Raw genomic sequence first — 57,025 nt, forward strand, 5'->3', positions numbered from 1 at the left:
AACTCGGCATAGGGCGCGGGAAAACCGCCGTTTTCCTCCAATCGTGAGATCGCCGTGCTGCCGAAACTTGTCTCCGGCGCGGCGCCGGGCAACACGATCTTTACTTCAATTCCAAAGGGGCGAGTTCTAGCGTAAGGGATTCCGTGAAGGCGTTCACGGCTGCCTTGCTAGCTGTATAACCGTTTCGCCACGCCCGCTTTCCGCGCTCAACGACTGCGTTCAAAATCGCAAGCCGCATTTTGTGATCTATTGCTGTCGATCCTTCCGACGGAGATTTTTGGGCCCGTCGTATCAAAACGACGGTTCGCTGATTGAGTATTTGCCAATAGGAGCATTCGCCGGTTTGCTCAATGACAGAACAACCTGTTGGCGGTTTCCCCTCTTCTGCCAACCGGTGTTTCACCGATTTTCCGCTTCACTGATCCACCGATTCTCCGATTGGCGTAAACACCGATCCGCTCATTCACCGGCTTGCCCAATCACGGATTCGCCTGTTTGCGCATACACCGGTTCACTGCTTCACCTATTCGGCGAATATGTGTTGCATCATTTCACCGATACGCTGCGCTGCCGATTTACCGATTCACCCAAAGGCCGAGACACTCATTCGCTTATTTGCGGATACACTCACTGGGCACAACACCCATTCGCACCATCGCTCAGCCGCCTATGCGCTGACGCGCGTGACCACTTATTCACTGAATCACGCAATCACCAATTACCGAAGTCACGGAATATCTCCAGCCTGATGGAGGCTGCCCGGTCGCTCTGACGACCATCGCCCCTCGGGCGAAACGGCTAATGGTATACCATTAGCCTATCCTGCCATCTTCCACCACCATGTCCGGCCTACGTGCCCGACCCGCCAAAGCTGTTGCGAGTCGTCAGACGATGGAACAGCGATCACAGGTGTACCACCTGTGATCCGCGGAGGAGGAATAGCACGTAGTCCGGACATGGTGGTGGAAGATGTTGAAGCGAGCCGCCCTCGGGAGCAGTCGGGATGTCCGTGACCGAAGGGAACGGACATCGATGACATGCGAACGACGGGGCGGCGAGCGCACCGCAGGAGAGGATGATCGTCTGGAGCGGATGCCTGAAGCATGAGGGCGCAGCGCAGGACGATCATCCTCTCCGTATTGTTTGGGGAAGTCGCGGCAGCGTCCGTTTACCGGCCCGAACGGCCGGGCGGGGCTCGCCCCGCACCGCAGGGAGAGGGGTGTTTGAGGTGAGAGGCGGCAAGTCTCTCCACTCAAGACCGCGCGCAGGTTCGATGCCGGCAAGCGGTCAGGACCACGCGGAAAGACGAGAGGCGACCGTGCCGCCTCTCGTCTGCATTTCAGTCGGTCCCCAGTTCGCGGATCACGGCGGCGACAGGCCAGTCGCCGAAATGGGTCCGTCGTTGGGCAACGAGGATGTCAACGGCCGTCTCATTGGCCTCGATGGCTCGGATTGCCTCATCCATATCGTCATAGGGGCCGAGATTTTCGACCGGCTCATAGTCGCCATAGTCTTCGTCCCAGCCGCCGGCGATGTATTGCGGCGCGTTTTTGACACGGACCAGTGCCCGTTCAGCCGCGTGGATGAGACGGAACCCCTCGGTACGCTGCCGCCAGTATTCCGGGCTTCCACCATCGATATATTTGATCTTGCGCTGTGTCATAAGAAGTCTCCTTTCGTTTTCTGACGGAAGGAGGCCGCACGATAGCCGCGAGGGGTCAGGGATCGCGGCACGCGACCGCCGGAGGCGGCAAGCGGGGGAGCCGATTTTCTGATGGCGCCATAGGCGACGGCTGAAAATTGGGGGAACCGCGCAGTCCTTGACGCCGGAGTGGCGGGTGCAAAATGGGACGTCAGAGAAGAAAAGCCCACGGCGCCAAAGGCGCCGTGTCCGTGTGGAGGGAGAGTGTGAGAGGGCCAGGCCCTCTTTCCGTCGGGCGGGCCGGTCGATCCGGACCACCCGGCGAAACTGCGATGACGGGCCTCACCCATCCGACGGGGTCTCAGCGCGTTGGATCGAGTGAACGGGGCCGGGATTGCCCGCCCCCTTCTGCCGGCGTCACACCGTGGCGATCACGGCCGGATTGGCGGCCTTCAACGTGGAGGTAAAACCGCTGACGCGGCTGCCGAAGACATGCGGCCCGCTGATTGCCTCGAATGTCGGTGATAGAACCGGGAACCGGATTGTCAGGATGGCGGCAAAATCCTCGATGGGCCGTTTCGGTGATACGGTTTCGCCAAACTGGTCAGTGCCGACGATGAGGAGGTTCCCGGCCAGCGGACTTGCATAGTCGGCAACCTCGGTGAAGCATGGGATCTCGTCCATCAGACCGTTGTCGTCAACGATAATGCAATGGTTCCGGTCGATCCGCACCATGTCGATGAGGTTGCATCCGATATGACGGCGAATGTCGGCAAGGCTGTTTGCCGGATCGATCGTCACCATGCGGATGCTGCGGGTTTCGACTTCGACAAGATAGGCATTGAGGGTCATTTTGAAGCTCCTTCGGTTCGCGAAGCGAAGGGCCTTTGGTCAGGAAGCAGGCCCCGCTCCTGCTTCCCGAGTGCGCGCGGAGCGGCGGGTGAGAGGGGGGCAAGGCGCAGGCGCCGGAGGGGGATCACCCGTCCTGCACAAGCAGGGCGCGGAAGGACGGGGAAACCGGCGCCTGCACCTTGCTGGGGAGAGAGGGCGGCGCCCTCTTTTCCCGCCCAGACCAGGCTGAATCGCCGGAGGCGATTGCCATCTGCGGCGCAGCCGCGCGAGAGGATCGTCACCGGGACCGGCGGAGACCGCCTGCGGGCTCCGTTCGCGCAGCGAATAGAGCCGTCCGCGAAGCGGCTCGCCCTGAATGCCCTTCCATTCTGTTGATATTCGGATAAGGCGGGAAACAAGAACGGATTGCGAGGACCGGCAGGCATTGAACAAGATCGTCAAGCTCGATGAAGAGCGAAGCAAACGAACTGACAAGCGGAAACCAGCCGCCACGGCTGAAAGAAGACCGCCGAAATGGCCGAGGTGGAAACCCAACCGTATCCGACCCGGCAGCATTGTATTGGCGACCATCATGGCTTTGGTGGTGCTTGGTGGATATCTGGTTGCGACGCAGGACATCACCGCTGATCTCGGACCGCCGATGGCCGCAGGGGCAGGCGATCCGATTTTGGTTCGCTTTGGCATCTGTCCGGATGGACTGCACCGCGACTGCGTGGTCGACGGCGACACGTTCTGGCTTGGTGATCAGAAGATCAGGATTGCGGATATCGACACGCCGGAGCTCAGCCCGCCGCGGTGCGAGGCGGAAAGGATCAAGGGCGAGGCGGCGAAGATACGTTTGCTCGACCTCCTCAATGCCGGGGCATTTTCACTTGTGGCGGGTGATCGGGACGAGGACCGATATGGCCGGAAATTGCGCAGGGTTGTCCGCGACGGACGGTCCATTGGCGAGATCCTCGTTTCTGAAGGCCTGGCGCGGCGCTGGGACGGCGCGCGCCATCCCTGGTGCGACTGATCCATCACCGTTATGAATCGGTCGAGCCGCACCGATTCAAATCTCTGGTTGGACGCGGTATCGGCAATCGACGATTCTGTCGTCATGATTGCGCAGCCCTATCAGCTTTATATCGAACGCAAGGACGCCTCGATAAACATGGCGCGTTACTATGCCATGGATATCTCGGAAACCCTGTTTGGAGAGACCCTGCTGACGCGCCGCTGGGGACGCATCGGCGCGCGCGGCCAGTCGAAGGCGCATATCTTCCGGCGTGAAGAGGAGGCGGTGCTGCTGTTTCTCGATCTCGTTCGCCAGAAGCGGGCACGCGGCTATCGCCCGGCTGGACAGCAGATGGAACGAGGCCCGCGCGAGCGGGCCTCGACAGGCGCCTTATCGGCGCCGGTTCCAGTCCGTCTCGAAGGCGATCTCGATCTCGACGAAGAACGGGATCTTGATTGCGAGCTTGAGGCCGAGTTTTCCCTTGCGGAAGAAATGGCCGGCGACTTTGCCGAGTGCGCGGAGCCGGCGACCGGTGGCGGTGAGGAATTGGGCGAGTTGGCGCATGATGTTTACTCCTTTCGATAACGTGTCATTGCGGGGATAGGCGGCGGCCCGGAAAGGCGTGCTGCACCCGAAAGGGCCGCAGCGCATGCGGAGGACCTGCCGGCGACGGCAGGTTGCGGTACGACGACCGGGCTGCAACATCCTCGATGCCGATGACAGGGGATCGAAAGGGAGGACGCGGCTACATCCCCGATCTCTTCCGGTGAGATGCAGGCTGCGGTGTCGATGTGATCGGTGGCGATGCGTGGCGTCGGGCCCTGGCCGCCGGTCGATCCGGCGGGCTGGGCCAGCAACTGCGGCCGAAGCCTCCGTCAGAACGGAGGCTCCGAGGAATGGCTGCCGTCCTGTTCGGCAAGCGCGGCGGCCAGTTCGGCCTGGGCGAGTTCGAGCTCGGCCTTGATCTGGCGGCGCTCGGCGGCATCCACTACGGCCCGCATCTCGGCGCGCAACGCTTCAACCTGGATTTCGAGGGCATAGGTCATCGTCGTCTCCTTGACGTTTGTGAAAGACGAGGACCAGCGGCGTGAGGGGATGGCGGGGTCAAGGTCGCGGCACGCGACCGGCGGAGCCGGCGTATGGGGGAGCCGATTTTCTGACCCGGCCCTTCGGGACGGGGCTGAAAATTGGGGGAACCATGCGTCCTTGAGGCCGTCATTTCCGAACGGCACAATGGGACGATCTGAGCAGACCCCACCTCTCCGTATGGCACCGGCAAGATGCAGGCGGGTTCGATGCCCGCCTGCGTCTCATTGGATTGGGAGAGACCGGACGTGTTCACCGGCATTCTACCATCGGGCACGGGGAGATCGCGCGTGGGGGCTGAAAAGCGCCCAGTGAACGCATGATTCCTGTGGTTTTCGAGACTTTTTGGGCAGATACGGAAGTATCGCCCCTATCGTTGCCACATCTTCAACATCATACCGGATGGGTCAAACATGAGGAGCCGTTCTATTATGACCACGACGAATGAAATTGCGGACAAGATTGCATCCGAGCAAAACCTGAGCAAGGCGCAGGCCAAGGCGATTGTCGAAAGCGTATTCCGCCAGATCACTGAGGCGGCGCTGGCCGGTGCTGAAACATCCATCCCGAGCTTTGGCAAATTCAAGCTCAAGGAAACCCCGGAGCGTGAAGGCCGCAATCCTGCAACCGGCGCGACGATCAAGATCGCGGCTGCGAAGAAGCTGACCTTCACGCCGGGCAAAGCCGTGAAGGATGTGCTCAACGCCTGACCCATCCTCATAGCAAAAGCACAGCCGGATCCGGAGCGCTGCCCGGATCCGGCTGTGCTGTTTTCGGGTGAACGACCCCGCCTTGCGACGGGGCCATCCGGAGATCCCGGTCATGCGGCCTCGCGGTTCGGACGGGACCAGACGAGGACGTAGTCGCCTTCCTTCTCAGTCGGCCACAGGGCGGCGTTGATCGGAGCGTTGAAGCTCGGATCGTCGAGCTTGAGGGAGATGTAGGGCTCGCCGTTGGCCGAGACTGAATTCCAGCCGGCGCCCACTTCGGCAGCGCCGGAGGTGACGCGGAAGTCCGGCGCATCGCGGGAGACGCGCTCGATGGGATTGAGGCGGGCCTTCATTGCGACGGTCAGAGTGCGAACGTTGCCGCTGATGGTGTTGCCGTTTGAGGTGAATTCGCCGATGACTGCCATTGTCGTGATCCTTTCGGGTTGATCGGGCCGCGACCATCGCGTCCTCGATGACTGTCGAGTGGATCGGAGACGATCGGACCGCATCCCGAAGGGACCGCAATGCAATGGAGGGCGGCAAAGAGACGACTTTCTTGGCCCGCGAGGAATGCGAACGCAGTTCGCAGGGGAAGAAAGTTGGCGATGCCGTTGCGGGAGAACGATCGAGGCGCAGCCGTTCTTCGATCAGACATGTCAAATCGAGGCCGTGTTGGACGCGCCCATAGTTCAGGTCCGAACGGATGACGTCACTGGCCCCATCAATCGTCGGGGGAATTTGCCGTCTGATACGGCTGGCCTCGAAAATGTCCTCGGACTCTCTTCGTCAGTGGTGGCTTCTGTTCCGATCGGCCGCATATTGCTGTTGCTCGCCTATCGCCGTCACGAACGGCCTGCTGATGCAGCGCGCCTGATGCCAGCCGCGGCACGTCGGCTCTATATCGTGCATGGCATGAAATGTCGGCCGCTGACCGCGAACCGATCAAGCCGCGTGAACCTGGTAACGATTTGAGCGCCGCGTCTTTTCTACGGCATCCCATCCCGGTCGACTGGTGGGCATGCCAGGTTACCGGGGTGTGCGCCAGGAAACGGATGGTCACCATCGAAGCGTGAGCAGTCACCGTGAGTTCCGCTTTAAGCGGCGTGATCGCTCTGCCTTTAACGGTGACTTCAATTCAGCTACGCGACCGGAAGCGAGGGCGACGGTCGATCAGGAGAAGGCCGTCTGATCCCGGCGAAGCGTTCCGGTCCCTTCGACCAGCGTAGAACTGCGCTTTGTCCTCCAGAAGCTTGAAGAGTTCGTTCACCCGTCGCCTGCGACCCGACGCACCGGTAGGCGTTTCACGGACAAGGGACAGGACTTGCCTGTCGACGCCGAAGAAGACACCGTCGTCGATTTCCCGCCCGACGTAAACCGGCGCCGACGTCGGCATCAAGCCCCTCCCCGTCCCCGTCGAGAAAGAACGCATAGGCTCTGGCGATCGCCTCATGTTCGTCGAAACGGACACTGATGCCTTCACCGCCCTTCGGCGGGTCGACAACCTTTCCTTCCGGTCCCGATGCCTTCATCATGAAGAAGCTCGCGCAACGGGTCGTCGGGGGCCGGCCGTTGATAGAATGGAGTGCCGACACCTGCCCCAGCGCCTTGTTGACCGTTGCAGTGCTTGGCCGTCTGATCCGCCCCTTGCTTTCGAACACATGCCGCTCCCTGCGGCGGATACCGATAAAGTCCGGTCGTGACTTCGGCGCCGGCGGCAGCGCGCCGGGTTTCGGCGTAACCGGTATCGTGGCCGCTCCCCATGTACAGCTTCTCAGACCCGCCACATGAACGAGATACTCGATGTTCATCCGGTCCTGCGCACACCAATGAGTGAACGCCTCGCCAAACAGGAAAGACACGGCCGCCTTCTCGGTCTGCTCCAGATTGCGGAAATAGCTCGTCGTATGGAGATTATGATCAAGATATCCGGTCGCCATGGCGACGAGCATTTGCTCGCGCCAGCGACCGACCGTGCGGATAGCTGCACGCCGGCTCGGATAGCCGACCGTCAGTAGAGACCGGATAAAATCCGGTCGGGTGGCCGTTAGGGTCAGTGTCCCGTTGAGGCTGCCGAACCGACCAGAAAACCGTGAGAGCGTGAGGATGCCTGTCATGGAAAGCGGGCACTCCGGACCGAGACACCGATTTCCTTCAACGCAGGCACCAGTCCCGGATGACGCAGAAGTTCGATCGCGGGCGTCGCTGCAAGTTTATGCGTTACCGCGCGGTCATAGACCGCGACACAATAGGCGCCTGTCAGCCGCGATGCATATAACAGCCCGTCCGCGTCAAAGGTCCCATAGACGGCCTCGCTCAGCGCCTGGCCGTCCTTGTGTGTTTTCGCGCGGGCCGCATCGGTGCTAACGCCAAGCCTGAGAAGACCGGTGGTTCTGAGATCAAGGACCGTCAAGGGATCGGCTGCCGATACCTCGGCAACAGCCCAGTCCTCGAACTCCGTTTCGTCGAGTACGCGGTCAGTGCTCCCTTCGAAGCGGTCGCGCACGATCGTCTCAGCAATTGCGGTCGCCAGGTCGCGTGCGAGATAGACCAGACGAAAGCGCCTGTGGGGACTGGAAAAGCGGCTATTGCCAAAACCCATACCGAGTGGCGTCGCCATATGGCTGCGCGGCAAAACGCGCAGCCAGGCATCGGGCCGAAACGTCAGCGCGAGATCGGCAACGGTTGCAGGATCGAGCTTCACAGTCAGCCGAAATCCCGCTCGGCGGCGGCAAGAACCTCGTCCAGACGGTCGCTTTTCATGAGGTCGAGCGGGGTTGCGCCCATCTCTGCTTTTCTCCGGATCAGCCACTGCCATGCGACACGAGGGTTGGCGATGATCCGCGTCACCTGGGCCATGCCCTCAACCGGGCGTCCATCGACGAACTGGGCCAATGGAAAGACGTGCTTGCGCTCACCCTTGAGCAAGCCAATCACCGCGCCACGCCTCTGCCAGTCGTGCAGGGTCGACCGCTTCGTACCGAATGTCTTTTCGATCTCGGCCGGTCCCGCAACGGGACCAGCCCAGTCTTCGAGACGCATCGGCTCTGCGAAGGCTGCAAGGCGGCGCCTTCCTTCATCAAGATCGACTGGTGCGGGAAGACCGGCACCCTGACTGACCTCGATCGGCTTGCCAACCGCAAGCGGCTTCAGGCGGGGGCCGGTGTCTGACACAAGGCCAGCGACAGCGACCTCGACGGCTTGCGCCAGCTCAAGTTCGTCGGCAACGATCCGGCGTTGCTGATCGGCGGCAAGCCGCGCGGTTGCCGCGGTGACGGCGGCAACGACACGCCCCGTCGCAGCAAGCGCTGTCTTGGAAAGACGTGGGTTATGACGGGCAAGTACCTCGACGACATCGGCAATGGCCGCCGGGTTCAACCCGGACAGGGTGGTTGCAGACGATCTTCTGACGGATGTGACCATGTTCATGCTCCTGTCATCTACGTCAATAGATAGTACGGATTGTCCGGAATGTCCAGATTGCCGGAAAATACCTTATGGCATTTGATTGCCAGGCCAGCACGGATTCGCAGTGTGGCGGAAGAATCGCAACTATGCAGCCTCCTTTGTTTGAAATGTGCCCGGCTGGAGACTATGCAGATAGGCAATCGCGCGCTGCGCGTGGGCTGCCGCCTGAAAGATCGCACGTTTATCACCACCCAACACCTTCAACCATGAATTGAGGTAACTTGCATGATCCGGCCGGGGCTCGAGCTCAGGTGATATTCCGAGGTCTGCGGCTAAAAAAACGCTTCCAAGTTCGGCAATTAGCTCTTCCCGGCTTCGTTCGGACTTGTCCTTTGCGTAGCGTGAGAGGTCACGTCCAACGCGGTGGGCACTCGCCGTCCAATGTGTCGCTTCGTGACTCAGGGTTGCATAATAACTCGCTGCGTCCTTGAAGGACTGAAAAGGCGGCATCTGGATGAAGTCCTGGCCCGGCGAGAAGTAAGCCTGAGTGCCACCATGCCGGATGATCGCCCCCGTGTTGCGAAAAAAGCGATCGGCGTGCTCGATCCGCTCGACCGGATCGATCTTGGGTACCGGGCGATGGTAATAGTGATCCGGCAGACCGTCGATTTGTTCGACGTTAAAAACGCTGTAGGCTTTCAGGAAGGGTATTTCCCGGTCGACCTCGCCGCCCTCGCCATCATCCTCCGACTTGGTGAACCGGCTGGCAAAGACAACGGTCGAGCCGCTTTCACCTTTGCGGACGGCTGCATCCAGCTGCAAGGCCTGTTTGAAAGTCATCCATATCGGCGAGGAAAATCCTCTAGCCATACCTTCCGACCACAAAAGCAGAACGTTTATACCAGAGTATGGTTGTCCGTTATGACGAAGTGGCCGTGTCACCCGCCCGGTCGCATTGCTGGCGCTCCACGGCTGTATCCACGGACGCACGCCTTTTTCGAGTTCAGCAATGATCCGGTCGGTGATCCGGGTGTACAGATCGGCCTTGGCGCCCTGTTCTTTCCTGCTCATTTTTCTAACCTCCATTCAGGAGGCCGCACCTGCTGCGGCCCCGTCGCGGAGGGACGAATGCAGGAGATGTCAGGGGGTAGGCCGCACCGGAACGGCCGCAACGAAGTGCAGGACGGCGCAGCCGTTGCGGCATGCCGCCGGCTCCTGCAGGACCGACAGCCAGGACGGGCCGTAGCGGGCGCTGGCGATCAGAACTTCATAACGCGGAAAAAACGGCCGGAGGGGGAACGGCTCAGCCCCAGCAAATCCGGTCAGTCGTTCTCGCCGGAACGGCTTTCAGATTGCTCGCCACCTGGGCCGCCCGCGCTTGCGTTCTGCGATTTCCGTTGCAGCCGGAGCTCGGTGACACGGATTTGCGCCGTCATTCTGTCCTCCGGACTGACCTGATTAACAGGGTGGCCTTCTATATTATGGCGCATGGCATTCGGCTGCGCCAATGCCAGAAGGTAGCTTTTCGTCGATGCATAAGCGGATATCGCCCGGCGAAGGCGAATTTTTGCGATCCCTGGCTCAAGACGGGCGCTGAGCGAAGCAAATAGTCCGATCTCGAAAGGCAAGACGGGATCAGTATCCTTCACGGGAAGGACCGGCGCCGGTTCCGTCAGCAATTCATTGATCGCAGCGGCCTTACGCAGATCGTGGTGACTGGCCAGGATCGGTCCTTGCGAAGTGTTCCAAGGCTTTACGTTCGGGATCGGTTTGCTGTCCATTTCGTCCTCGAGAATGAAGTCGTCAATGTCGATATAGATAGATGAGGGTAACGATTAAAAGCACACATGCGGAAAAAGCGCCGTAAGCGCTTGTGCGGGTTGCGTCTCGACATGGGAAAAGGCGGGGCCGAAGCCCCGCCTGCGGGCGGCTCAACCAAGAGCGTCCATCTGCGCGTCGGCCGCCTTGCGGTCGAGGGAATGGCCGGGGTTTTCGACCGGCCGATCGAATGGCTTCCAGGCCTCACCGACAACCTGCTCGTAGGCTGCGACGGCCCCTTCGGCCGCCATGCGAAGCGCGTGGGACTGGATGCCCATATCGGCGGCGAACTCGCGTTTGCGCTGTGCGGTACTGTCATAGCCGACCGGGCCATCGAGATCCTCATCGCGGGCGTCATTGGCGGCCTTGGCCGTGGCGTCGCGCGCCTCGGAGACGGCTCGACTGTAGAACTGCCCCGCTCCATGGGCGGATCCGACATAAGCTCCGACGACGCGCTGGAGATGGATCTGCATCGCCCTCTCGCCAAGGCCTTCGGAAAGGCTGTCAGCGGTCTCGATGATCAGTCGCTCATGCAGATCGCGAATGCCATCGCTGTCAACCACCGCGGTACCGAAGCTCTCGGCGATCTTGAGCGCCTGTGCAATATCGGGGCAAGTGAGCCGGACCATTTCGAGGGTCGCGCCTTTGCGGAGCTGGACGACACGGGCCGACGGACGGGCCGACTGACGGGAGGGGGTTGCGGACTTGGCCATGTTGGTTTCCTTCTCGGGTTTTCTTCCGGGGACCCGAAGCGGCCCCTTGCCGCTCCGTCCCTCGGGTGCGGTCCAGAAAAGCCGGCGGAATGACGGTTGCTTCAGGGTCCGGGGCAGCCATGACGAGCAGCATCGGCTTGCGGCCAAGCGGGGCTCTGCCCTGCGCGGGACGCGGGCTGGTGATGAGAGGCAGGCTGTTCCGGCCGCCGCGCGGCGCGATAGCGGCCTTGAAGCAAACGGCCGCCGGATTAGACCGCAACACAACCGAGGGGCGGAGCGGCAAGGGGACGAGACCATCATCGGAAACGCGCCGGGGCGGACCCAACCTGAGATCACGTCCCTCACCTTCCTGGCGATCGCCGCGCCGCGAGCCCGTGTTCTCAGCCACAATACCCTCCGTTCGGGCCGCTCATGCATCTTTGCGCCAGACGTCTTCGCCGAGTGTCTGCCGCAGCGCGTGGATGGCCTGCTCCTGACGGGCCAGTCTGCCTGCGAGGCTATCGAGTTCGAACCACCGGTCGAATTGCAGGCGATCGAGATGCGTCTGAAACAACATCTCGTTACTGCGGCTCCATCGCGACCTGGACCGTTTGCGGGCGCGGTGTCTGGCTTTCGTGGTCTGCGTGATCGCGATGCGTTCGGCCCGGCCGGCGATTTGTCGATGCACACGATCGAGGTGATGCCGGGTCTCGCGATGTGCCGCTTCCATTCGGTTCAACAAACCGCGAGGGTTTGCGGGTGTCATGCGGTCGTCCTCCGCGTATCCCAGCCGATGAAGCTGGAAGGACCGTCATAGAGCTGATGAAGGGCCTCATCGATGACAAAACCGAATGGACTTCGGGTTCCATAGTCTGGACTGGGCACGAGATAGCGGCGCTCTGCGGCATCGAGGGTGCGCTTGCCGCCAAGCGTGGCGATCACTTCGGTCATACCGTCGTGATGGCTGGAGAGGATCGCCGAAATGACCACCCAGTCGTCGGCATGGCCCTCGTCGAAAAGCCGGCGGGCCTTGGTCCAGGATTCAGCGGGGTCGAGGACACAGCCATGGATCGTCTCCCAGGCATCCGGCCATGTATTGCGGATCGTGTCACAGGCGATCCGGTGTTCGTAGGTGGTGAACAGATCCGGGAACGTCAGCGCGACGATGGCCCATTCGGCATCTTCTTCGTACCATCGGTATGCCTTGCGTAGCGCCGGGTGGATCCGCAGATTGCGTTCAGTCGACAGGTGAAACCCGCCGTGACCGGCCGTCATGTGCGACGTCACACCCTCGCCGTAGACTGTCGCCATTTGCGAGACGCCCCATGGCGTGCTGCAAGCGGTCCGTTTCTGGACACGGCGGAGGGCGGAAAGCTCACGACGATGCTGTGCTGTTTCCAACACCCGATCACGGAACGCCTCCTTATTGGCCAGTCGGCCTTCGTGCCCGTAAAAATCCCCGCGCTTTAAAGCGGTGAGCGGTCTTGATACCCGCCAGGCACTGGCGAGAAAGCCGCCACCGTCGGCAAACGGGAGCATGGCAAGTGTGATGTCGTCGATGCGGGCGACCGGAAAGTCTTCGGCGCTGCGCGCGAACTGGACCCCTGGGAATTCAGGGGTATCGGCTTCGTCAGGAATGATCGATTTCATCGGACCGTTCTCCCTTCTATCCTGTCGGCTGCGACTTCGTCCGCGGTCACCTCGACAATGACCGCTGGATCGAAACCGCTGCCTTTCACCCAGTTTTCGGCGTCAACCTGGTTGCAGGCGAGGTGGAGAAGTTCGGCATCGTCGCCGCAACGATCGAGAACTCGGACGGAACCGGTCTCCGGCAGGGAAATCACTGTGAAGCTGAACTCACTGTCGACGGAAAACGTGCGGAAGTCCGGGCCGATGACATCGCCGAGATCGTCAATCCCTTCGGTGGTCACCTTGAAACTGGCGGGGATGAGCGACTGCCCCATGACAGAATGGCAGAGTTTTCGGACGAGCCGACCCTCGGCGTTGTCGCGCCGCCACTGGGCGCTGGCCCTGATGCAATCCTTCGGGGGACGCGGCTTGCCGTTCTTCCAGGAAACGATCGAGCCGAGCGGCGCCCGTTCGAAAATCATGAGTGCGGACATGGTTGTCCTCCTATTGCGGCGAGTGCTGGAAACGAAAGCGCCGCCGGACGTTATCCGGCGGCGGGTGATTACGCGGCCGCTTGGTCGGCCGAAGGGCTTTTCCTGTGTGCGGGTAACCTCTTCCAGCACGGCCTGGGGATGCCGATGCCTCAGGAGCCACTCCTCGGCGGCTGGCCAATCCGCCGCGAGGTGAACGAGCTCCGCACCTTCACCGGGACGATCGAAGATACGGACCGAACCGATTGCCGGTCGCTCGACGACCGCAAAACTTAAGGTGCTCGCATCGACATCGAAGGTGCGGAAGACTTTCAGGACCACGGTGCCGTTGCTGCCATAATCGCCTTCATGAATGGTGAAGCAGGCAGGGGCGGTGTAGGTGCCGCGGGTCTGCGAAGGCTGCTTACGGAACAGGCGCCCGGAGCTGTTACGGGTTTTCCAGGCGCCAAGCTTTTTCTTGTGGCGTTCGGGGGGCGAGGCGTGCCATCGGACCACGAGACGACGGAGCCGATGGGAACGAGCTTGAAAACGAGAGAGGCGGACATGCGATATCTCCTTGAGTTGGGAAAACGGGAAAGAAAAACGCCGCCGGTGATCACCGGCGGCGGTATTGCGTTCAGGAGTGGAGAGTGCGTGGCCTATTCGGCGGCGATGCCATAGGCGGTGTCATTGTCATCACCGGCCGATGGATTTGCACCCTCAACAGAGGCGTCGTTCGGCAAGCCGGTTTCGTCTTCCGCATTCGATGCCGGATCGAGGTGTTCCTCAGCGACGTCCTCGTCACCCTCGCAAGGCGTTTCTTCCTCTTCCACGTCGACCACTTCACCAAGCTTGATCAGGTCAGCCACGGCGTTGGGTGCCGGAGCAAACAGGGCGGACGGATGCACGAAACTGCTGTCCTTGAAGTGGTCGACGAGCGCTGCGCGCGTTTCCCGAACCCTCTGGCGCGGCGCGACATTGACGTCCTTGGCGGCCGTTTCAAGCGCCTGCCGTGACAGGCAAACGAGGAAGTCTTCCGTGCCCATATTCGGCAGATAGCCGTCTGCGCCCACGGTATCGCCGGCAATGCGCGAGACGATACCGCTGTTCGACATGCCGCGGCGGCATGAGAGCACGTCAACCAGAACCGAGCGGGCGGCAACGCGCAGTGTGTCGAGATCGAAGGACAGCTTGCCGTGCCCATCGATCAGGCGAGCTGCGTGTCGGGCAAAGCGTTTCGTGCCGGTCATGTGGTCACCGACGCCGGAATCGACGCGGACATTGATGCCGGCGAAGGCAAGAATGAGCAGTGCCATCAGCGTATCATCCTCGATCGGAGCGCGTCCGAGTGCTTCATGCAGGGCATCGGTGCGGTAGTCGCCGATGATGTCGAGGCCCTTTTGGGTGACATCCGGGCGCTGCCTTGCCGCGTCGTCCACCACGGATGCTCCTTCACCGGTGGCGCCCTTGCCAGCGGGCTTCTTTACCTCGGGAAGGCGGTAATGAACCGTCTGGACCTTGCCGTCCCGGTCGAGATAAAGGCCGGTCTGATCGGACTTCTGCGGCTTGCCGTAAACCCGCTCGGCCTTCTTCGGCAATTCGGGCTGTCCGTATCCATTCACCTCGACGACGGCGCCACGCTTGGGAAGATTGGCCTTCATCCATTCGTGCTGGGCGCCGAGGAAACCCTCGACATTGGTGGTGTAGCGGCTGTCCTGGTCAGCCGGGGCGAACAGATCCTCGACCCACTCGATGCCATAGGCCGCAGCAAGGTCGTCGCCGAAGCTTGCGTCCTTGGCATACATGCGCTTCTTCGTCAGCGCATTGGCGATCGACCACCAGGACGCGGTCTCACCCTTCTTCGGCTTGTTGGCCTTCCAGACCTCCTTCTGCTCGTCGAGGCTTGCAGCCGCGATGATGCGGAGCTGCTGCTCCGATGGCATGTCGCCGAGCGCCATCTGGTCGAGCATGGCGGGCAAGACATTGGCCAGTAACCTGAGCTTGCGGACCTGGCGGACCTGCAGGGTGAGCGCGAGCGCAATCGCTTCTTCGGTCCAGCCCAGTGCAACGAGGCGTTCGATACCGCGCCATTGGTCAACCGGATTGAGCGGTTCACGGGCGGTGTTTTCGACCATGGAACGCATGGCGCCATTGTCGTTGGCGGCGTCGTCGACAAGCACCTGGATTTCCGTGAAACCAGCTGCAATCGCCTGGCGCACACGGCGATGGCCGGCATCGATAATATAGCCATTGCCGCCATTCTGTTCGGGTTCGACGACCGGCGGCTGGATGATGCCGACCGCCTTGATCGTCGCAAGCAGCAGGGCGTCGCCCTGGGGCGAGGATTTCGACTGGCGGCTCTTGTCGGGATTGTCTTTCAGAGCGCGTGGATCGAGGGTAATGAGATGCATCGGTTTTTCCTTTACCGGATACGGAGCCGGCCCTGTGCCGGTCCTGTTCGCGTCTTCTTTTTTTCCGAAGACATCTCCCGGACCGCAGGGCGCCCGGACCGGTGCAACTGCGCGCGAACATCCCTGCTGCAAAGGCAAAGCGGGGCTTACAGCCCTGCGAAGGCCGCGCGGCCGGGATGGTGAGGGGGCGGTTGAGCGATAGCGGCAGCGGGAGGACCGGCCTGCGACCGGTTCCCTTCCTCATTCTGTCTTTTCTTATTTTCCTTTCCGCAGTTCGGCACTTGCCGAAGTACGAAGGGCTTGCCGAGTAAAAGCGGCCACCTGAATCGCCAGGAAGGATTGAGGGCAAAAAAAATGGGCCTGCGGAAACCGCGGCCCATGAAGTGTGGAGATCTTTGACCTCCAGAGGGGAACAGCTGCTGCGACGGCACTGGGAGGAAACCGTCAAATGCATCAGCTGCAGGCTTTATGCTCATTTATTGACCATAAGGAAACCAATTATTGTGCAATGCAGCCATGCAAATGCTGCGTCGCGTGCACCGACCGAGGCTTCGGGTGCAGCGTCATAATCATCGCACACCTGGAAAGGGCGGGGGTCCGGCGCGCTATCTCACCCGCTGCGGCTTCAACCAAACGGCCCGAAGTAAAGGCGAGACGCACCGGCCCAGTCATCGCGTGCCATATTCTACGGGAGGCGGGATATATCGGTGACGCCGGAAAAAGGTGGTTGCCAGACGGTACGAGCTCGTTGATGCTGAGTCACCGTCAACCGTGGTAGGCAGGATATTGTTGCATGGCAGAACCCCGCTCGCCGCGGCTTGCGGTGCTGATCGACGCTGACAATGCGTCCGCGAAAATTGTCGATGGTCTGTTCGAGGAAATTGCGAAGATCGGCGAGGCAAGCGTTCGACGCATATACGGCGACTTCGCGAGTGCCCGCTCAAAGGCGTGGATCGACGTTCTCGCAAGGCACGCGATTATCCCTCAACAGCAATTTTCCTACACCACCGGCAAAAATGCTTCCGACATCACGCTTGTCATCGACGCGATGGACCTCTTGCACAGCGGGCGCTTCGACGGCTTTTGCCTTGTGTCCTCCGACAGCGACTTTACCCGCCTGGCATCGCGTATCCGGGAACAAGGCATCGACGTTTTCGGATTTGGTGAACAGAAGACGCCTGAGAGTTTCCGCCAAGCATGCCGGCGTTTCATCTACACCGAGAACCTTTTGCCTGCGGTCGCGTCGAACGGCACAGATCCTGCACATGAAACACCCTCGCTCCAGCCTCCGAGCGCCGCCACGCCAATCATCAGGAAGGTTATCGCCCAGATGGAAAGCGAAGACGGATGAGTGCCACTCGGCGCGGTCGGCAATCAACTTGCAAACCTGGCATCCGATTTCGATCCGCGAACCTATGGATTTCGGAAGCTGAGCGATCTCGTCAGGAAAACAAATAACTTCGATATCGATCACGCAGAGGGCCGCCCGCTCCGTATCCGGGTCAAGCAGAAAACATCAGGGAAAAAGCTGACACTGCGGCCGGCAAGGGGCAGCCACTAATCGATGAGAAGGGGAAATCAGCGTAGCGCTGGCCGCAAGCCCGGGTAGTCACCCGGCCTTATGACGCCAAAGGGCACTCCTGGACCACGCCGAGACCGGAGGCATCGCCAGACAAATCGTCGCCTGCGGTCAGCAGGAAATGACAGGGACTGCTACCGATCAGGCTGCATTCGCTACACTTTGGGCCTCCTCGCGCACCGATGCAGCCAATGCATCGTCAACATCACGAAGTTGCCGGCGTTTTTCGGCAAGTTCCTCGGTGAACGCGAAGACGCCTGCGTCACGGGAACGGTAGGAGGTGAGCCGTCGCTGCAACTCCTCCAGGCGCTGGCGATAGCGGAGGCGCTCCCCCTCGAAGTCATCCAGGCCGTGCTCCAGTCGAGAGACCGCTCCAAGCGGCGTGACGGTCACCGGCAGGTCGATCTCATAGTCAGCGCCTGTCCGTTGCAGCACCGTCTGGTAGTGATAGCCATCCTTCCCGAAGCGCTCGCCGTCATAAACGAGATCGAAACCACCGATCGACGCAATATGAACCTCACCTTCCTCTCGAAGCTGGACGAGGGTCAGGATCTCCTTCAGAACCGCGCGACCCGCCTCCTTCCGTTCCAGATATTGTTCCCCGAGAACAGTCATCACGAAGGCCTCGCCGGCGGTTGGGGCAAGTCGCTCGATATCCTTGCCGATGTCCCCGATACGCTGTGTGGAAACCTCGATCTCGCGCTCGACTTCCCGGATCTGCCGACGAACGGCGAAGAGATCGTCGTCATGCGCGGCCCGCAGGCGTTCAAGCCGGGCGATATCTGCCTCGAGACCGGCCTTGCGCATCAATCTCTCATCCCCACTGGCAATCGCCTTGGCCATTGCAAACTGGTTGGCCTGGCCCTCGCCAAGATCCTCGAGCCGGCGGATCGAGGTGTCTCCGGACAAAGCCGCTGCAATGAACCGGGCCTTCCGCTCGTTGTTCTGCCACATGCTGGCATCGAGCGATCCTTGCGTTGCATAGGCGAAGATGTCGACGAGATCGTGCTGGTTGCCCTGGCGAACGATGCGGCCCTCGCGCTGCTCGATCTGCGATGGTAACCACGGAACGTCGAGGTGATGCAGCGCCTTGAGCCTGAGCTGGGCATTGACCCCGGTGCCCATGGTCTCGGAACTGCCGATCAGGAAGCGAACGCGACCGGCGCGCACATCCCCGAACAGGCGCTGCTTCGCCTCCGTCTTCTTGTAGTCCTGCATGAAGGCGATCTCGCTCGCCGGAACACCGAGCCGGATCAGTTCGTCCCTGATCCAGCTGTAGGCCGAAAAGCCCCGGGTTTTCTCGACATTGATCGTGCCGAGATCGGAAAAGATCATCTGGGCAGCGCCAGGCAAGTCATAGGTCTTCCCGTCAGGGCGCAGATAGGTCTGTTCGGATGTTTCCTGCCAGATACGATAGGCGTTGCCGATGAGAAGATTGAGCTTGTTCTCCTCTTCATTGTCATTGGCCGGAATGACCAGCCGGAGGTTGATCGCCGCATGCCGGCCGTCGGTGATGACGGAGAGCAGGATATCGTCGCCGGGCTTCGCCGGCCCCTCACGCATCTCGATGGCCTTGATGCGGTCTGCCAGAAGCTGCTGGTAGAACTTGAAAGCAGGCGTCGGCGACGCGGTAAGGATCTGGCGCCTGCCGGTGGAAATCGCCGGCACCTTCACATATTCGCGCAGATCGTCCGGCATAACGACATCCGCGAAGCTCCGGAACATCGCGATCAGTTCGGGGACATTCACGAAAGATGCAAAGCGGCTGACGGGTTGGTACTTGCCCGACGGCTGGATTTCCAGCGCTGTGACCGTATCACCGAAGGTTAGTGCCCAGGCGTCGAATTCATGTATACCGCGCTCGGCAAGCGCCTCGTGGCCCAGCAACCTCTGGATCGAGAACATCTCGCCCAGCGTGTTGGTAATCGGCGTGCCGGAGGCAAGAACAAGCGCGCGCCCGGGATTCTTCGTCTCGATGAAGCGGGATTTGACATAGAGATCCCAGGCCCTTTGCGAGCCGTTCGGGTCGATCCCCTTGAGGTTGCTCATATTGGTCGCGAAGGAAAGCTTGCGAAACTCCTGTGCCTCGTCGACGACAATCTGGTCGACGCCGATTTCCGAGATGGTCAGAAGGTCGTCCTTGCGGGTGGAAAGCGCCTGCAGCCGCTCTTCGAGGCCCTCTTTCAAACGTTCGAGCCGCTTGCGGGAAACACGGTCTTCGCTATCGACCGCGGTCAGCAGTTCCTCGTAGAGCTGTAGTTCGTCCTGGATCATGCTCTGCTCGAATGCCGAGGGTACAGAGATGAACTTGAAGGCGCTGTGGGTGATAATGATTGCATCCCAGGTCGCCGTCGCGGCGCGGCTGAGGAACCGTGCGCGCTTGTCCTTCGAAAAGTTCGTCTCGTCGGCGACGAGGATCCGCGCGTTCGGGTAGAGGGCCAGAAATTCGCGGGCCGCCTGGGCAAGGCAATGGCCGGGAACGACCAACATGGCTTTGGCGATCAGGCCGAGGCGCCGCTGTTCCATGATCGCGGCAGAGTAAGTCATGGTCTTGCCGGCGCCGACGGCATGGGCAAGATAGGTCGAACCGTCGGCGATGATACGCCAGATGCCACGTTTCTGATGGGCATAGAGCTGGAACGCGCTGCTGGCGCCGGGAAGTTTCAGGTGGCTGCCATCGAACTTGCGCGGGGCAATATTGTTGAAACGCTCATTATAGACCTTGGCGAGGCGGTTGGTACGGTCGGCATCAGACCAGACCCACCGTTCGAACTCGCTCTTGATCTTCTGGAGCTTTTCGCGGGCGGCTTCGGTGTCGACGGGATTGAGCACCCGCCGCTCGCCGCCGGCATCCTTGTAGACGTCGAAGATCTGCGGCACCCTGCTGTTCAACCCGTCGGAGAGCAGTTCGCCGGCATGCCGACGGCTCGTGCCCCATTCCGACGTCCCGGCGGCAATCACGCCGAGCTGGCGGGCCTCCACCGTCCAGGAGCCGAGTTCCGCCATATGGTGGATCCTGATATCGACGCCCATCATCTCCTTGACGAAGGCGATGACGTCGCTGGCCGGGATCCACGGTGCGCCGAGACGCGCAGTGATGTCCGACGGGCGAAGATCAGCCGGTTGGACGGCCTCGAGCGCCCGAACGTTTCGCTCCAATGACGGATCGAGTGAAGCGGCGGCCTCCGCCACGGCAAGTTTCGTGCGGACCGCGCCGGAGAGATAGGCATCCGCCGTCCGCCATGAGCCGTCGGCCGGATCCTGGAATACGGTGTCCCCGAGTTCGGAGATAACGCTATTGCGGTCGCAATGCAGAAGCTCGGCGATGTGCTCAAGGTCGACACGGCCACGCTCGTTAAGAACGACGGCAAGTGCATCGGCCGCACTGGTGACGATCGGCGGGGCAGGCGGCGCAATGACCCGGTCCGAAAAGATCGGGCCCGGCTTGGCCGTATCGGTGTCGAGGTCGTAGTCCTCGATGGAGGCGACGAGCCACACGTCCGGATCGTCAAGAAACGGCTGAAGGTTCGGTCTGCGGTGACTTTCCTTCACCTCTCCGGTTTCGGCATCTTCAATGATGGAAACCGTGGTGTGGTTGATCGGGCCGAAATCCCTTACAAAGCTCGACCAGGCGATGCGCAGACGCACCTGAAGATCGCGCCACGGCCTGTCGGTCTCCTGTGCTTTCAGCACCGCGCGCACGGCGTCGCGGATCGGGATCAGCTTCTTGATGATCCGGACATGCTTTTCGGAGATGCCGTCACCGCTACGAGCCTTTCGGACTTTGATCTCGACAGGTTCACCGTCGACGATCTGCATGAGCCCCTGCCTGTTATCTGTGAAATAGCTGCCCTCGCGCACCTTGGCGTTATCAGAGCGAAGGTCGACGATTTCGGCCAGGTCGTCCTCAAGATCGAGGTCGATTTCCGTCGGCTCGCCGTCGTAGAGATCTTCGGGAAGGCGGTCGATCGCGGCATTCAGCAACGTTTCCAGATCTTCGCCGACACGCGGGCGGCACGTATAGGTCTCGCCGAACGGGCCAGACGTTAGCGCGTGCTCGCCGAGCACAAAACCGGGGTGGCGGGCGAACCAGCGGTTCACGCGGATCGCACCTTCGTCATCGGTGGCTGGGCGGACCTCGTCGGCGTCAAGCCACAGGTGGTCGCCTTCGGGTTCCCCCGCCTTGCGCTTGCGGAAGAAAAGGATATCGACAACGGTGTCCGTGCCGGAATCCTTGCGGAAACTGCCTTCAGGCAGGCGGATGGCGGCGACGAGATCGGCAGACCTGGCGATATGCTCGCGTGCCGTCGTGTCGGCCTTGTCCATCGTGCCGGCACTGGTCACGAAGGCGGCGAGTGCGCCCGGCTTCAGCAGATCGACCGAGCGTGCGATGAAGTAATCGTGGAGACGCAAGGCCAGGGACCGATAGTTCCGGTCCGAACGGACAGTTCGATCGGAGAAGGGCGGGTTGCCGATGGCGAGATCATAGACCACGCCAAGGTCGGTGCGCGCGAAGTCGCCATTGACGATCCGCGCCCTCGGCTGGAGCAGCCTTGCGATACGCGCCGTGACCGGATCGAGCTCGATGCCGGTCACGTAACTGTTGCCGCGATACACCTCGGGCATCAACGCCGGGAAAAGGCCGGTCCCGATACCCGGTTCGAGAACGCGGCCACCCCTCCATCCGAGACGCTGGAGCCCCTTCCAGATCGCCCGCACGATAAACTCCGGCGTGAAGTGCGCATACTGGGTGCAACGCAAGAGGCTGGCGTAGTCCGGTTCGTTGACTGCGGTTTCCAGCGAACTGCCGAGATCGTCCCAGCCATCGCGGAATTCGGCCTCGCCCGGCCGCCGGAACATGCCATTGGCGAGATCGGACGCGCCGAAGCCGGTAAAACGGATGAGCCGCGCCTGTTCGTCACGCGTTGCGGGGCGCTCCGCCCGCTCGATCTCGCCGGCGAGCAGGATGGCGGCGACGTTCATCTTCGCGCGTTCCTTCCAGCCGACCGCAAGACCACGGCCGTCTTCGCCGAGATAAAAGTTGAGGCGCTCGCCCCGCTTGCGCACCGGCTTGCGCGTTGTGGGAATGATAGAAGTCGGGGTGGGAGCAGATTGCGTCGGATCGGGCTCTACGTCGTTGGCCGCAGCGGGATCGAACCCGCCGAATGCGGTGACACCGAAGCCAAGGCCGGAAGAAAGCGCACTGCTGCCGAACATATCGAGGGTGAACGGATCGTTGGACATCTGGTGATTGCTCCTGAAAAAAGACAAGCGCCATTGGCCTGCGGGAAAGCCGGCATGATGCTCGCAAGGATGAAGTGGTTGATGGTTGCTGCGACTGGCTGTGCGTCAGCCGCGCTCGATGATGGCGATCTCCATCGCGTCATCAGTGAAGGTGAAGCTGAGATGCGTGCCTCGTGGGCTGGCAGCGATCATTGCCTCGAGGCTTTCGGCATCGATAAAATCGACACCGTCGTCGCCGCCGAAAGTTCGGCGTTTGACCTCGAACCAGTCGTCATTCTTGTCGGGGTGGCATTCTTCTGCGTAGACCACCATCGGCCTGCCGTTTCCGGGCAATTTGCCGTTGGACATCAGGTACACGCCGTTGTCCCCGACAAGCCAAAGTCCAGGCCTCTCACCCTTGCCGGGTTCAAGACCGTAATAGGGATCGCGAAAACCACCGTTTGTCCCGGCATCGGCACGACCACGGGCGATGACGTCAAGGACGGATTGGACAGGGAAGGTCAGCATGGTCGATGCTCCCTCAAACGGCTATCGGCAGGGGCAGTGCTTCGTCCCGGAACATCACGGGCTTCGCAGCGGCTGCGGGTGACGGTGGCGTGGGATCCGGGTCGTCATCGTTGGCGGCTGCGGGAATAACCCGGGCCTCCGATGAACCGGGCCCTCGATTGAGCGATCGGATCGATGATGGTGTGAACGACTTGGCAGGCATGGCTGTCTCCATTCAGTTGAGCGAATGGCATCGCCCGGGGAATTGCTTCCTCGGGGCGACAATCGCTGTGTTCAGGGTGATGGATCGGAGTGTCTCTGGCGCTGATCGCGTCTTTTCAGATCTTCCAATCCAGATTTCCTCCGCCGCATTGGCGATGGCCGGTCAAGGGCCGCTTCAGCGGCAGAGCCCGCCCTTGACGGGCCGGAGCCAGATGCGGATAGGGTTCTGTTTCTTTCTTTTTTCTTGCCTCTCAGAGGGTCAGAAACCAGAAGCGGCGATCGGCTTCCTGCCGAAAGCGTTCGGCCCGGGCATCCCATTCGAGTATCAGCCGCGCCTTGCAGCGCAGGATCAGACGCGTGACGCGAGCTGATTGCGGCACATCATCGCCGAACAACGCCGGATGCGCTCTGAGGCGGCGTAGGAGACGGTCATGATCCATCAGACCTGCTCCAGACGTCATCGGGTTCGTCGTCCAAGCTCACCTCGAAAGGACCAGGCCAATCCCGGATCCATTGCGGCGCGTCGCCCTCGTAACGCAGATCATCCCTGTCCTCCGCCTTGGCATGCCAGTCCACCTCCGTCGGAAAGCGTTGGAGAAGCAATGACAACGGTATGGTCCAATCCGTCGGTCCGAACGGGTCGACCTCGATCGCATGGCCGTTCCACCACGCCTGGGGCCAGAAAGTGAGTGTTACCGACCGATCTTCCGATGCAACGGCAGGGGCATGCCGATATCGCTGATCCGGTTCCTGCGGTTCGTGATCCGAACCGTAGTTCCGGCTTCTTTCATATTCTGGGTCGTCCGCCTCATCGACAAGATACCCGACCACTTCCTCGGCATAGTCGGCCTCGATCACACCGTTGCCAGAGGAGACAAGACGGACGGCAAATCTGTTGCCGAACAGAAGGGTGTCGGCGGAAGCCATGGCAGACTGGTGATCTTCGGCCTGGACTTCGACCTTGACCCTGACCACTGTGTAGACATGAACGAAATGTTTCCTGGCCACGGGATCGCCATCGCTATTGTCGCATGCGCTGTCCTTGCTCGTTCCGGCACCAGCTGGTGGCTCACACGACAGACTGGTGGCTTCTATGGTCTCACTCATCGGCTTGCCCCCTGTTGCAGTTCAAGCTTTTTCACCACGCGGGCAGCCGCATCCTCGAGCGTCGTCGCGAAATCGGGGCCGTTCTCTGTCCATTCCATCACCTCAAGCACGGCGGGGATAAAGCCGTAGTCGAATGGCGCGAACCGATCGATCAATTCCCTTCCGAGATGATCATGGATCAGGAGGGCGCAATTGGCGGCCGGTCGCGCCCAACGGCGCAAGGTGATCGAACCGAATTGTGTCCAGAGCTGCATCAACGCGTGAATGTTCCGCACCAACGGTTTGTCGTGCTCAAACAGGACACGGTAGTCCTGCATCGCCTCCCAGCAGCACAGGGCTGCGTCCAGTTGCTGACTGTAACCGGCGGGGTCAGTCGGTATCGGCGTGGCGAAGGATTCGATGAACCTGCGAACTGAGACGAGCGAGTTGCGGCCGCGCCAATCCAGCATGAACGTTTCGCGCGGGAACCGCCCCGTCATCTGACGATCGAGGGCAGAGCGCATGCGTTGAAGCACCGGGTCTGCGCCGGTCAGATCGGGGATGCCGGGCGGGTTTCGCAGACCCTCGGCTGGTCGTTGTGTCTCGGACCCGGCACGAAGCTCCTCGAACAGATCGTCGCTCGACCGGCCGACACACTCTGTAGCCGTTATCAGCATGACATTGGCACCGAAGCTGTCAGGAGCCTGCGAGGGATGGCGATACCATTCGAGAACGCGAACCTCCTGGAGGGTCGTGGACCGGGCAACGATATCCTGCAGAACGAACTCCCATGATGTCTCTGCCAGATCGATTTCGATACTGTGGGATTCATCGATCTGGTGACGCCAGCGACGGGCGACAATGCGATTGAGATCGCTGTTCGGCACGTCGCGCGATGCCTGATAGGCCGAGGACAGATCCGCAGCCGGAACCTGGATGGTACTGCTGACGGGTCGGTCGCTATGAAGCAAGAGGGCACCGTCGATTTCGCCTGCGTCGAACACGGTCGACAGGAACAGACGCTCCAGCGGGGTTATATCCTGCAGCGGGATCGCTGGGTTGATGACGATGGTCGTTTCACGCTCATTCATAGATATCTCCTTCGAGGAAATGGCAAGGCCCGGGCGATGAGCACCGGGCCTGTTGTCGATGTTGAAGTTTTGGGAAAGACGCGCTGATCGCCGCGCTCAACTGTCGTTGATGAGACGGGCGATTTCGTCGCCAGACAGATGCGCAAGCAGTTTCAGCACCGGCCGGTATCCGGCCTTGTGAATGAGGATCGTTCTGAAGCCCTCGTTGCCCGGGGGCCAGATTTCGTCGGCGTAGCCGCGGGCGTCCGTCCTGTTCCAGATCTGGTCAAGCCGTTCCTGGCGCTTATGGACGCCTTGCTCGGAACTCTCACGCGCAACAATTGCTGCACGCATGGTCGCGGTGGTGATGGCCCGGTCCGTGAGACTGACAAAACCATGGAACCATCGCTCCCGCTCATTCGTCAGCAGGCTGAACAGGACGGAGCGGATTTGCTCCGGTCGTCGGGCTGGAAGCGAGGCCGTGCCGCCCGGCCGGATCGTTGTGATAACGCCACCGGCGATCGCTCGCGCTGCGTTCTCATCAAGCTCAAACCATTCACGGGCATGAAGGATACCGGTGAAGCGGCGCAAGGACATTGGAGCGCTGTCGTGTCTGGACAACAGTGCAGGCACTTCGGAAATCGAAACCGGGCCGGGGTGGATCCGCCGAAACGGCGAGAAGAGAGATGTCGTGGGCATCACGATCGATCCTTCTGCGATTGCGTTGAAATCACTCGCCTTCGGCAGACGCGAGGCCGTCGAGGTAAACGGCCAGACCTACGGTCTGGCGGTTATGATCGAGCCACCGTGAGATAAGCAGCAGAAGCGTGAAGCTGTCCCATCCTGCACTGGCAGCAATACTCTCGAGACGGCCGCGCGTTTCATGACCGCCACTCTCGGTCGTTGGCTGCACCGGCTGCTCGTTCCGCATCCGCTCCAGCATGTCGGTCGTCGATGAATACTGGATTGCGGCCTTGGTGATCCGCATGACGCTGCCGCCAAAACCGTCGGCGCGCATCTTGCTGCAGGTAAAGGCTGCCCAGACGACGATTTCTTCGATCGCATCGGATCGGCGTAGGATGTCCTGCAGGACTTCGGGCCAGCCGCCGACCTCTGTCGTCAGGTCGATCTCGATGTTCGACCCGCGGTCAATCTCATCGGTAGCATCGAACTGCTCTAGCAGGCCTGTGATATGGTCGGTGAAGCGGCTTTCAACGTTACGGGACGCCTCCAATGCCGTTCTCAATTCATCCGCCATCGGCGAGATCAGTTCACTGGAACTGTTCCAGGTGCTGAAGAAGACGCCGTCACTCCACTCTTCCTCATCGAAGACGTGGGAAAGAAGCAAGCGTTCGAGAGGGGTCATGCCGGTTGCCGGAAGTTCCGGTGTCACAACGGTTTCGGCGCGATAGTCTGCCATAGCCGCTTCCCTCAAGCCGCGATTGAAGAGGGAAGATGGCGCAGGTGCACCGGCAGCTTTGCGGCGATTTCCTCGTCGGTCAGGTCTTCCAGCAGTTTGAGCGTGCTGCCTGCTTTCCCGCCGTAAAACATCACGGTCGGCTTGCCACGCGAAGCATATGGCCAGCGGTCGCCGGCATAGCCGCGATAGTCGTCCGCCGTGCTGCTCCAGATATGGTCCAGACGCTCGTCGCGCGTCATCGCTCGAACCGGCCTGGTTTCGCGCTCGATGATGGCAAGACGCATGCGCTCTACCGACCCAGTATCGGAAAGATCGCAATACCCGTGGAAGTGACGGATCGCGCTGTCGATTCGCAATGCGAAAAACACGCTCGTGACGGAACCCGTCAGATACTCGCGCATGGCGAACATGGAGCCGCGGATCCACAGCGGCGGCAGGATTTCGAACATGTAGTCGTGCTCTGCTTCGCCGATTTCGAACCACTCTCCGGCATAGAGCGGGGTGGGATCGCCTTCGAAGCGGTTCGGACGCTGTGCGTGCCGATCGAACATGCGATACATCTGGCGGCGGTCAGAGATACCCTGGTAGACCTTGCGAATTGAGGGTGAGGCATTCATCTTTGGCTCCTTCGGAGTTTTCTGGACCGAAGCGCTCCGTGATCCTCGCGATCTCTTCGTCTTCCTCAGTCCTTCATCACCCCTTCCGAGCCGCCGGCATCGTGTCCGGCCGGGTCAAGGGCCGGCTCAGGCCGGGCGAAGCTTACCTTGACGCGGCTGGCGCGAATGCGGCACGCCACCCCTCCCCTGCCCTCTCTCCTTCTTCTCCCTCTCTCTTTCCTGCAGAGCCTCATTCCAGTCATCCGCCGGGGGGCGCAATCGTTGCCAAACGCAGCCCGCCTCTTCGGCGAGGGTACGAAGGCGGTCGGCGAATGTGTCACCTTGTACGTTGTTGTCGGTCGCGCCGACCAGGTGAACGCCTGGAGAAATGGCAAGTGCGCGAAGTGCTGCATCGGTAGATGGAGACCAGCCCCCACCTGTGCTCAGATAGAGGGTACCATCACGAAGACCCTCGAAGGCAGCAAGGCTCATGGCATCGATAGCCGCTTCCGTGACACAGAGCCGGGAAGCCGCAGACCGGCCAAGGCGAAACAGGACCTTCGTTCCCCCGGTCGAAAAACCCCTCCATTTCGGACCTCGTTCCTCCCAACCAGTAACGATGCCAAGATGGTTCGTGTGGGCGGCCCACATGCTCCCATAAGGTCCTTCACGAAGATGGTTCTGGGACAGGGCAGCATGGAGCGTATGGGATGGTAGGAGCCTTATCGTGGAGAGATAGTGCCAGGTTTGCGAACCAGGCCATGGACGGCGTTGGCGGTTCCATCGTTCCGTAATTGCGATGTTTGGCCCTCGGACACGACCAGGCGTCTGCCTGGCGGTTACTTGCGGGGCATAGCCGATTAAACCGGCAACGCGATCGCACGCTGCCGCGAACCCTCCTCCATACAAATGGGCGACGAGCGAAAATACGTCACCCTTGGCTTCAGAAAGCGGGTCGAACCATCCGTGACCCTCATGGATCATAATGATGATTTCACTGTCACGGCGATATTTGACCGCCCGCTGCGTGCTCTCCTTTAGATCGATTGCGAAGCCCGCTTTTTCCAACACCGCCGAGCATGGTACACGGCTGCGCAGCTGCTCGATTTCCTTCTTTTCCATTGTTTTTTCGGCCTTCTCAGCCGCCCCTTTTCTACTTGGTTTGCTTTCCCGCACATTTCGCGAGCCCCATCCGACAGCCGCGAAGAGCATGCGGAGGCAAGGGCGCGGCGGGGGGTGCCTGAAGTCGGGAGCTACAAGCGCCGCCTGCCCCGCCGCGGCGAAGCTTCCCTTGCCGCCGCCGGCTCGCAAGCGGAACCCGAAGGGCTGGCCGGCTTCCGGCAGCATCGGGATAAATTAGATCAAGCTGCTGTTCGCGAACGCGATATCATGGACGAGCGGGAGCCTCGATCGGAACCACCGAAAACGTTAGTAAGACGGAACCTCTCCAGCCCTTCGGCGGGCAGCAACATTAAATTCCTCGTCCCGGCTCTCCCGCCATTTTGCTGGTATGGCCGCATTCGCAATGCTGAGGTGATGCCGTGATCGAGGATAAGCGAAGAAATTTCAGGACAAATTCAACAGGATCCCATATCGCTCCACAGCGAAGCGGTACGCGCCGCTTTGGGGCGTCGAAACCCCTCATACCCGGTTGGTGGCACCCGTAAGGCATCAGACTCCTTGACCTTTGCGGTCGGGGGACCTGTGGCGTATGCAATAGGTTCTCCGGGACTAAAGGCCATGGGGCCGTGGTATGCGGTTTCGAATCCCCCGATCACCAGGGGTCAATGAGCATTTGAAGGCGGGGGGGCGTACCGCCAATAGCCTCATGGAGAAACCGTTGGCAGAGGATATCGTCTTTACTTTCTACACTTATTCGAACGCGGCTATTCCATTTGAGACGCCCTGGACGCCGACCGGCATTCCGGATATTTTCTTCGATAGCCGTTAGAAGGCCGAGAACACGTTGCTTGAGATTCGTGACGATATTACAGCGGATCCGGAGATGGAGTGGCCGCTCATGAACCTCGAAAAAGTGGTAACGGTTCCCATTAGTAAGACAAGCATCCTTACCCTTCTGAATGAGGGGCTCGGCGCCTTTGTCCAGATATACGAGATAATCGACACCGTTGGGCCTAGGGGAGATAGACGTTAACGCCTATAAGTATGCCAAGCGTCAAAAACGCGAAACTTGGGTTGGCGCGGTAAGCCCATCGGAAATCCACTTGAAATGGCCGCGTCGTTGGCCTGATCGAAGGAGAACGATATACATCCCAATCACGGACGACGGCGCGACAACCAACAACCTCGTGATCTTTTCCCCTACCCTAACTCCGGAAACGCTCGGCAGGAAAAATCACGAGTGGTCGAGCTTTATCATGACGCGGGCATCGCAGCTCTGCAGCGTCAGGACATAATCAGAAAGCGAGCAATCTGTCCGACATTTCAAGCAAAGCTCAACCCCTACGCGCCCACTCTGACATCTCGAGCAGCTGGTCGTCAGGTAGGGTCAAACACTTTTTACTCCGGCGCTTGAACCTAAAAGAGCTTCTTACTGGCGAGCTGCAACACCTTGCTTTACTCGTAGCTCCGTGCGGCGAGGGCTACCGTGCGCGTGTGGATGTTAGATTCAACCCCCGCTTGCCTGTAGCAATCTGCTTTTGGTTCGAACCATCGCCATCAGCATCGGACCGACAGAAAAGTGTCCTCTCTCAGAGCGGCGTGCTAGATCGCGAAGATAGCCCCCTGCCGAATTGATGTGCCCTCCCTTTTCGAGAATACATGCGATTACAGACGCAGTATTTTCCGGACCAAGTTGGTTCACCGCATGGTTGTAAGCGGACTCGCTAACTCCCAGCATCGAACGAACGACAGCTGCAGCGGAGATAAGATCACGCCAGGATTTGATCTGACCGCCAGCGGCGTAGTCAGCGATTTCCGGGCAAGCACGAACCACTATATCGAGTGGGAATGCTTTACGCCGCACGCATTCGCTGGCCGTGGTGACGAATGGGGGAGTGGGTACGCGGGGTTGAATTGATTGGGGGACTTCCGTGTTTGTTTCGGGTTCTAACTCTGTTGGTTGAAATGACAGGTTCATAGATTTCGTCGCATCGAAAGCTTCAGATTCAAGATAAGATTCTGGTTCTGAATTCTGTATGTGCCGCTCATTTTGAATGGGATTGCCGCCAAGTTTTCCGGTTTCCAGCAGTTGTTTCAACACGTTGACGACGTCTTCGCGTATCAGTTCCAGTGCTTGCAGCGTATTGCGCAACTGCGAGCTTGTTGGTTTTCGAGGTATCGTCATGATCAGGTGATTAAGGCGGGCTGCGACGGTGTCCGAGTCCGTTTGAGCGTCGGTTTCGATAAGTTTCGAAATGTCGCGGCGGCAAATACTGATCTGTTCACGGAGTTGTCGGATCATGATCTGTTCCGCAGTGACCGCAGATGCGAGGTTCTGAATCTCTTCAGCACGCGCTAGAAGCGGTGCCAAGGAGAACCCGAAGGCATTGCTTATCCCCCCTTCCCTCGTCTTTCGAGCATAACGTTTTCCATTGGGGCTGTCTTTTCGGATCAGTAATCCCGCGTTCACCAGGAGGGCCACATGCCGCCGGATAGTCTGTTCGGACATGCCGTGGGCGCGTAGTGACAATTGGACGTTGGAGGGAAAAACGGTCAAGTTTGATCCCTCTTCGAGCTCATTTTTCGGATAGAAGCTCAACAGCGCATTCAACAAAGCTAAAGAGCGATCACTTACTTGTAGCATAGGCTTGGCCTCGCAAAGGGCGCGATACAGCTTCCATTTATCGACGGCTTGGTTGGGCTCGATGTTTTGTGATTTCAGCTGGCGCGACAACATGCCAATCGTCATCGCTCGCCGCCCGAAAGGCGTCGTTACAATTCCACTTTCCATTTTCCTTCACCTTTCTTCAGGCAAAAGAAATCCGCTCACCAAAACGGTGCCAAGACTCTTGACTAGGATTCGTGGAAATGCGATTCTCGATCTTGCTTAAGGAATTGAGAGAGGCGTCCACGACGGAAACGTTTTGGGGGCCTTTTTCTTTGCGCTGTCGCTCCTTCTAGATTTGGTAGACTTGTTGGTTTGGGGCTTAGCCCGGTTGATCAGTTTGATCTTTGTACTCGCGCATCAAATCCGGCATCCGCTTAACTAGCCATTGAGCGAACAGATCTTCTTTTTTTGGAATGGTCACGAGCGTGCCAGAAGCTGATGTCTTCATCCGACCGAACAGGCGGTCGCCCAGGGCAAAATCGATTGTCGCGGCCGGGTTGTTTGGAGCGGTTTTGGTTTTGCCGATCGCTGCGCTGGTTGCTAGTGCAATGCGCCCTGCTCCATCGGAGTTTCGGAACTCCTCTGTGCTCAATATATCGCGGACTGCCTCAATCTTCCCGGGGGCTTTGAGTAATTCTGCAAAGGCGGTCCACTTCGGGCGACCGACCTGCCTCGCACGCCCAATTGCGTAGATAATGTCGCTGGGGATGACAGAGGTCACACGAAAAAGATGAGAGACACCTGCCTCAGAAAGCCCGAGAACGGGGCAGATAGCGCGATTGGATAGACCTGCCTCCTTCAGCTGGACCGCCCACATGGCGAGTTCGATCCAAGTGAGGTTTTCTCTCACACCATTTTCAAGCGCCTGCTCCTGTATCAATTGCCTGTCCGTCAGATCGCGGACATAGGCTTTGATTTTCACCTGTTCGGGTCGCTCTGCTTCGCCCATTGCGGCCTTTATGGCGGCGAGACGTCGATGGCCATAAGCGAGTTGATAGTGATCAGGTTTAGATGGATGCGGCCGAACGAGCACGGGAATCTTTTGTCCTTCGGCGAGAATCGACAGCTTGAGAATGTCAAGCTCCGCTTCCGCATCTGCATCGATTTCAAACCGATCCTGATAGGGTGAACGTTCAACTTTCGATGGGTCGAGAGAAAGAATGCTGTCTTCTGACAGATGGCTGAGCGCCCTCCCGACGTTTGAGATGACGGGAGATGAATGTCGACGGGAAAGTGGTGATTTAGTAACCGCGTCCCCTTGGACGAGCTCGCGGCTCGATGCCTCTTCGGCCATTCGCTGTAGGATGCTCTTTTTCATTAACCGCGCCCCCACACTTTGTGAGCCAAATTGAGTATCTCGAAGTTGACTCGGTCAGCGCTTTCGAGCGCGCGTTTCAGCGCTTCGCGGCCAACCTCGCCGGTCTCCAGCTCGTACAATGTTTTCTTTGCAACCGCTGCTCCTGCTATAGCTGTCGATTCCAGAGCTTCGGCGACAAGGACATCGTCACCGAATAGCCTGCGCATGACGCCAGCCATATATTTTTGCGGGCCGTCATTAGGATTCACGCGAGTGAGTAGGAACCGGAAGAAGTCATGTTCGAAACGGGCGCCAAACTGCTCAAGCACATCTGAAAGATCGGATATCATGATCAAAAATTGATTGCATGAGGCGACATCAAGCATAGCCGGATGGACTGTGACGACCAGCGAGGTAGCAGCATAGAGCGCAGCAAGGGTGGAGTAGCCGAGCGAAGGCGGTGTATCGAGGATAACGAAGTCGTATCGGTCATCGACACTCGCCAAGGCTCCGCTTAGCCGCTCAAAAAATAATCCGAGTTCATCGCGAGTCTTTGAGGTCAGATAGCTTGGAGTGTCGAACTCAAAATCCATGAGTTCGAGATTCCCTGGCACCAGATCGACGCCCGTGAAGTATGTCGGGCGGATGATGTCGGAGAATGGACGGCGTTCGTTATCGTAACGAATTGCGGCGTATGCCGTCTCGTTTGGACCTAAATCGAACTCGGGCTGGATGCCGAACATTGCGGTCATTGATGCTTGGGGATCAAGATCAATGCACAGAACGCGGTAGCCTTGAAGGCCAAGAAAGTGCGCGAGGTGCGTAGACGTGGTCGTCTTCGAGCTTCCACCTTTGAAATTCACGGTGGCTATAACCTGCAGTTTCTCGTCTTTTCGTCGCGATGGCAAGAGAGTGTGCGCTTCGTCAGGGCGAAGTTCCGCTAAAAACGATCGGAGTTCTTTCACCTGGCCAATGGTATAGGTACGGCGATTGTTATCTGCCCTGTCTGGCTGAGGCCCCCTACCCTCGATCGTCAGCTGTCTCAACGTGCTTTCAGGTACCTTGAGGAGACGGACGAGGTCCACGGTGGAGAATGTCCTGGAGAACACCTTGCGTGCTTCCGGCGGGTAAGCTGCCTCGCGCATGTCGCGCAGTTCCGCCGAGAGTCTGGTGGTGTAAGCCTCGATCTTGGACGCCGTGTCCCTGACGTTAATTGATGCAGCCTGGGGCATCGATCCCTCTTGACGGTTATTGCCTATTTTAGCAGTTGTATCCGTCAATGATGGCAGGGTGCGTCCGATTCCACAAGTCGTTTTTAGTTAACGAAAGGTTAACGGTTACTCGGAAGCGCGACTCGCTCAAGGACTCGAATCTTTACAATTGTAAAGCTTAATCGCGTCGGTTCGCAAACTTTACAACTGTAAAGTTCGGGCGGGGAATCTCGGCTCGATCCTCTCAGGTTTAGTTTGGTGGAGGGTAGCATATCTTTGGCGCACGCCAAAGTGCAACTCCAAGGCGGATAATTGGAGAAGCTCTGCGACCCCTTCCCCGCTGTCGGCCGCAGACCCGCGAAAGTCAAGCTGCTCTACCGATCCCCTGCACTGATATCTGTCAAAAGATTGAAATAGCGGTTCCGTGCTGTCGCGGCCTGAAATCGGGTGTGCAAACGCTGGCGGCAGCTTGCGATCCGAAAGCCGATCGACTGTCTATGGGCGGCTTGGGGCAATGGGGTGCAGATCTGCTGGCCCGCCATTCCGGGGGCGTTGTCGACGAAGCTTGGCGCGCCGCTATCGACCATGGCGGAATCGTCTTCGCGGAAAGGTGTACTATGCGGAGACGGAGAGAATCACGTCGTATCAATGGGATGCCAGCGAGGCCCGTCGAACCCGTCTCGTCAGGCTTTGATGTGTTGTCATGGCGACGACGGCAAGCGTTGCAATGCTGGCCTATATTCTGGTCGAAGCGATGCGTCCCTAGCGGTTTGATTTCGTAATCGCAATTAGAGGCCAATTTTTCGTTCGTGCTCGCCTTGGTTTTATATGGATACCGCGATGCTCAAAGCCGATACACGCTAGGCGGACTGGCGCCGCGCCAACCCACGCAAATACGATGGCCATCTCGCAGTGCAGTGGGTGGCGAAATCCGGCGCTCTGGAAAATCAGACCTGTCAGGTCTGCGGGGTAGAAGGTCAATGCCCACCACGATCAGTATGATGACCCATTGCAGGCGCGGTGCTTATGCCGACGGCATCACGCCCGCCTTCATCATTACGGTGAGGACATGTTTACCATCAGGCCAACCGTTTGAGCCAGCATCAGTTGAGAGCGGTTCATTGTCCCGAGGGCAAAAGCAGCGCCGCGGCGCCATTCAAATCAGGTGCCTCCGCGTAGGCATCCAGTCCGGGTTACCGCTTTCTTTCCGGCGCTTTACCCAGATGCGGCGCAAACCCAGTTGATGGCGAGCTTTCATATCCGAGTTTATGCCCATCGCAACATGCATGGTCTCATGCGGCATGACACCCATCGTACGGTGGGCATAGTCGAAGAGCCTTGGGGCGTAGTCGAACGGGAGGCCGATGCGAGCCACCGTCTGCTCGATCTGATCGTCGTCGGAGTTGGTCAGGATCGCCGGTTTGTAGCGCTCGCTAACCGGTGAAGAGCATCCCGCTCGTCTGGATACGGGGCCGTCATCTTCACCGAGGAGGAAATACCTTCGATATTGGCCGCGCTCGGTGAAATCCCGTGTTCGCCGAACGCAGCCTCAAAGCCGAGGCGCAGGATGTCTTTGTAAGGACATAGGGTCGCTCTGCCGTCAGGCGTTGCGAATGAGTGGAGAAGCTCTCAAGTACCGCCGGCGCAGTCACGCTGCCTGACTGCTTTCCAAGTACGTCGGAGATCTCGCGCAAAAGCGCCTCATGCCACTGCACGATTGTACCATAGCAGTCGAAGGTGATGATCCTGGGCAGCGGATCAAGCGTGAACGTTGTCTTCGTGATGAGCGACTCCAGACTAGTTTGAACGACGGAAGTCGAGCTTGTCCGACCGCACTTGGTCAGCGGGGACCGGTCCGTGCCTTTATGATCGGTCTCTCAGCCGGCGCCATTTCACCAGATAGCCAAATTCCGAACCGATCAATAAGCCGCCAATGGCCCACTCGATCAGGGTCAGCGTCCGTTCGTCGGCATCATGACCGGTGACGAACAGAAAGAGGGAAAAGGCGACAACGTTATCAAAGCAAGAGCGACGAACAGGCTTCTTTGTGTGCTTTGCGTGCATATCCCTTCGACGATATCCAACTTCTCAGACCGCCGGCTGAGATCATACGGAAAGTGATAGGGGTGACAAGCTGCCTTGCGCGTAGACTATTGCGCGTCTTGCTCTCAAACTTGGTAGCTTGAGATTTCAATGAGGCTACGATCAGGATCGCGGCAATAGGCTGAGGTCAGCGTTCCGCAGGCCCCCTCTCGCTGGTCAAGATCTGAAATCACCTCGATGCCGGACTCGTGGTGGGCAAGCACATCCTCAGGCGATGATGATGTCAGGAAACAGAGATCGTGGCTCCCGGGAGATTCATGATCGGCCGTGAACCATTCTCTACTAATCGTCGTGGGTCGAAGGTTGATGCGTTGAGAGCGGTGTGAGAATGATCTGGATGGGTCCCATAGTCCAGTCGCGTTATACCCAGCAGTCGCGTGGACCAATCTGCTGAGCGATCGACGTCGGTGACGTTAATGACATGTGATCGATCGAGACGACGCGCATAAAACTCTCCGTTAGTCTAAAACTCTAATCGCAACATACAGTAATGACCGGGAAATCAGCGGCGTCTTTGCGGCATCCAGCGAAACCGACGTGTGGCCGTTGTAACGAACGTTCCGCGCTTTCGAATTCCACCGATCGCTATAAGCAGCAGCACTGCCGCGCAGACCAGAAGCAGATAGCCGCCGATCGCCTGATAGACGAGCACGCCTAGAAGCCACCTAGGAGAAATGCGGCAATGGTCCAAGCGTGGAGCATCAGCCGAGCGCGGTTTCCGGCCGCATGAGCATCCGGCTCTCGTCCACGCGGGATATCGATAGCGACACGAGTTCAATGCCAATATCGGTCGCCATTCCGGAGATATTCGTGGTTCGGACCTGCGCATCGGAAATTCGCTTCACTGTGGCATTTTGCAATCCCATTAGAAAGGCGAGGCCGAGGATCGAGAAGGGAGGGCACCACACGGTCAGTAGCTAGACGTCGGCAACGCCGAGCAAAACGAGAAGACAGGCTTCGAGCAGAGTGCTGTAGGCGTGGATGCCGGCCACCCCCGTCGCCGCCTTCCATTGATAAAAAGACTGGACACGGTTGCGCCGACAATAAAGGTGACGACGATGGCGAGGAAAAAAAGCCCCGGACCCCATTGCGCCGCCGCCAGATGATCGCACAGCGACGACACATTCCCGGTCATGTTGGCTGCAAAGAAGCCCACCGCATAGAAGGCAGCAGCATTAAAAGCGCCAGCGATCATTGCCAGCGAGCAGGCAAGATTAAGATTGATTAGAGCGTCGCGCGCCGCTCCCTGGCTAATCAGCATGAAGCCATTCCGAAGCGGTTCTCACAGTCCCGCCGCCGTGGTCAGGTTTACTTTGAACCTGTCCCGCCAGCGCTGATATCGCCGGGTCATCTCGGCGGATGCATGGCCCAGCTGATTCTGCACATATCGCTCGTCGACCTCGGCAGACAACGCAGGCCGGCGCGTAAGGAGTGTCCTGAGAATTTGAACTGGCGCTTGATCTCGGCCAGGTCCCCGCGAATGCCAGCGGCCATGGCGGTGCGCTTGACCAGGCGGGCGATTTCTTTGTTATTCAAGTGTTCCGAACCGACAGATTTTCCCTGTCCCGTAACCCGGAGAAAGAGCGGGCCGTGAGCGAGCTTGGCGAATTTGATCCATGTTTCGACTGCGGCGACGGGGCAGGTAGTGTCGGAAGAGCCGCGGCCGTCTTCAGTCTGATCCGCCCTAAGATCAAGACCGACGATCTCGGAACGGCGAAGCCCGCCTGCGTACCCAACCAGCAGCATTGCCCGGTCGCGTATGCCGCGCAGGGTGCCGCGATCAAGCGTTTCGAGCATGGCGATGATGTCGGTCGCCATGACCGCTTCCTTTTGGACCGGCGGTCGCTCATGGCTTTTGCGGATACCGGCCATGACAGTTGCGACGTTCATCTTAGACTTCCCATGGATTTACCACAGCCGCTTCAGTGTCCTCAAAGTCCTTGACGTTGCGAGTGACGAGGATCAGGTCGTGGACGATCGCGGTAGCTGCGATCAGCCCGTCGATGTCGCCGCGGGGACGGATCGCGGCGATGCGGCCCCATTCGACCGCGATCTCGTCGGTCACCGCAAGGATGCGATCACCATGATCGTGGCGCAGCTTGCGCAGCCATTCGGCGAGATGTGCAGCAGCTCTGGGATCCGATTTCTGTTTCAAGGCAATACCGCGCATAATCTCCCCGAGGGTCAGCGCGCTCAAGTGGACGCTAAGCGGATCGACTGAGCGTAGCCACGAGACTGCCTGCGGCGTGCCCCGCCTTGCCTCCGAGACGATGTTCGTGTCAACAAGATACATCAGAAGGCCACGTCTCGGCTCGAGACTTTGGCCCGTGCGCCGACCACGTCGGCAAATGCATCATCCCAAGCGGGCCCGGCGAGCAGATCATCAACCAAAGTCGGTCGCTCTGCGCGCAAAGCGTCATAGTCTTTTGCGGACAAGACAACGGCCGTGCGCTCGCCACGCACCGTTATCTCTTGCGGGCCTTCAAAGCGAGCTTTTTGCACCACCTTCGAAAACTGGTTCTTAGCGTCCTGCAGCTGCCAATCCATGAATCATCTCCGATCTAGCTAGGCTGTCTAGCCACAAATAGCATCGTTTTCGATTATCTGAAAGCCTGGAAGTGCATGTTTAGAAGTCAAATTCTCGGGTTGAGGCCCGATCCCGAGATAATAGCAAATACGTCCGATAACAAGATTATCAGACGTGTAATCCGGCGCGCGCGTAATTCGCTAAGGTGATTAAAGCATCCGTGCTGCCCGCCCACTTCGCCGGGTCGCGCTGTTATAATAGGTCGATGCCTGCTGAACGGATCGGTGCCTCGACTGCTCCATAGCTTCGGGCAGGGGAATACCGCGGTTGGCGGCTTCAGTGAGATAACCCGAGCGCAGCCCGTGCGCAGAAAATTCTCCAGGCTCGAGACCAGCCATCTCCACGCGCTGCTTGATGATCGCATTGATGGACTGCGGATCGAGCGCCCGCCGTGAGACCGTCCCCCAGCGGCCAATCCCCCGAAACACGCTGCCGCTCTCAATTTTTGCAGCTGACATCCAGGCATTCAGCGCCATGACCGGCCGGCCCGTGAGATAGACGATGTCGTCCTCCTCGCCGGAGGTCGTCTTGGTCCGGCCGAGGTGAATGGCAAGGGAGGGGAGGGGAGGGTCATCTTCGACTTCGATCGGCGCCTCGATGCTTAGTTGCTCCTTCCGCAATCCGGCGATCTCGCTGCGGCGGCGGCCTCCGGAGGCGAAAGCGACCATCAGGATCGCCCGGTCGCGCAGATCGCGCAGACTTTCGCTTTCACAGGTCGCCAGCAGCTTGGCCAAAATATCGCCGGTGACCGCCTTGGCACTTTTGCGACGACGCGGCCTAGGGACGGCACGCACCGCCAGCCGGATTGCCTGCTTGAGGGCAGGGGAGGTGAAGGCGCCGTCGAGCCCCCGCCATTTTGTTAGCGTTGACCAGTTCGCCAGCCGCCGGCGCACGGTGGCCGGTGTGTGTGGGCCGGTGGATTTCAGGAAACCCTGACGCCTGAGGTTCTCGGCAACATCGTCCGGAATCCCGTGATCAAAATCTTCCTGCCGACGCTTCGGATCCCAGAGATGATGCGCCACGAATTTCAGGAGTAATGCCTCAGGTGCCGGCCAGGGCAGGGATTTTTTTGTCGCCGCCAATCCCCAGGCTTCGATGTACGCCAGATCCGAGGTCAGCGCCCGCAGTGTGTTGTCGCCCATGCCTTGGTTGACGAGATGTTTTAGTGTTTCGACGTCATGGTCCGTTAAAAGCTCGGCAAGCTCGTCCCGCCGTTCGAGTGGCAGCACCGAGGCGATGGTGTCCAGTTCGACGGAGCGTCGTTCGATGTCGGACAGGGACGCTGGTTTGCGCGACTTGGACATCAATCGATCTCGACATGCGGTCGCCAGCGGCGAATGATCTGAATGATTTCCGGCTTGTATGCGTCAGGGTAAACGAGATCGTCTTCACGGGCGAGAAAGGTAAAAACCGTCGCCATGTCGTCGGCGACCTCGCGATCGACATTGGCGAGATCGGTCAGGTCGAAGCCGCCGTGCACTTCGGCATTCCACCACGCGAGTAAAAAATTGGCGACGCGCCCACCCTGGCCGGTATGCTGGTGGGCGACGTTAAGCAGCTTTTCGAGGGCGAAGCGGACGCGATCTTCCATGTTTCAGAGCCTTTGCTGAGCGTGACTTGGCTCAGATTAGCTGGATTTGCTGGCCTTGTCGATCAACCATCGATAAGGGATACTTATCGATGGTAGATCAACTAACTGTTAACCATACCCACTGGCGAACAATAAAATATCTATAGAGTTCGTTTAGCAAATCATTTACCATGATTTCAATGGCTTATGATCTTTCGAAAATCAGCATGACCGCCCTGACGCGCCCGGCTTTCGACGCCTGTGTCGCGCTGACGCGTCTCGACGAGCGTATCGCCCGCTCGCCGGTCGGCGCAGGCTTCCTCGAGCGGCAGAATTTCGCCGACGCCTGTGGCTCCCTGTGGATCGACGGCGAACTCGTCCATCTCGAAGACCTCGTCCTCCACGACGCCTTTCGCGATACCCGCACCCCCACCCACGAACTCACCATCGCCCGCGACGTGCTGCGCACCCGCCGGCGCATTTCTGGCCAGTTACCGGATTGGGCACTATCACCCGACGGTTTGCGGACGCTCCGGAAGACATCAGAAATCACATCGGCCGTCCCTGATGATGCGTCGACGGCCGGCATCAACCGACGGGCGGTTGCGATGGATGCGGAAGGGGAGGGGAGCGAAGGGGATGACGCGAAAAATCTGCCCTGGATCGACTATGCCGCCATCGATGCGGTGCTTGCCCGATCGGAGGCCGCAATCGAACGAGCCAGGAAGCCCGGCCGGGCTCCGGCCGATCCGATGATCTATGATCTCGACTGGGATGAGGATGCTCGGCTCGACGAATGGCGCAGTGTGCTACGTCAGGCGGAAAACCTGCCGGCGGTGCTGCAGGCGATCGTCGCCCTCGATGCCTGGAACGAATTGTCCGTACTGCAACATGCGCCCTGGCTCGGCCGGCTGCTTTGCGCGTCGAGCCTGCGGGAAGCTGATATCACCACCGGTGCGCATCTCGCCGCCATCAATCTCGGCCTCAAAACCATCCCCGTCGATCGGCGCCGGCATCGCGATCGCGAGACGCGGCTGCTCGCCATCGCCCACGGGCTTTTGGCGGCCGCCGAGGTTGGCATGAAGGAGCATGACCGACTGGCGCTGGCCCGCACGCTGATGGAGCGGAAGCTGGAAGGGCGGCGGACGTCGTCAAAGCTGCCGGAGCTGGTCGAGCTCGTCATGGCAAAGCCGCTGGTGTCGGCCGGGATGGTGGCGAAAACGCTAGAGGTCACGCCGCAGGCGGCGCGGCGGATCGTGTCGGAACTGGGCCTCAAGGAGATGACGGGAAGGGGGAGGTTCCGCGCGTGGGGAGTGGTGTAGTGGCGCAGTCCTCTTGATATGTCAGGATTCCGTCAAATAAGTAACCGAGAGCGTTGCAAACTCAATTGCGCTCGGATAGTCCAAAAACGTTAGAGTTATATTCAACTTTTGTTTGCAAATCTGGTCCTATGCTGCCTCGCGATTATAGACTGCACGAGCTAAATGAGGACGAGTTCGAAAGACTCGTCGTTCGCATTTGCGTGCGTTGGCTCGGCGAGGGTGTAACGCCTTTTGCACGGGGACGGGACGGCGGCCGAGACGGAAAATTTCACGGGACCGCAAACGCCTTTCCAAGTACGGCTTCACCGCTGTCAGGGCATTTCGTCCTGCAGGCCAAGCATATCGCTGCGCCAAACAAATCATGCTCCGATCCCGATTTCGCAGGGCTGCTCGCGAAGGAACACGGGAAGATCAAGCGCCTTAATGGCGAGGGCATCTGCGATCACTACCTCGTTTTCGCCAACCGCAAATATACGGGCGGCGCGGATGAGAAATACATTAAGGATCTCAAGGCGCTTGGTGTGACATCCGCCCACATCATCGGTGTCGAGCGTCTTCATCTAGCTCTCGACGATTATCCTGATATTCGAGAAACATTGCCGAATCTGCTCGATCCTTCGCCCTTTCGCTTCAATCCAGACGATCTGGCTGAGGTAATCGGCGCGCTCCATTCCTACACCAAGGACGATGGGCAAAGCGCCTTTGAGAGCGCATTCGACTTTGAGAAGTTGAAAATGCCGTTGAAAAACAAGCTCAACGGGGTTTCAGACGAGTATTATAGTCAAGTAATCGTTGCACAATCCATGCCGCATTTCGACCGAGTGGCGCAATTTCTCCAAAATCCGAGGAACGACGAGTTCGCAGCGCTGTATCACGACGCCGCCGACGAGCTGAAGCAGAAGATCATCGCAAAGCGCGCCCAATTCGGAGCGTTCGACGACATCTTCCTGTTCATGTATGAGCAAATTCAGCAGAAACGCGACGTTTTGAAGGGCAAGCGACGCCTGATTTCGATCCTGCTGCACTATATGTATTTCAATTGCGATATCGGGATCAAGCAGCTGGAGGAAAACGAAGATGTCGTCCATGCTGACGCCTAAGAAGCACCTGAACCTCGATACCTCGCTGCTGCGCGTGTTCTCGCTTGTCCTAAAGGAGCTGCAAAAGCGCGGCGTTTGCGAGTTCGAGAAGCTGCGCGGTGTTGTCATTCGAAGGGTTGGGCCGGATGGGGAACTTTCCTTCCTCCCCGCTCTAGACCTGCTGTTTTTGCTGGGTAAGGCAGAGTACCACATCAAGAACGACACTCTCGAATACAAGGCTGATTGACAATGCAAATCAGTCGCCTTTACTCGAATTTGCCTGACATTCTTTCACCGATCGGGTTCAATCATGGAGCCAATGCCGATCTGCTGAACATCGTGCTCGGCGAGGTCAAGCATCCTAAGGATCGAAAGAAAGATTCGCATAATCTCGGCAAGACGACGCTATTGCAGCTGATCGATTTCCTGATGTTGAAGGGATGGTCGCAGGACAGCTTTCTCTACAAACATCGGGATCGTTTCGCCGATTTTGTCTTTTATCTCGAGATCGCCTTGAATGGTGGTGGGTATGCCACGATTAGGCGTAGTGTTGCTGCACCCACGCGCGTCGCCCTTTCCCGTCATGAAGATCCCGATCAAAATTTTGACGGCGCTGCCGACGACATCTGGGATCACCCAGATTTGCCGATCGATGAAGCGATCAAGCTTCTTGACGCATGGCTCGATTTGCGTGCGCTTCAACCTTACGACTACAGAAAGGCGATCACCTACTTCCTGCGCTCTCAGGGCGACTGGAGTGATGAACTGCAGCTGCAGAAGTTCCAGGCCGGGCGTGATCTTCATTGGAAGCCGTTTGTTGCTCATCTTTTTGGCTTCAATCAGAATCCGATCACCCGAAAATACGAGCTGGACGAACGCATTGCGAAACTCCAGGAAAAGCAGGCTGAACAGCAGTCTGAGGTCCAGTTCAAAGAAGAGGACCTTCCCAAACTGACGGCGGAGCTCGGGGTCCTCTATCAGCATGTCGAGGATTTGGAGGGGCAGCTCGACGCCTTCCGCTTCGACGATGAAGAACGTCGGATAATGCGCGAGCTCGTGGACACCATTGAGGACGAGATCGCCTCACTCAATCAGCAAATCTACGATGCACGATACGATATCGGCCAGATCGACACCTCTCTCAGCCATAAGGACAAGTTCGATCTGGGCGAAGTTCAATCGATCTTCGATGAAGCAAAGCTTCATTTTCCGACGCAGCTCAAAAAGCAGTATGGCGAGCTCGTGGAATTTAAGAAGAAGGTCACCCAAGAGCGAAATGCCGCGTTGCGTAAGCGCCGCAAGGAACTTGAGGTCGCGCTATCGGCTGCCGAAGGTCAAAAGACGTTGCTTGATGCTCGGCGAGTCGAGCGTCTGAAGGTTCTTCGCTCGACGGACACCTTCGAAAAGTTCAAGGCTTTGCAGAAGGACGTGACGCAACAGAAGGCGCAGCTTGTATATCTTGGCGAGCAACGCAAAAAGCTTGAAGCTGTGGCGGAAACTGCGAGGCAGGTCCGCGAGGCAGAGCGTGATCGTGGCCGGGTCGTTGACGAGATCAAGGCTATGCTTGAAAAGCCGACGGTGATCTATGAACGCTTCGCCAGGATTTTTAACGAATACTGTCAGAAAGTGCTCAGCCACGAAGGCATCTTCTTCTTTCACATCAACTCTAACAACAATCTTGACTATAAGATCAGCCTGGGTCTTGCCGGGCAAAAGGGCGTTGCCTCCAGCCAAGGCGAGGGTACCAGCTACAAGAAGCTGATCTGCGCCTTGTTCGACCTAGCGCTCCTGCGCGTTTACGAGGACATTCCGTTCTTTCATTTCGTGTATCACGACGGAATGTTTGAAGCTCTCGACGATCGAAAGAAGCTGGCCTTCCTCGAGCTTGTCCGCGAGCAGGTCAGCCACCGAAAGCTTCAATATATCATGACGGTCATCGCGTCTGACCTGCCTCGCGATTCCAAGGGTAAGCTCGTTGCCTTCGCAGATGACGAGATAGTTCTTCGACTGGACGATAGCGGACAAGCTGGACGGCTGTTCAAAATGGCCGAATTCTGACTTCAATCTCACTGATTATCACAGCGGAGCCGGGCGGCGAAGGGTAATCTCCAATGGGAACTTACATCACTCTCGATATCGGCAAAATGGAACTCATTGGTTCGAAGAACGATCCCGGGATCGATCACGGTCGCCTGTTTCACGAAAAGGATCGAAAGCCGATCGAGCGGGACCAGGATTATGCGTACGAATGCCCGAACGGCTTTCAAACAACGCTATCGGAGGTACTGCCTCGGCTTGAGATGCTCGGCCATACGCTGAGCGTGGCTCGACAAGAGTACGAGAGTGCTGTCGATATCAACATCCGGCGCAGGATCGAATATGCCAAAGACGCCGAAGAGCCGGAGCCGAGCTTCAACTTCTTCTCGTTCGATGAAATACTCGAGATAGCGGCTGAACTCGATCCGAGCGCTTTGTCGACCGCGATTGACGAGGACGACGAACAGCCAATCAGAGTACTGGCCCAGGAACTTATGGAGCGCCTGCCCTGGTACGATGCCTGGGACTATGCAGGGCGGTCATATGAGCCCGATACCGTTTTTTCGCAGAGCACGAGTGCAGAGTATGTTCTAGGCGGGTTCCACCCCTACACTGTGATGCGCTTGCTCGCTGAAAATCCACGAAACTTGACCTCTCTCGTGACTTGGGACTATGGCCCCCTCGTCTCCAATGGCTACGCAAGGGAGGAGGAGTTCACCTGCTCACGTCGTGATCGGGGTTGCTTCTTGATTGTGACGGAAGGGGGCTCTGACGCGGCGATGCTTCGGCATGCAATCAGCCTGCTTCGTCCACAGATTGCCGACTTTTTCCGCTACATAGATATGGAAGAAGGCTATCCGTTTTCCGGCACAGGCCAGCTTCATAAGTTTATGCAGGGTTTAGCCGCCATGAGGGTGCCGTTAAATGTGGTGGCCATCTACGACAATGATGCAGAAGGTTTTGCTGCTTACGGCAAAACAAATGCGATCAAGCTGCTCGCGAGCTATCGCGTCTGCATCCTACCTAATCTCGATGAATTCTCACGATTTCCAACCACGGGGCCGACCGGTCCAGCAATGGTCGATATTAATCGACGAGCAGCGTCACTCGAATGCTACCTGGATTTAAACCGGCGCGGACTTCCTGACGTGGTTGTCCAATGGGGTGGCTTTAACGACATAGTCGGATCATACCAGGGAAGTCTAAAAGGGAAGACGCAATTCATGAACGACTTCCTCGGGTACCGAGGTCAAGAAGATCGGCGCGGTGCTTACGACTTCATGAAATTGGAGAAGGTTCTCGATGTCTTGGTTGGCGCATGCGTCGCAATAGCGTCGGAAGCGGCGGCTTAAACGCAAGCAAGGCGCCTGCGCTGATCCAACGCTATTGCAGCTGCAGCTCTCCGTAGCGGCACTGTTCTCGCGTTACTCAGCGTCTCCGATACTCATCAACCCGGTCCGACCGTCGGCCACCCATTTGTCCCAGTAGCCCAAACGCGCTTTGACAAATTCTTTTCGGTCATCCGACATGTAGGGGGTCCTGTCCACGACGAGGTCCTTACCCTCAATATTCGACCTATATGGTGCCCAAAGCGGGCCCATTTCAAGTGTTGCCGGCATGGCAACGGCTTCGTAGCGGCCCGACCGGAACTTGGTAGTCATGTACTGATCATGATCTTTAATTGGGTGTAGCCGATCGAACGTCATGTAGTGTTCGCCATCCCTGCGGAGGTTTGCTCGAAGGCGGTTCAGTTGAACGTTTCCTTCAATTTCAGACCGCCGACCGTATATGAGGACATATTGCGGGATGAATGTGCGCCAGCGCGGCAACGCATCCATCAGATAATGGTCGCAGAACGATCTCTGGTTTGCAGCCTCGCTGAACCAGCTTTTCCAGCGGGCGATTTGGGTCTGTGCCTGCGTGAACTGTGATGTCGGTTGGCCGCTTTTGGTGAACATCTTCTTTTTTGGAGCTTCGATCTCAACCAAGACTGCATAAATATGCAGGCTGTCGGTTGCGATCCAAAGAAAATCTGGGACCTGCTCGAAAAAGCCCGGCAAGGATGGTTGGGTAATGAGTGCGGCGGGAAACGCGCTATGACCTGATGGTCCTGACATGCTTTGGCCACCGGGAACCATGCAAGGATGCGTTTCGAGAAACTTTTGGAAGACTGACTCGTCGTGATCCTCCGCAGCGCCGAGCAGCTCGCGCCAATCGCGCTGCACCAGCTCGCTATAGCGGTCCCAATCCAGAACTTTGGGTCCGTCTTCCAATTTATAGGTTCTCTCGGTGGTCAGCACGTCGTGATCTCTTGGTTTCTCGGGCGGTCGCACACACCGCCGCATCGGTGAAATAGTTGTGTGACGATTTTGACGTGAAGTGATCAAGCGGCCTTAACGTCAAGCTCGTCTGGAAATAACTTCTGGTGCAACAAGCATGCTCTCTCGGAGATCGTCACTGATACCATCACCGTATAGCGGTGAGCCATCAGAGAAGCCGGCCGCCAGCCATATGGCATCAAGGATCTGTCGCAAATTTTCGATCGAAATTGAAGATGGTGACGGCATATCGATGGTTCCGAGATGGACGAAAGGAGCTCTCAGTCGCTTGCTAGATCTGTGCTGGGCGCTCAAACGAACATCCTCCGATCCTTCTAATGCAGCATGGATTACCATGGCCCCGCCAGCGCCGACCGCAGACGCTATCTCACCCATCCGTTTGGCCATCTCCACAACGCGGGCCTCCAGCGGTTCGATATCGACCAAGATATCCGGGTCATCATCGACCCGCTCTCCAACCGTGATAGCAGCGTCTATAGCTCCCGAACGTAGGACGCGAAGGTACCACCGCGATTCCGGATTTGGTTTCCCTTGAACATACTGAGGCGGATCGAATTCAGACCACTCCCTCGAATTGGTTTCTGGGGTGTGCTCAGTGTAGCGCGCGGGAATGAATTTCGGCCGCACTGAACTTAGCGATCCGGGAATAACCGAGCCCGTGGTGGCGGCTTGAACTGTCACGAGTTTCATGACGAGGCGTGGCCCTGGGACGATGGCGGGCGTCTCTCCACGGCTATTCATCTGGATAAGGTTGGTAAGGACAACATGGGCAGGAGCAATGGCATCAGCGCTCGGCTTGCTGGACGCCCTTGTGGCTAAAACCTCGTCCACGATTGCCTTCAGGTGGTGGGTTAATGTTTCCGCGAGCTTGGCACGTTGCCCGCGACGCACGCCATCACTTGCATCCTCTTGAACCGAATACTGCGTCGGATGGCGCAAATGGGCCAGATCGAAAGGGAGTTCCTGGGCCGGCCCGAAGGCTGTGTTCATCAAGAGCAGGATCTGCCTATCTGTGAGTACACCTCGGGCGTATCCGAACTCAATCATTACATTCGGATTCGGCATTTTCTTGCCGTTCGACGTGGAGCCAACGAATGTGACGTCTCCGATGAAGACGTCGCATTCACGGATTTTGCCAAGAATCGTGTCACTGACATGAGGAGTGCCAGGCACACCGGACGTATCCGAATCGATAAAAATCTCCAGACCGTGGGCATCTTTCAAGTTCGCAACGGCCGCCTCGAGCGCCTGGCGAATGAAATTCCGGCATACCTTGCTGCCGCGGTCGCTTTGCCAAGAGTAAAAAAGATGAATCGGTTGCATCGCTGGACAGTAGCACCAGGGAGCGCAACTTTCGGAGGGCACCAGATCCATGATCCCCAATAAAAAGTGCAAAGCAGGAGAAGCAAAATTCGGCGCCAGCTTCTCTACGTGCAAGGCCCGATGAGCACTCTTGAACTTTCTGTCTCTGTCGTTCAGTGTCAGGTTGTGGGCCGGGGAAGAATGTATGGTGCAAATTGAAGCCTTGAATGCAAAATCGGTGCGACGTGCGCCTGACGATCTACCCTCAAGTCTGCGGAATTACATCGATTATCGAAAATCCGGCCTCAGCTTGAACCACATCGTTGGATGCCCGCTTGATTGCGGCTATTGCGTACGCCACCTGTTCGACAATTTTGCTATGAAACGGCCTCATCTCATCGTCGACGATGAGACTGCGGTTGAAGAACTGGTAAGACACTGGGCATTTCGCGCGGACACGACCCCAATCCAGATTTTCAACCGGGCGACCGACCCGTTCCTTCCCGGCGTGAAGACGCACCTATTCAGAACCCTGGAGGCCCTCGATAGTCGCGGCTTCCGAAATCCTGTCTTAGTGATCACTCGTTGGAAGATAGAGCCGGCAGACGTCGAACGACTTGAGGCGCTGACGAACCTCAAGCTGACGATCTTGGTGACGTGGTCGGGGATCGACGATGAGCGGATTGAACCTGTTTCGTCAGCTATCGCCGAAAGAAGCTTGGAGGTGCTGGCCAGTTCGGCTTCGCGCGTGAAGAAAATCCTCTATTGGCGCCCGATCATCTCAGGCTTGAATGACACGGCAGAAAACTTCGCGGCGGCGCGCAGTCTTGCAGAATTCGCCGATGCGACGGTCTTCACCGGACTTTTCTACCGAGAGGAGATTAGGTCATATTTTCGAGAAGCCGGGGTGCCGGACCTTTATTCGGACGTAGCGCGACGGAAAATTCTACCCCGTGAGGCCGAAGGTCGGATACTAGAATATTTCGAGGGGAGGCCAATTTTCCGCAAGACGTCGTGCGGGGTTGCCTTTGCGCACAGCATCGCAGATTTCAATGGCCATTTCGGCATAAGCGAAATTTGCGACATCTGTCCTGAGAGCCAATGTAAGATTTGCGAAAAACACCATCAGAAACCTAACCTGGAGGCTGTTCGGAGCCTTGCCCGTGTGGTGTCCTTGGTAGATCTCGATGGCATTGAGGTTTCTGATCGTCGGGTCGAAGTCAATGGCAGCAGCGAGGCGCAGCGCTATTTCATGCAGCACGCGTTAAACTTCCAAGTCCATGACCGCGCGCAGCCTCATCGAAAGCATCGGCACGGCCGGGCGGAGATCGGATGGGAATGATGTGGGAAAAGGCTTGGGTGGTCGATGTAGAAGGCAACGGCGCGACACCTCCTGAAATTGTCGAGATCGCTTTGATGGAGGTGGTCAATCTGCAGCCGAGTGGCCGTACGTTCCATTGGCTTGTCAAGCCAGAGAAACCGATCAGTGCAGCTGTAACCCGGATACATGGTCTCACAGACAGTGATGTCGAAGATGCGCCGAGCATCGACGATATTGCCGAGGACATCGTGAGATGGACGGATGGAAGGGTAATCATCGGGCACAACGCGCGTGTCGAACTCGATGCCATTGGCAGATCAATTCCGGAATGGAAGCCGACTGCAGCAATCGATACGCTCAAACTCGCTCGAGCGCTGCACCCCGGACTCGACTCTTACAGTTTGGAGAATCTCGGTGAAGCTTTCGACCTGACCGCTGAGGCGGGACGTCAAACAGGGCTGAAACACCACTCAGCGCAGTTCGATGTTGCACTTACCGCTCTTCTATTCGCGTTTTTGCTTGCCCCGCTGGATCGCGAAGGGCGTGAAGTCCGCTCGCGCGAGGCAGATATTCTTTTCAAAGCGCAGGAGAGCTTTCTATGAGCATGAGGAAAGTAAAGGTCGGGATTGCCGGCACGCACTCAACTGGGAAATCGACCTTCCTCGAGCAATTGGGCTCTGTTCTTTCCGCGGAAGGAACTTCGATCGGTCGGGTCGCCGATCTTGCCAAAGCTGCTCGGGACCGCGGCTTCCCGATCCTCACTGAGCATAATTTCGAAAGCACCGCGTGGATCATGGCCGAAGGCATGAGGCAGGAGGCTGAAGCGGCCCTCAGCAACGAAGCCATTCTGGTTGATCGGCCGGTCTTCGATGCGCTTGGCTATCTCTATGCTGCTCTAGAGATCTCAGGGCGATCGTTGCCAGCCCGGCAGCTCGAGGAACTTCGTCTGATCGCGCTCGCCCACGCCGGAGATTACGATGTGCTTGTCATGACGCAGCTTGATCCTTCAATCAGTCTTGGGCAAGGGCGCGACAAGAACCACGAGTTTCGGGTTGCAGCCGGCGACAAAATTCGCGCTATCGCTGAAGAAGCCGCTTTGCAGCCTGTAATTCTTACGTCTGGCAATGGTGACGAAGTGTTGAAACAGGTTTTGGCGAGTGTCCGGAGGCACGTGTCTAACTAGACGGGAAGCGCGGTCGCGCGACCTAGAATTTTGATAAAGCGTAATAGTGGGGAAAAATGCAGGAGCTTTTGAACAAGGTAATCAAGGATCCGATCCACGGATTCATTGATTTCAACGGGACGCGTGAGAACGACCTAAAAAAACTTCTCTCCGATCCCTTTTTCCAGCGCCTGCGCCGCGTTAAGCAGCTCGGTTTTTCCGATTACGTCTTCCCCTCGGCGGCTCATTCCCGGTTCGCCCATTCTCTGGGCGTCTACAAGATCGCCAAGCGAATGTTGACGGTCATTGAGCCCGAGGGATCAAGTGGGCATTGGTCGCCAAAAGCCGAAGCATGTCTCGCCGCCGCGCTACTCCACGACGTGGGCCATGGGATGTTCAGCCACGCCTTCGAGAAAGCAATGGAGTTCTTCCTTGCACGCAACAAGCTCGATGATGCGAAACGCGCAAGCCTCGAAGACGCGGTAGACCACGAGAAGGTCACGCAGAAAATTATCACCGACTCTACGATCGGCAAGGCGCTGATCAAATTTGGCGGCCCCGAATTTCCCGCCATGGTCCGCGACATCATCAAAAAGGCCGACAAAAGCTGCATCTACACATCCGTGGTTTCCAGCCAGCTGGATGCAGATAGGCTGGATTACGCGAAACGCGACGCCTACTTTGCTGGCGTATCGTCCGGCGGAATCGACCTGGATTGGCTGTTGCGAAATCTAAAGGTCGGTGAAAACGCCAATGCGCGTTTTCTTTATGTTGACAGCAAAGCGTACATCTCGCTTGAACAATTCACGGTGACGCTCTTCCAACTCTATCCGACCATATACTTGCACAAGAAAACCCGAGGGCTCGAATTCATGTTCGCTCTGCTGTTAAGCAGGGTTTTCGAACTGATTGCGGCAGACAATGTGCCTGCAACTGGCCTATCGGAGTCTCACCCATTCGTTCGGTTTTTCCGCGACCCAAGCAATCTCGACCAGGCACGTTTGCTGGATGATACTCTGTTCTGGGGCGCGCTCCACCAGTTTCGAGAGGCAAGTGACGCCTCGGTAAGCGACATAGCGACACGACTTTCAGATCGCCGAATCCTCCCGATGATTGATATCTGGAAGGTCGCCGATGAAGTCCTCGCCTTAAGGCAAGGCATCGTTGATCTCACTGCTAAAGATCGCGTCGAGCTAATCGAGGCTATATGCAAGGCTGTTGCAGCAAAACTCCAGAGGGAAACGTCAATTTGGAGCGACGGCTGTTATTATGACACTTACAACCGCCCTATTTACAAGCCGATGGGCGTAGTTGGTGGCGATCCTCAGCAGATAAACGTGAGCGTTGGTGGACAGATCCTGGACATCGCGTCCATCTCTCCCCTCGTGGCTAGCGCCGCGTCCTTCAACATCCATCGGATTTATTACGACGATCGGAAAGTCCGCAACGCAGATGAACTGAAGAAGTTTATCCGTGACGCAGTCGAGACGGAAATGGCTCGGGTCTAAAACTGAGTTTATGCCGTAGTGGCCCTTCGACCGGTAGGTCGTAGGTTCTATTGAGATAGATCTTGTGGTGAGTTCAGAGAAGCATCGGATCCAATGGTTCCCGGTGATTCTTGACTTTTTCCCCGAAGAGATGCCCGTATCCCGGTAGACAGGTGCATTGTCGGGCACGATCATCGCCAATCACACTGACTACTTCGGCCGCGCAATCTGGGGGGATACGCATGCGCCCATCACGCAACGCCAAAAATAGGGCATCGACGGTAGAGTCAGCCCCCAAACTGGCCATGGGCGTCGGATGAGACAACAAGTCGAGCGACCATGCCGGGTCGATCCCGATTATTTCCTTGGCTCGCCTGCGGCCTCGCCGCTCGTCGATTACCGGCATGAGGCCTCGTCCACTAGAAATGGCAATCGTTGCGGCTTCACCGTCGTCAAGAGAGGACGCTGCGGAGGTGAGCTCGAAGAAGACTTCGAACTCCTCATCCGAAAGATCGACTAGGGTGATATTTTCAGCCGCGGCCAGCGCCTGCAGAAATGCCTCCTCGCCGTTTCGGCGGCTCGTCTCGTGATTAAGTTCTCGGGCGACGATGTGTGTGACGAAAATTCGATTGGGGATCGCAGTGAGAATCTCGACGCCACGCCGGCAGGCGTGCAGATTGATCAACACACTCGTATCAAGCGCCAATGCTGCGGTGTTGTCACTCAGAATGCTTGAGTAGGTCATCCGTCTCTTTTTCCTCAAGCTCAATCTGATCGACGATCTCTCGCAGCTGAAGCCTACTTATTTTGAGAAGCTCTGAAAGTTGGCCCTCCGACATCAGCTCGCGCTTCCATGCCGCGTGGGCCATCAGACTCATGCGGTGTGAGATTAGCCGATCTGCATCTGCCTTGCCGGCATCGCGCCGATCGGCTTGGCCGCCGAATACTTCTCGCGCGTGGTCGTCCGTGATGCCACCGTTGTTTTCAAACCAGGACCAGGTTCCCTTTTTAACTAGCCCCAGCTCCTCCAAGCGAAGAACGCAAGCCTGACGTGAGATGCCGTACTGGTCGGCGAGGAGGATGACGAGCCGGCGCGTGGTTTTACCAGTGATCTCCTTGAGCTGACGGAAGCTCTCGCCGAAACTATCTGCCGGCGTCAGGAAGGCGCGGCCGAAGGAATTCGCATAACGCTCGTCTCGCGAGAGAAACCTCTCGTCGTCTTCCAAAACCTCCGGCATGCGCCTCGTTCCGTAGAAATGCCCGGTTTCGTGTGAGGCGGTCTGAATGCGCCGAGGAAGTGGATGGTTGGCATTAAGCAGGATGCATGCACCAACGTTGTCGTCATAGGTGAAGAGGCCCGCAACGCGAGAGCGAGAGGAGAGCCGCCGCTGGTAGAGGCGAATTCCGAGACCATGCTCGATGACGGAGAAGATATCGGCAATAGGACCCGAGCCTAATCCAAGCCAATCGCGAAGCTCCCTTGCATGAGCCTCACCCAACATTGCTGCGTCACCTTCGTTTAGACCTCGTTCAGGCGGATAGTTAAATCGGCGTTGGATCCCGAGAATATTCTCTAGTTCGACGTCGGCCTTGATCAGGTCATTGAAGAGCCGAACAGCCTCAATCGTATGTTCGTCCTCCGTCTCTCGTAGTTTTCGAAATCGCGGCACTAGATCCGTATGAACAGCCTCGCGACGCAATAGCGCGTTGACTGATACGCCATAGTGGCGCGCTAAAGCCTGTATCTCCTGGATCCGCACCCTTCGTGCGCCCTTTTCGATAGAGACGAGGGTCGGACGGGAGACGCCAATGGATTGTGCGGCATCGTCTTGGCGAACGTTAGCGGTCTCGCGAGCTATCCGGAGCCGGCGTCCAATTTCTTGCGGACTGAGCTCATTTAAAGCGGTCATGGCGACCCCCGTCCAGCCAACTTCTCAGAAAGCTTCCGTCACCTTGCGCGGACAAGAATGTCCGCCATTCTTTGGCATGCGTCATTAACATCAGTCTCAAGTTTCGAAGGGTCTGCTCATAAGGCTCCCCAGTCGCAGCCGCAATCTGGGAGGCGAAAGGGCGCAATGCTGTGTCGGGCAGTTCAGCCATCTCAGCAAGATGCTGGAAATGACGGACCCCAACACTCCCGTACTCGATCATGATATCGCGATCGGCATCATCTGAGATTTTCGTAAGGGCTGCTTTAATTTCTTCGGCAGCGAGATCCGCGATGACGTAGGTGTCATCGGGCTCCACGACTTCCGCTGCGTGAAGGCTCATCCGGCGCAGAAGGCACGCTGCGCATAGCCCGCATTGCCGGCGGCCTTCTACATTAACGATTCTGCGGGTTTGCCAGCAGGAGCGAGTTTGAACGAGGTATTCTTTCTTTTTGCCGGGCAACCCGAGGAACGCCGCCATGGTCTCTCCTTTCGTGGACCAGAGCCGCGGTTGCTCGAACCTAATATTGGCCCCAAGGAGGGCGCGCGTGAACCGCTCCATCTTTCTGAAGAAAGTCGGGAAATTTCGGTAGTCGGTATAGATATTGTAAAGTGGAACGAGCACGGGACCGAGCGCGCCTTGGCCGCTTTCAGGAACCACAATCCTGGTGATATCCGACAAGTGCGAGGCAATGGTTGCGATAGCCGCAAACTGAAATCCGCGAGATCGAAAGCTGCTCTCCTTGCCCTCGAAACCTTTCACCCTGAAAGGGATCTGCGTGAAGTAGCTGTCACCATCCAGCCTACGCTGTTTGGTGCCGGCGACGCGAATACACAATGCCTCTGCAGACGATCCGCTGAGCGCTGATACTGCACGTGAATCCAATCCGTTGCTGTATGCGATTGCGAAGGTCTTAGTCTGATCAAACACGAGCGGTATCTGCTTCGATCCAATCGGTGAGCGGTCGGTGGCTTTGATGAACGTGAATTGCCAACTGTCGCCGGTAAGAAAATTCATCGCGCTGCGAAGCGTCGTTTGGACGTCTGGCCGTGACCATGCATCGTGGTCGATAACAGGGACGGTGACGTGAAGCCTGCGCAACCAAGACGTCGGCCGCCTCCAACGGCGATCGGCAAATTCAATCGCGGCTGCCAGAACCATCCAATCGTAGTGCTTTGCGGCAAAGCCCTCCACATGGAAGGTATCGAGAATATCTGGTACGAATCTGATGTGTTTGCCGATCTCGGCGAACACCAGATTCTGCGACGTGGGGCGATGGGCGCGCTGGCCTTTTTCGAGGGTAACGAGGTGCTTCTCTTCTAAGGCGTCCGAGGCAGCGTCAGTCATCTGGTCCATCATTCACATCCTTGCGCGCGGTTCGACGGAAAGCGTTCTTGTTGCCGTTCTCGAGAGCCGCACAAACACTACCAACGTCTATGGCATTGAAGGTTTCTCGGTTTCGTTGTAGCCCTTTCGTGAAGTCCGAACGGCTCATATCGCCGACATCTCGCGCTCGAATACATTCCTCGTCTATTCGGTTTTTCGCACTGGCGAGGAATTCCCCGACGGCTTGCCCGAGAGCCAAATCTAGCGACTTCCGTTCGGGTATCCCTTCCCTCAGGTTGCACAAGAGGTTTCGCTCTAGTGCATCGCCCAGTGCGGACCTTTCATTGTTGTCAAAGATCGTTTCGGTAGCCGCCACAGAATCAAGATCCATCTGATCGCGCGAAGCCCGAGCATCGAGCTCAGCGTAAAGCCGATTGAATGACTTAATATCGCCGAGAACACTGTGGCAGGCCTGCGTGACGCGTTCTTCCTTGGAGACCGCATCGCTGACGAGGTCCTGCCCGTAGTGCTTCCATCTCGTGGTCAGTGCTGAATTTCGGAAAGGGCCATCAGTCATTATCGCCTCCAATGACCAAATATTCATCTCAAAAGCTGACAAAGTCAACATACTGAGAAAAATATCTGACAATATGGCGATGCAGCTTGAAGTCGCAACTTCGCATGGGCATTTCAGAAGGAGGACAGCCTCTCGCAAACTTAGCCATCAATGGCCTACGCGAAACATGTCCTGAACCAGGATATGTTTCTGACATGGAGGAATGTGACGATGTGGGGGGAGGTCAACTTCGGTAAGTGGAAAGGCAAGGGCAAAACGCTTCCGCAGGTCTTGGTAGCGGATCCCGACTGGTTCTTTTGGGCACTGGATGAGGGTGCATTTAAAGGGTCGCTTGCGACACAGGCAGAGAAATTGGCGCGTCGGGCAAGGTCCATAAAATTGCCGTCAGCGTTGGCGGGTACGCATTGCATCCAGCACTGGATCTCGCACGATGGCAAATATGCGCGTTTCGACCTGATTGAATCTGACCAAGGGCCGCATCACGGTTCGAGCACCGAAGTACGCCGACCCACCCTCAATATGGAGTTCCCACGTGGGATCAAGCACTACGACAAGCTCGGCTGCAAGCAACTCATGGATAGCTTCAAGTACCATTGGTTTGAAGGCAAACCTTTTAAGAAGGCAAAAGTGGTGGCGTTTTTTGACAATGTTGCGAACTTTGAAAATCCGTAGATGGCTGAGATAATACTACAAAGACACAAGCGTTTGATAAAAATGTGAGAATACGGTCGAGTTGGTTCTATTTTTACAGGGTCGAAGGTTCGTATCCGCTCAAGAGCTCAGTGTTCCTCCTGTGAGTTAATCGCTCCGAAGGAATCTCGCGTTCACCCATCCATCTCGGCCGGTTTCCGTTACAAGGATGTTCACCCATCCGGATTCCTCCTTTATGACGGCGACCACGGTCCCCGTCGGCAATATCTCAATCAACGGCGACGTTGGATCAGGCGCTTTGCGCATGTTTAGGTTGGTTATAGTTCTCGCAGGCTTTACGTTCTTTTGATCCGAGACCGGAGCGATCGCAATTTGGGGTGTTGATTTTATCTCTTTCGTGACCAGTGGCGGGAGAGGGGGAACTACGACGTCAGTTGCGATTGCGATGGAGTCGACATTTTCGATTTTTTGCGCCAATGCGGATTTAACTGCGACATCGAATGCCAATTTAAGGTCTTCT

Annotated in this window: 51 protein-coding genes and 6 pseudogenes (2 of these 57 cut by a window edge); 15 read left to right on the plus strand and 42 right to left on the minus strand. The window is 58.1% G+C overall.

The annotated features are described in order from the left end of the window. The 3 genes from AC5YUO_RS25650 to AC5YUO_RS25660 form a co-directional block, all read right to left on the minus strand. A protein-coding gene (locus tag AC5YUO_RS25650; protein ID WP_496156613.1) for a hypothetical protein crosses the window boundary here: on the minus strand, positions 1-95 show its 5' portion. It extends 1,105 nt beyond the left edge of the window; the window shows 95 of its 1,200 coding nt (coding positions 1-95); the start codon lies at positions 93-95; its stop codon lies beyond the left edge, outside the window. Positions 96-1,339: 1,244 nt separating this feature from the next. Continuing rightward, positions 1,340-1,663, minus strand: coding sequence for a hypothetical protein (locus AC5YUO_RS25655; RefSeq protein WP_496156614.1), 324 nt, complete (start codon positions 1,661-1,663; stop codon positions 1,340-1,342). Positions 1,664-2,059: 396 nt separating this feature from the next. Then, entirely contained in the window at positions 2,060-2,494 is a 435-nt protein-coding gene (locus AC5YUO_RS25660; protein WP_496156615.1) for a DUF3846 domain-containing protein, read from the minus strand. 598 nt (positions 2,495-3,092) lie between these two features. On the opposite strand from AC5YUO_RS25660, the gene AC5YUO_RS25665 reads away from it, so the two are divergent. Together AC5YUO_RS25665 and AC5YUO_RS25670 are read left to right on the plus strand one after the other, a co-directional pair. Beyond that, positions 3,093-3,509, plus strand: a complete 417-nt coding sequence (locus AC5YUO_RS25665) for a thermonuclease family protein (protein ID WP_496156856.1) — start codon at positions 3,093-3,095, stop codon at positions 3,507-3,509. Positions 3,510-3,665: 156 nt separating this feature from the next. Then, positions 3,666-3,779 (plus strand): annotated as a pseudogene (locus tag AC5YUO_RS25670) (WGR domain-containing protein); the annotation flags it as partial. 587 nt (positions 3,780-4,366) lie between these two features. On the opposite strand, the gene AC5YUO_RS25675 reads toward AC5YUO_RS25670, so the two are convergent. Next, the gene (locus AC5YUO_RS25675; protein WP_496156616.1) at positions 4,367-4,537 is read right to left on the minus strand and encodes a hypothetical protein; all 171 of its coding nucleotides are present in this window, start codon (positions 4,535-4,537) and stop codon (positions 4,367-4,369) included. Positions 4,538-5,008: 471 nt separating this feature from the next. Between AC5YUO_RS25675 and AC5YUO_RS25680 the strand changes: the two genes are divergently transcribed. Next, positions 5,009-5,287: an HU family DNA-binding protein gene (locus tag AC5YUO_RS25680; protein ID WP_496156617.1), complete on the plus strand. Its 279-nt coding sequence runs from the start codon at positions 5,009-5,011 to the stop codon at positions 5,285-5,287. 110 nt (positions 5,288-5,397) lie between these two features. Here AC5YUO_RS25680 and AC5YUO_RS25685 read toward each other — a convergent pair whose 3' ends face one another. The 12 genes and pseudogenes from AC5YUO_RS25685 to AC5YUO_RS25740 all read right to left on the minus strand — a co-directional run bounded on the left by AC5YUO_RS25685 (position 5,398) and on the right by AC5YUO_RS25740 (position 15,712). Continuing rightward, the gene (locus AC5YUO_RS25685) at positions 5,398-5,712 is read right to left on the minus strand and encodes a DUF736 domain-containing protein (RefSeq protein ID WP_207591819.1); all 315 of its coding nucleotides are present in this window, start codon (positions 5,710-5,712) and stop codon (positions 5,398-5,400) included. Between the two features lie 876 nt (positions 5,713-6,588). Next, a complete protein-coding gene (locus tag AC5YUO_RS25690) occupies positions 6,589-7,401 on the minus strand; it encodes a hypothetical protein (RefSeq protein ID WP_496156618.1) in 813 nt (270 codons plus the stop codon). Further along, positions 7,398-7,988: an RES family NAD+ phosphorylase gene (locus AC5YUO_RS25695; RefSeq protein WP_496156619.1), complete on the minus strand. Its 591-nt coding sequence runs from the start codon at positions 7,986-7,988 to the stop codon at positions 7,398-7,400. The genes AC5YUO_RS25690 and AC5YUO_RS25695 overlap by 4 nt, the downstream gene beginning before the upstream one ends. Before the next feature lie 2 nt (positions 7,989-7,990). Then, positions 7,991-8,707: an antitoxin Xre/MbcA/ParS-like domain-containing protein gene (locus AC5YUO_RS25700; protein WP_496156620.1), complete on the minus strand. Its 717-nt coding sequence runs from the start codon at positions 8,705-8,707 to the stop codon at positions 7,991-7,993. Positions 8,708-8,836: 129 nt separating this feature from the next. Continuing rightward, on the minus strand, positions 8,837-9,763 hold the full coding sequence (locus AC5YUO_RS25705; protein ID WP_496156621.1) for an ArdC family protein: 927 nt from the start codon (positions 9,761-9,763) through the stop codon (positions 8,837-8,839). 251 nt (positions 9,764-10,014) lie between these two features. Next, on the minus strand, positions 10,015-10,473 hold the full coding sequence (locus AC5YUO_RS25710) for a ProQ/FinO family protein (RefSeq protein WP_496156622.1): 459 nt from the start codon (positions 10,471-10,473) through the stop codon (positions 10,015-10,017). 150 nt (positions 10,474-10,623) lie between these two features. After that, positions 10,624-11,223: a hypothetical protein gene (locus AC5YUO_RS25715; RefSeq protein WP_496156623.1), complete on the minus strand. Its 600-nt coding sequence runs from the start codon at positions 11,221-11,223 to the stop codon at positions 10,624-10,626. Between the two features lie 409 nt (positions 11,224-11,632). Then, positions 11,633-11,968, minus strand: coding sequence for a hypothetical protein (locus tag AC5YUO_RS25720; protein ID WP_496156624.1), 336 nt, complete (start codon positions 11,966-11,968; stop codon positions 11,633-11,635). Continuing rightward, positions 11,965-12,852 carry a DUF7007 domain-containing protein gene (locus AC5YUO_RS25725; protein WP_496156625.1) on the minus strand — a complete coding sequence of 296 codons (888 nt, stop codon included), beginning with the start codon at positions 12,850-12,852 and terminating at the stop codon, positions 11,965-11,967. Before AC5YUO_RS25725 ends, AC5YUO_RS25720 begins: the two co-directional genes overlap by 4 nt. Further along, on the minus strand, positions 12,849-13,325 hold the full coding sequence (locus AC5YUO_RS25730) for a UCP036055 family protein (protein WP_496156857.1): 477 nt from the start codon (positions 13,323-13,325) through the stop codon (positions 12,849-12,851). Before AC5YUO_RS25730 ends, AC5YUO_RS25725 begins: the two co-directional genes overlap by 4 nt. A gap of 168 nt (positions 13,326-13,493) precedes the next feature. Then, positions 13,494-13,867: pseudogene (locus AC5YUO_RS25735) on the minus strand (UCP036055 family protein); the annotation flags it as partial. Positions 13,868-13,960: 93 nt separating this feature from the next. Further along, complete coding sequence (locus tag AC5YUO_RS25740) at positions 13,961-15,712, minus strand: ParB/RepB/Spo0J family partition protein (RefSeq protein ID WP_496156626.1); 1,752 nt, start codon at positions 15,710-15,712, stop codon at positions 13,961-13,963. Between the two features lie 793 nt (positions 15,713-16,505). Here AC5YUO_RS25740 and AC5YUO_RS25745 point away from each other — a divergent pair. Continuing rightward, positions 16,506-17,273 (plus strand): annotated as a pseudogene (locus AC5YUO_RS25745) (NYN domain-containing protein). A gap of 159 nt (positions 17,274-17,432) precedes the next feature. Here AC5YUO_RS25745 and AC5YUO_RS25750 read toward each other — a convergent pair. From AC5YUO_RS25750 to repA, 12 genes are all read right to left on the minus strand, one after another. Further along, complete coding sequence (locus AC5YUO_RS25750; RefSeq protein ID WP_496156627.1) at positions 17,433-22,535, minus strand: helicase-like domain-containing protein; 5,103 nt, start codon at positions 22,533-22,535, stop codon at positions 17,433-17,435. A gap of 105 nt (positions 22,536-22,640) precedes the next feature. Continuing rightward, on the minus strand, positions 22,641-23,042 hold the full coding sequence (locus tag AC5YUO_RS25755; RefSeq protein ID WP_142843516.1) for a DUF3085 domain-containing protein: 402 nt from the start codon (positions 23,040-23,042) through the stop codon (positions 22,641-22,643). Between the two features lie 452 nt (positions 23,043-23,494). Next, positions 23,495-23,683 carry a hypothetical protein gene (locus AC5YUO_RS25760; protein WP_496156628.1) on the minus strand — a complete coding sequence of 63 codons (189 nt, stop codon included), beginning with the start codon at positions 23,681-23,683 and terminating at the stop codon, positions 23,495-23,497. Then, complete coding sequence (locus tag AC5YUO_RS25765) at positions 23,673-24,350, minus strand: hypothetical protein (RefSeq protein ID WP_496156629.1); 678 nt, start codon at positions 24,348-24,350, stop codon at positions 23,673-23,675. The genes AC5YUO_RS25760 and AC5YUO_RS25765 overlap by 11 nt, the downstream gene beginning before the upstream one ends. Next, entirely contained in the window at positions 24,347-25,420 is a 1,074-nt protein-coding gene (locus tag AC5YUO_RS25770; RefSeq protein ID WP_496156630.1) for a hypothetical protein, read from the minus strand. The genes AC5YUO_RS25765 and AC5YUO_RS25770 overlap by 4 nt, the downstream gene beginning before the upstream one ends. A 96-nt stretch (positions 25,421-25,516) precedes the next feature. Further along, positions 25,517-26,098, minus strand: a complete 582-nt coding sequence (locus AC5YUO_RS25775) for a DUF1419 domain-containing protein (RefSeq protein WP_496156858.1) — start codon at positions 26,096-26,098, stop codon at positions 25,517-25,519. A gap of 31 nt (positions 26,099-26,129) precedes the next feature. Further along, positions 26,130-26,819, minus strand: coding sequence for a hypothetical protein (locus AC5YUO_RS25780; protein ID WP_496156631.1), 690 nt, complete (start codon positions 26,817-26,819; stop codon positions 26,130-26,132). 11 nt (positions 26,820-26,830) lie between these two features. Beyond that, positions 26,831-27,436, minus strand: coding sequence for a DUF1419 domain-containing protein (locus AC5YUO_RS25785; RefSeq protein ID WP_496156632.1), 606 nt, complete (start codon positions 27,434-27,436; stop codon positions 26,831-26,833). A gap of 126 nt (positions 27,437-27,562) precedes the next feature. Beyond that, positions 27,563-28,537: a DUF3991 and toprim domain-containing protein gene (locus AC5YUO_RS25790; RefSeq protein ID WP_496156633.1), complete on the minus strand. Its 975-nt coding sequence runs from the start codon at positions 28,535-28,537 to the stop codon at positions 27,563-27,565. A gap of 1,507 nt (positions 28,538-30,044) precedes the next feature. Then, entirely contained in the window at positions 30,045-31,328 is a 1,284-nt protein-coding gene (gene repC / locus AC5YUO_RS25795; RefSeq protein WP_496156634.1) for a plasmid replication protein RepC, read from the minus strand. Between the two features lie 196 nt (positions 31,329-31,524). Next, positions 31,525-32,523: a plasmid partitioning protein RepB gene (gene repB / locus AC5YUO_RS25800; protein WP_496156635.1), complete on the minus strand. Its 999-nt coding sequence runs from the start codon at positions 32,521-32,523 to the stop codon at positions 31,525-31,527. Further along, positions 32,523-33,734, minus strand: a complete 1,212-nt coding sequence (gene repA / locus AC5YUO_RS25805) for a plasmid partitioning protein RepA (RefSeq protein WP_496156636.1) — start codon at positions 33,732-33,734, stop codon at positions 32,523-32,525. The genes repB and repA overlap by 1 nt, the downstream gene beginning before the upstream one ends. Before the next feature lie 819 nt (positions 33,735-34,553). On the opposite strand from repA, the pseudogene AC5YUO_RS25810 reads away from it, so the two are divergent. Beyond that, positions 34,554-34,809, plus strand: a pseudogene (locus AC5YUO_RS25810) (hypothetical protein). 1,825 nt (positions 34,810-36,634) lie between these two features. On the opposite strand, the pseudogene AC5YUO_RS25815 reads toward AC5YUO_RS25810, so the two are convergent. From AC5YUO_RS25815 to AC5YUO_RS25845, 7 genes and pseudogenes are all read right to left on the minus strand, one after another. Beyond that, positions 36,635-36,682 (minus strand): annotated as a pseudogene (locus AC5YUO_RS25815) (hypothetical protein); the annotation flags it as partial. A gap of 44 nt (positions 36,683-36,726) precedes the next feature. Next, positions 36,727-37,077, minus strand: a complete 351-nt coding sequence (locus AC5YUO_RS25820; protein ID WP_496156637.1) for a DUF1275 family protein — start codon at positions 37,075-37,077, stop codon at positions 36,727-36,729. Positions 37,078-37,098: 21 nt separating this feature from the next. Next, a pseudogene (locus tag AC5YUO_RS25825) lies at positions 37,099-37,703 on the minus strand (tyrosine-type recombinase/integrase); the annotation flags it as partial. Between the two features lie 4 nt (positions 37,704-37,707). After that, positions 37,708-38,109, minus strand: coding sequence for a type II toxin-antitoxin system VapC family toxin (locus tag AC5YUO_RS25830; protein WP_496156638.1), 402 nt, complete (start codon positions 38,107-38,109; stop codon positions 37,708-37,710). Next, complete coding sequence (locus AC5YUO_RS25835) at positions 38,109-38,363, minus strand: type II toxin-antitoxin system Phd/YefM family antitoxin (RefSeq protein WP_496156639.1); 255 nt, start codon at positions 38,361-38,363, stop codon at positions 38,109-38,111. Before AC5YUO_RS25835 ends, AC5YUO_RS25830 begins: the two co-directional genes overlap by 1 nt. 189 nt (positions 38,364-38,552) lie before the next feature. Continuing rightward, on the minus strand, positions 38,553-39,707 hold the full coding sequence (locus tag AC5YUO_RS25840) for a site-specific integrase (protein ID WP_496156640.1): 1,155 nt from the start codon (positions 39,705-39,707) through the stop codon (positions 38,553-38,555). Beyond that, on the minus strand, positions 39,707-39,994 hold the full coding sequence (locus AC5YUO_RS25845) for a DUF7673 family protein (RefSeq protein WP_496156641.1): 288 nt from the start codon (positions 39,992-39,994) through the stop codon (positions 39,707-39,709). The genes AC5YUO_RS25840 and AC5YUO_RS25845 overlap by 1 nt, the downstream gene beginning before the upstream one ends. Before the next feature lie 170 nt (positions 39,995-40,164). Between AC5YUO_RS25845 and AC5YUO_RS25850 the strand changes: the two genes are divergently transcribed. The 5 genes from AC5YUO_RS25850 to AC5YUO_RS25870 all read left to right on the plus strand — a co-directional run bounded on the left by AC5YUO_RS25850 (position 40,165) and on the right by AC5YUO_RS25870 (position 45,763). Further along, positions 40,165-41,295, plus strand: a complete 1,131-nt coding sequence (locus AC5YUO_RS25850; RefSeq protein ID WP_496156642.1) for an RHE_PE00001 family protein — start codon at positions 40,165-40,167, stop codon at positions 41,293-41,295. A 128-nt stretch (positions 41,296-41,423) separates the two neighbouring features. Continuing rightward, entirely contained in the window at positions 41,424-42,395 is a 972-nt protein-coding gene (locus tag AC5YUO_RS25855) for an ABC-three component system protein (protein ID WP_496156643.1), read from the plus strand. After that, positions 42,373-42,621 carry an ABC-three component system middle component 8 gene (locus AC5YUO_RS25860; protein ID WP_012478041.1) on the plus strand — a complete coding sequence of 83 codons (249 nt, stop codon included), beginning with the start codon at positions 42,373-42,375 and terminating at the stop codon, positions 42,619-42,621. Before AC5YUO_RS25855 ends, AC5YUO_RS25860 begins: the two co-directional genes overlap by 23 nt. A 2-nt stretch (positions 42,622-42,623) precedes the next feature. After that, positions 42,624-44,432, plus strand: a complete 1,809-nt coding sequence (locus AC5YUO_RS25865) for a DUF2326 domain-containing protein (RefSeq protein ID WP_496156644.1) — start codon at positions 42,624-42,626, stop codon at positions 44,430-44,432. Positions 44,433-44,485: 53 nt separating this feature from the next. Then, entirely contained in the window at positions 44,486-45,763 is a 1,278-nt protein-coding gene (locus AC5YUO_RS25870; protein WP_496156645.1) for a HEPN/Toprim-associated domain-containing protein, read from the plus strand. Positions 45,764-45,835: 72 nt separating this feature from the next. Here the strand turns inward: AC5YUO_RS25870 and AC5YUO_RS25875 are convergent, their stop codons facing one another. Further along, complete coding sequence (locus AC5YUO_RS25875; RefSeq protein WP_496156646.1) at positions 45,836-46,711, minus strand: Shedu anti-phage system protein SduA domain-containing protein; 876 nt, start codon at positions 46,709-46,711, stop codon at positions 45,836-45,838. A gap of 99 nt (positions 46,712-46,810) precedes the next feature. Beyond that, entirely contained in the window at positions 46,811-48,187 is a 1,377-nt protein-coding gene (locus AC5YUO_RS25880) for a hypothetical protein (protein WP_496156647.1), read from the minus strand. 70 nt (positions 48,188-48,257) lie between these two features. On the opposite strand from AC5YUO_RS25880, the gene AC5YUO_RS25885 reads away from it, so the two are divergent. The 4 genes from AC5YUO_RS25885 (at position 48,258) to AC5YUO_RS25900 (ending at position 52,043) form a co-directional block, all read left to right on the plus strand. Continuing rightward, positions 48,258-49,394, plus strand: coding sequence for a radical SAM family protein (locus AC5YUO_RS25885; RefSeq protein WP_496156648.1), 1,137 nt, complete (start codon positions 48,258-48,260; stop codon positions 49,392-49,394). Next, positions 49,385-49,975 carry a 3'-5' exonuclease gene (locus AC5YUO_RS25890; protein WP_496156649.1) on the plus strand — a complete coding sequence of 197 codons (591 nt, stop codon included), beginning with the start codon at positions 49,385-49,387 and terminating at the stop codon, positions 49,973-49,975. The genes AC5YUO_RS25885 and AC5YUO_RS25890 overlap by 10 nt, the downstream gene beginning before the upstream one ends. After that, on the plus strand, positions 49,972-50,556 hold the full coding sequence (locus AC5YUO_RS25895; RefSeq protein WP_496156650.1) for an AAA family ATPase: 585 nt from the start codon (positions 49,972-49,974) through the stop codon (positions 50,554-50,556). The genes AC5YUO_RS25890 and AC5YUO_RS25895 overlap by 4 nt, the downstream gene beginning before the upstream one ends. A 68-nt stretch (positions 50,557-50,624) precedes the next feature. Beyond that, entirely contained in the window at positions 50,625-52,043 is a 1,419-nt protein-coding gene (locus AC5YUO_RS25900; RefSeq protein WP_496156651.1) for an HD domain-containing protein, read from the plus strand. A 73-nt stretch (positions 52,044-52,116) separates the two neighbouring features. Here the strand turns inward: AC5YUO_RS25900 and AC5YUO_RS25905 are convergent, their stop codons facing one another. From AC5YUO_RS25905 to AC5YUO_RS25920, 4 genes are read right to left on the minus strand one after another with little or no spacing between them, the layout of a single operon-like run. Next, complete coding sequence (locus AC5YUO_RS25905; protein ID WP_496156652.1) at positions 52,117-52,767, minus strand: PIN domain-containing protein; 651 nt, start codon at positions 52,765-52,767, stop codon at positions 52,117-52,119. Continuing rightward, positions 52,742-53,932 carry a helix-turn-helix domain-containing protein gene (locus tag AC5YUO_RS25910; protein WP_496156653.1) on the minus strand — a complete coding sequence of 397 codons (1,191 nt, stop codon included), beginning with the start codon at positions 53,930-53,932 and terminating at the stop codon, positions 52,742-52,744. Before AC5YUO_RS25910 ends, AC5YUO_RS25905 begins: the two co-directional genes overlap by 26 nt. Next, entirely contained in the window at positions 53,916-55,307 is a 1,392-nt protein-coding gene (locus tag AC5YUO_RS25915; RefSeq protein ID WP_496156654.1) for a 7-cyano-7-deazaguanine synthase, read from the minus strand. The genes AC5YUO_RS25910 and AC5YUO_RS25915 overlap by 17 nt, the downstream gene beginning before the upstream one ends. Beyond that, entirely contained in the window at positions 55,291-55,854 is a 564-nt protein-coding gene (locus tag AC5YUO_RS25920; RefSeq protein ID WP_496156655.1) for a hypothetical protein, read from the minus strand. Before AC5YUO_RS25920 ends, AC5YUO_RS25915 begins: the two co-directional genes overlap by 17 nt. 150 nt (positions 55,855-56,004) lie before the next feature. Between AC5YUO_RS25920 and AC5YUO_RS25925 the strand changes: the two genes are divergently transcribed. Continuing rightward, positions 56,005-56,526, plus strand: coding sequence for a hypothetical protein (locus tag AC5YUO_RS25925; protein WP_496156656.1), 522 nt, complete (start codon positions 56,005-56,007; stop codon positions 56,524-56,526). Positions 56,527-56,652: 126 nt separating this feature from the next. Here the strand turns inward: AC5YUO_RS25925 and AC5YUO_RS25930 are convergent, their stop codons facing one another. After that, positions 56,653-57,025, minus strand: the 3' portion of a protein-coding gene (locus AC5YUO_RS25930; protein ID WP_496156657.1) for an SH3 domain-containing protein. It continues 290 nt past the right edge of the window; 373 of the gene's 663 nt are visible here — the last part of the coding sequence; the start codon falls outside the window, past its right edge — the gene reads right to left on this strand; it ends in the stop codon at positions 56,653-56,655.

Source organism: Agrobacterium sp. LEGMi-208b (assembly GCF_059511785.1).

Coding starts and splice junctions, on each gene's coding strand:
- AC5YUO_RS25845 (WP_496156641.1), bottom strand. CDS start 39,994: ATGGAAGATCGCGTCCGCTTCGCCCTCGAAAAGCTGCTTAACGTCGCC.
- AC5YUO_RS25895 (WP_496156650.1), top strand. CDS start 49,972: ATGAGCATGAGGAAAGTAAAGGTCGGGATTGCCGGCACGCACTCAACT.
- AC5YUO_RS25740 (WP_496156626.1), bottom strand. CDS start 15,712: ATGCATCTCATTACCCTCGATCCACGCGCTCTGAAAGACAATCCCGAC.
- AC5YUO_RS25860 (WP_012478041.1), top strand. CDS start 42,373: ATGTCGTCCATGCTGACGCCTAAGAAGCACCTGAACCTCGATACCTCG.
- AC5YUO_RS25775 (WP_496156858.1), bottom strand. CDS start 26,098: ATGCCCACGACATCTCTCTTCTCGCCGTTTCGGCGGATCCACCCCGGC.
- AC5YUO_RS25765 (WP_496156629.1), bottom strand. CDS start 24,350: ATGAGTGAGACCATAGAAGCCACCAGTCTGTCGTGTGAGCCACCAGCT.
- repB (WP_496156635.1), bottom strand. CDS start 32,523: ATGAAAAAGAGCATCCTACAGCGAATGGCCGAAGAGGCATCGAGCCGC.
- AC5YUO_RS25680 (WP_496156617.1), top strand. CDS start 5,009: ATGACCACGACGAATGAAATTGCGGACAAGATTGCATCCGAGCAAAAC.
- AC5YUO_RS25770 (WP_496156630.1), bottom strand. CDS start 25,420: ATGAATGAGCGTGAAACGACCATCGTCATCAACCCAGCGATCCCGCTG.
- AC5YUO_RS25855 (WP_496156643.1), top strand. CDS start 41,424: ATGCTGCCTCGCGATTATAGACTGCACGAGCTAAATGAGGACGAGTTC.
- AC5YUO_RS25705 (WP_496156621.1), bottom strand. CDS start 9,763: ATGAGCAGGAAAGAACAGGGCGCCAAGGCCGATCTGTACACCCGGATC.
- AC5YUO_RS25725 (WP_496156625.1), bottom strand. CDS start 12,852: ATGAAATCGATCATTCCTGACGAAGCCGATACCCCTGAATTCCCAGGG.
- AC5YUO_RS25920 (WP_496156655.1), bottom strand. CDS start 55,854: ATGACTGATGGCCCTTTCCGAAATTCAGCACTGACCACGAGATGGAAG.
- repA (WP_496156636.1), bottom strand. CDS start 33,734: ATGCCCCAGGCTGCATCAATTAACGTCAGGGACACGGCGTCCAAGATC.
- AC5YUO_RS25690 (WP_496156618.1), bottom strand. CDS start 7,401: ATGACAGGCATCCTCACGCTCTCACGGTTTTCTGGTCGGTTCGGCAGC.
- AC5YUO_RS25755 (WP_142843516.1), bottom strand. CDS start 23,042: ATGCTGACCTTCCCTGTCCAATCCGTCCTTGACGTCATCGCCCGTGGT.
- AC5YUO_RS25890 (WP_496156649.1), top strand. CDS start 49,385: ATGGGAATGATGTGGGAAAAGGCTTGGGTGGTCGATGTAGAAGGCAAC.
- AC5YUO_RS25925 (WP_496156656.1), top strand. CDS start 56,005: ATGGCCTACGCGAAACATGTCCTGAACCAGGATATGTTTCTGACATGG.
- AC5YUO_RS25865 (WP_496156644.1), top strand. CDS start 42,624: ATGCAAATCAGTCGCCTTTACTCGAATTTGCCTGACATTCTTTCACCG.
- AC5YUO_RS25715 (WP_496156623.1), bottom strand. CDS start 11,223: ATGGCCAAGTCCGCAACCCCCTCCCGTCAGTCGGCCCGTCCGTCGGCC.
- AC5YUO_RS25790 (WP_496156633.1), bottom strand. CDS start 28,537: ATGGAAAAGAAGGAAATCGAGCAGCTGCGCAGCCGTGTACCATGCTCG.
- AC5YUO_RS25780 (WP_496156631.1), bottom strand. CDS start 26,819: ATGGCAGACTATCGCGCCGAAACCGTTGTGACACCGGAACTTCCGGCA.
- AC5YUO_RS25655 (WP_496156614.1), bottom strand. CDS start 1,663: ATGACACAGCGCAAGATCAAATATATCGATGGTGGAAGCCCGGAATAC.
- AC5YUO_RS25675 (WP_496156616.1), bottom strand. CDS start 4,537: ATGACCTATGCCCTCGAAATCCAGGTTGAAGCGTTGCGCGCCGAGATG.
- AC5YUO_RS25730 (WP_496156857.1), bottom strand. CDS start 13,325: ATGTCCGCACTCATGATTTTCGAACGGGCGCCGCTCGGCTCGATCGTT.
- AC5YUO_RS25910 (WP_496156653.1), bottom strand. CDS start 53,932: ATGACCGCTTTAAATGAGCTCAGTCCGCAAGAAATTGGACGCCGGCTC.
- AC5YUO_RS25720 (WP_496156624.1), bottom strand. CDS start 11,968: ATGACACCCGCAAACCCTCGCGGTTTGTTGAACCGAATGGAAGCGGCA.
- AC5YUO_RS25820 (WP_496156637.1), bottom strand. CDS start 37,077: ATGCTGATTAGCCAGGGAGCGGCGCGCGACGCTCTAATCAATCTTAAT.
- AC5YUO_RS25685 (WP_207591819.1), bottom strand. CDS start 5,712: ATGGCAGTCATCGGCGAATTCACCTCAAACGGCAACACCATCAGCGGC.
- AC5YUO_RS25760 (WP_496156628.1), bottom strand. CDS start 23,683: ATGGATCATGACCGTCTCCTACGCCGCCTCAGAGCGCATCCGGCGTTG.
- AC5YUO_RS25915 (WP_496156654.1), bottom strand. CDS start 55,307: ATGGACCAGATGACTGACGCTGCCTCGGACGCCTTAGAAGAGAAGCAC.
- AC5YUO_RS25885 (WP_496156648.1), top strand. CDS start 48,258: ATGGTGCAAATTGAAGCCTTGAATGCAAAATCGGTGCGACGTGCGCCT.
- AC5YUO_RS25785 (WP_496156632.1), bottom strand. CDS start 27,436: ATGAATGCCTCACCCTCAATTCGCAAGGTCTACCAGGGTATCTCTGAC.
- AC5YUO_RS25700 (WP_496156620.1), bottom strand. CDS start 8,707: ATGGTCACATCCGTCAGAAGATCGTCTGCAACCACCCTGTCCGGGTTG.
- AC5YUO_RS25870 (WP_496156645.1), top strand. CDS start 44,486: ATGGGAACTTACATCACTCTCGATATCGGCAAAATGGAACTCATTGGT.
- AC5YUO_RS25840 (WP_496156640.1), bottom strand. CDS start 39,707: ATGTCCAAGTCGCGCAAACCAGCGTCCCTGTCCGACATCGAACGACGC.
- AC5YUO_RS25660 (WP_496156615.1), bottom strand. CDS start 2,494: ATGACCCTCAATGCCTATCTTGTCGAAGTCGAAACCCGCAGCATCCGC.
- AC5YUO_RS25905 (WP_496156652.1), bottom strand. CDS start 52,767: ATGACCTACTCAAGCATTCTGAGTGACAACACCGCAGCATTGGCGCTT.
- AC5YUO_RS25850 (WP_496156642.1), top strand. CDS start 40,165: ATGATTTCAATGGCTTATGATCTTTCGAAAATCAGCATGACCGCCCTG.
- AC5YUO_RS25835 (WP_496156639.1), bottom strand. CDS start 38,363: ATGGATTGGCAGCTGCAGGACGCTAAGAACCAGTTTTCGAAGGTGGTG.
- AC5YUO_RS25750 (WP_496156627.1), bottom strand. CDS start 22,535: ATGTCCAACGATCCGTTCACCCTCGATATGTTCGGCAGCAGTGCGCTT.
- AC5YUO_RS25830 (WP_496156638.1), bottom strand. CDS start 38,109: ATGTATCTTGTTGACACGAACATCGTCTCGGAGGCAAGGCGGGGCACG.
- AC5YUO_RS25710 (WP_496156622.1), bottom strand. CDS start 10,473: ATGGACAGCAAACCGATCCCGAACGTAAAGCCTTGGAACACTTCGCAA.
- repC (WP_496156634.1), bottom strand. CDS start 31,328: ATGGAAAGTGGAATTGTAACGACGCCTTTCGGGCGGCGAGCGATGACG.